Consider the following 55,422-nt stretch of genomic DNA (forward strand, 5'->3'; position numbering starts at 1 on the left):
GCCGGATTCTTGCCCCAATAATAATACAGCGCGGTGTTGCCCATCTCGACGGTGCCGTTGGAGACGGCGTCGAGCACCTGCAGGCCAGGCACGAGCTCGCCGGCAGCAAAGGGCTGGATCTGGAAACGATTGTCGGTGATCTCGGCCACGCGCTTGCAGAAATATTCGCAGCCGCCATAGAGCGTATCGAGCGATTTCGGCCAGCTCGCGGCGAGCCGCCATTTCACCTCCGGCATCGATTGCGCGATAGCTGGCGCTGCGACTGCGCTTGCGGCAAGGCCCAGTCCGCCTGCCGTCAGGAATTTACGACGTTCCATGCGTTTCCCTCCTGTGATGCCGAGTCCTCGACGAGGGATCGCGGTCTTGACGCCGCTTTCATCTTCGTCGCTGGCCGACGTTTCCTTATGTATGTCCGAAGTTCAGTATTCCCGGATCACAGGCAGCATGACCAAAGGGGAACCGCAAATCAAGCGCGCTTTGGTTGTGCCCTGGCAAGCCGGTCAATGCTGCGCTGCGAACGCGGTTTCCATGGCCTTGCGCGTCTTCACCGTTTCGTTGCCCGCATCGAACTCGACATCGCTCCAACGCACCACGACGCCATGGGCGACGTCATGTTTCAGCTTCACGCGATGGGCGAGTCCGATCGGCAAGGCGCCGGCCCGAAGGCTCGCAGCCGCCGGTACCAGCTTGCCCCACACCGTATAGCCCCCCTCGCCGTCGAGCATCTCGCCCGCGCGCAAATTCCGCTTGGCGACCGCCGCCACGTCGCCGCGGAAGCCGCTGGCTTGGCCGGTCGGCTCACCCCGCAGCGCGGCCGACAGCACCGAGATGTTCAGCTCGAGCCCGATCAGATGATAGGGCTTGTACATCGCGGCAAAGCGTCCGCTGGCGTCGGTCTTCAGGCCGTATTGCCGGAAGCAGTCGGCGGCATAATCGCTCGGAGCCTCCAGCACGACATAGACACCCCAGCGCAGGTCGCGGAACACCGGCCGGCCGTCGCGCTCGAGCGAGGAGACGACCTCGACCACGCCAGGCCGCTCCAGCACGCCGCCGCGCGACCGCGGCCGCATGATATGCGGCAGGTCGTCGACGCCGCAGGGTGGAAACAGCAGGCCGTCCGCGGGCACGTCGAGCGCGCAGGCATTGGCGATCGCAGCCATCTCGATCGCCGATTTGGTGCCGTCGAGAAACGAGTTGAACATCTGCGGATTCATGCCGGCCGACTGCGCTTCGCCCGCGGTCAGGCCGTAATGCTGCCAGACGCCGTCAGGCGTCACGTCGTGATAGGCCGGCAGGTACTTCGTGCCTTTGCCGGCGGCGACGACGCGGAAGCCGGTGGCGCGGGCCCAGTCGACCATCTCGGCGGTGAGCGCCGGCTGGTCGCCGTAAGCGAGCGAATAGACCACGCCCGCCTTGCGCGCTTCCTTGGCGAGCAGGGGACCCGCCAGCACGTCCGCTTCGACATTCACCATCACGATATGCTTGCCCGCGGCGATCGCGGCGCGCGCGTGCCTGATGCCGGCCGCCGGATTGCCGGTCGCCTCCACCACCACGTCCATCGCACCGCCGGCAATGGCGCGCGCGCCGTCATCGGTGAACATTGTCGCGGCGATCCGCTCCGCGTCCCAGCCGACGGTGCGGCAGGCCTCGCGCGCGCGATCGCGGTCGATGTCGACGATGATGGGCACCTCCAGCCCGGGCGTGTGCGGCACCTGCGCCAGAAACATCGAGCCGAACTTGCCCGCACCGATCAATGCGACCCGGACGGGCTTGCCGGCGGAGGCGCGGGCCTGGAGGAGGCGGAAGAGGTTCATGGGGATATCCTGCTAAACTATCGTGTCCCGGACGCGGTGCAGCGTGAAACGCTGCTCCGCAGAGCCGGGACCCAGGAAGACGACAGGGAAACTAACCGTGTGGCATGGGCCCCGGCTCTGCAGCGCAGCGCTGAAGAAGCGCTGCACTGCGTCCGGGGCACGAGACCTGTCCTACTCCGCTGCCTGCCGCGGCGCACGTGCCAGCCGCAGCAGCGCGTCGTCATCCACCGTCTTGATCGGGGTAAAGTCGCGATGGGCGATATAGTCCGGCCGCGTGGGGTTGCGGATGTAGTTCGAGACCGCGTTCAGCGTCAGATACACGATCTTGCGCGGATAGGGCGTGATGTTGCCGGCGGAGCCGTGCACGAGATTGCCGTGGAACATCAGCATGCCGCCGGGCTTGCCGGTCGGCGCGACGATGCCGCCCTGGTCGACGAGGCGCGTCACCGTCGCCTCGTCCAGCGTCCACAGCGGATAGGAGGTGGTGGCGAGGTCGTGCGAGGCCTCGAGATCGCCGGCGTTCTGGCTGCGCGGCACCAGCATCAGGGGGCCGTTGATCGGCATCACCTCGTCGAGGAAGATCGCGATGTTCATCGCCCGCGGCTCCGGCATGCCGTCGTCGCGCTTCCAGGTGCCGTAATCCTGGTGCCACTGCCAGACGTCGCCGGTAAAGGCCGATTTCGCGTTGATCTTGAACTGGTGCATGTAGACGGGTTCGCCGAACAATTGCTCGACCGGCTCGATCATGCGCGGATGCGCGCCGAGGATGCCGAACGCTTCGTTGTAGAGATGCGCCGCAAAGGCCGTGCGCGGCGCGCCGCTCTTTTCGCGCCAGACTTCAGGCCGGTTGGCGTCGTAGATGCCGACCGCCTCGCGCGCCAGCAGATCGACCTCCTCTTGGGCAAACAGCTCGGGCAGGAACAGCCAGCCCTCGCGGTGGAAGAACTCCAATTGCTCCTGAGACAGTCTCATGGGTCGTCCTCCTGTTTGCTATTTGTTGTCTCTCTCTCGTCATGGCCGGGCTTGACCCGGCCATCCACGTCTTGGCGTCACGTTCAAAAGAACGTGGATGCCCGGCACAAGGCCGGGCATGACGGAGCGCGGTGTCCTACGCCGCCGCCTCCGTCGCCCTCAACCTCTCCTCGGTCATCCGCCCAGCCGTTTGCGCATGCGCCAGCGCGGCGCGTTCGGCCGCGCTGGCATCGCCAGCGAGAATATGCCCGGCGATGCCGGCGTGCTCGGCCCAGGCGCTGCCGCGATAGTCGAGCTCCGACAGCACCGTCGCCATCGAGCGGCGCATATGCGGCCATTGCGGCGCGATCGTCGCCTCGATCACGGGATTGCCGGCGAGCTGATAGATCGCGCGGTGAAAATCGACGTCGAGCACGATGAGCTCGGCCAGCGTCGTCGCGCTGTCGATACGGCCTCCGGCGGCCAGCGCCGCTTCCAAGCGCGCGCGGCCGGCCGCGTCGGATCCCGCGCGTCGTGCCGCGAGCCGGGCCGCCAGCGCATCGATCGCGCCGCGCACCTCGTAGAGCTGGCGGATGCGCGCAGGGTCGAGCTGGGTGACCTCGAAGCCGCGCCTGCCGCTCTCGGCGACGAGGCCCTGGCGGTGCAGCAGATGCAGCGCGTGCGACACCGGCTGGCGCGAGACACCCAGCTTGTCGGCGAGCTCATTCTGGCGGATGCGCCGGCCGGGCTCGAGCGTGCGGTCGGAGATCGCCTCCAGGATGCGGGCATAGACCTGGTCGGTCAGGTTCGGGAGCGGGTCGAGAGGGATCACGCCGGCAGCTCCGAAAAAGCAAATGGAATACGGAATTCCGTATTCGAGGGTAAGCTCCCCCGGGTGAGGCCGTCAAGCGGTATCGGAGGGTGACGCAAATGCCCTTTCGTCGCTTCTGCTAAGCCATTGATATCGCTAGGCCCATCTACTGTGCATGGGGTTGTTTTCGCAATATTGCGTTCAGCTCTCCAGCACCTCGACCTCCAGCGTCGCGAGTCGCTCCGCATCAGCCAGGGCCTCGATGCCGGCAATACGGTCGTTCCTGAATGTCACGCGCAGCGCGATGCGCAGTTGCCCGCCGAGGACGACGGCCACCCCGATCTCGCCGTCGACCAGCGCCGTCCGCGCCGCCCGGGCACGGCCCTTGTAGAGCTGCGCGACCGCATCCGCGCCGCGGATCTCAGGCAGCGTGCCGAGCCGCACCGCGGCCTCGTCGGCGCGGAAGACGACGTCGGGATCGAGCAGGGCCAGCAGCCCTTCGAAATTGCCCTCGCGCGACGCCTTGAGGAAGGCATCGACGATTCCGCGCTGACGCGGCAGGTCCGTCTCGGGCACCGGCGCGCCCTGCACGCGCCGCCGTGCCCGGCTGGCGAGCTGCCGCGACGCTTCGACCGAGCGGCCGACGATCGGCGCGATCTCCTCGAACGGCACCGCGAACATATCGTGCAGCACGAAGGCGAGCCGCTCCGCAGGCTGCAGCGTTTCCAGCACCACGAGCAGCGCCGCGCCGACGGCGTCGGCCATCTCAGCCTCGCGCAGCGGCGTCTCGTCGGCCGGCTCCGGCACATCCGGGCCCATCGGCTCCTCCTTGCGCGACTTCCGTGCGCGCAGCATGTCGAGGCAGATGCGCGCGACCACGGTGGTCAGCCAGCCGCGCAGATTGGCGATATCGGACATGTCGTAGCGGCTGACCCGCAGCCAGGCCTCCTGCACGGCATCGTCGACCTCGGCGCGGGAACCCAGCATCCGGTAGGCGACCGCGCGCAAATGGTCCCTGCTGGCCTCGAACTGTTCAGTGAGAAGATTTTGCTCGGTCATCGGTCACATTCCCTCGTCGCGATCCGTCATGCCCATGACGAAGCCAATCCGGCCGATGTGACCGGAACCTTCGAAATTCGAGCGATGGAGACGAACATGATGCACGCCCGCATGAATCACCCCGTCATGGTCCTTCCCGAGGCCATGAATCTCCTGCAGTCCCTCGGCAGCCTGACCAAGCAGGGCCTGCCGGAAAAGCTCCTGGAACTGGTGCACCTGCGCGCCAGCCAGATCAACGGTTGCAGTGTCTGTGTCGACATGCATCCCAAGATCGCCCGCAAGCTGGGTGAAACCGACGAGCGCCTGTTCGCCGTGTCCGCCTGGCGTGAGGCGCCCTATTTCACCGAGGCCGAGCGCGCCGCGCTGGCGCTGACCGAGGCCGTCACCCGTCTCGCCGATCGCGAGGATCCGGTGCCGGATGCGGTCTGGAGCGAGGCCGACAAGCATTTCGACGAACGCGAGCTCGCCACGCTGATCCTGTCGATCGCGACCATCAATGTCTGGAACCGGTTGAACGCAACGGTCAAGATGCCGGTCGGTGGGTGGAAAGTGTGAGGTCTTCTTCTACGCCTCTCCCCGCTTGCGGGGAGGGGCAAAGAGCCCTGCTACTTCGCCAAGAACCGGTTCACCACGTCGCCGAACTCCAGCGGCGCCTGCTCGAACATCCAATGGCCGGCGTTCGGAATCACCGCCGTCTCGGCTCCCACGATGTGCGCAGCCAGCACGCGCCACAACACCGACAGGCTTCCTGTCGTGGCGCCGCCGCCGATCAGCAGCGTCGGCGTCCGGATCGCCTGCGCGTCGGCGAGCGTGTAGGGCCCGCGCTGCTCGTTGATCTGGCCGAGGAAGGTGAGCGCGTTGTCGCGCAGCTGCTGCTTCGCCGCCGCCGGCACGCGCCGCCAGGCGCCGTCGCCTTCGATGCCCTCGTAGAAATTCTGCAGCACCCCCTCGATATCGCCGGCGCGGATCATCTCGACCGAGCGCGCCATGCGCGCCGCCAGCGGCGGATGCGCGGGCGTGCCTTCGGGCAGCGGCAGGCTGGCGTCGAGATCGCCGCCCGGCTCGGCCAGCACCAGCTTTCGCAGCAGATCCGGCCGCGCCTGCGCCACGCGAAACGCGATGTGGCCGCCCCGCGAATGGCCCATCAGGTCCACCGGCGCGGGCTTCACCTGCTCGATGAACGCGATCACGTCGGCGACGTGCTGCGCCATCTTGTAGTCGTCGCCGACGGCGTCCCAATGCTCGGGGAAGAAATGCCGCAGGCTGACCGCGATCACGCGATGGGTCTTCGACAGCGGGCCGAGCACCGCATACCAGGTGCGGAAATCGCCGAGCGTGCCGTGCACGCAGACCAGCGGCGGGCCGCTTCCGACCTCGATATAGGCCATGTCGTAACCGTTGACGCGGAATGTCTGCATGATCAGCTCGCCAGAAAGTCGAGAACCGCTTCGGAGTATTTTTGCGGCGCCTGCTCGAACATCGGATGCGTCGCGTTCGGGATGATCGCCGTCTTGGAATAGGGCACATGCGCGGCCAGCGCATGCAGCACTTTCGGCAGCAGGCCCTTGGTCCGCGCCCCCAGGATGAACAATGTCGGCATCCTGATCGATTCGGCATCCGCCTTCGAGAATGGCGGGCGATTGTCGCGGACCTGCCCGATCAATGTATAGGCATTGTCGCGAAGGTTCTGCTTCACCATCGCCGGCAGCCGCGGCCAAGTGCCGGCGCCTTCCAGCGTGTCGACGAAGACGGCGAGCCCGCCATCGACATCGCCCGCTGCGATCTTCTCGGCCGAGGCTGTGAAGCGCGCAAGGAGCGGCGAGGGGCCGCCGACGTAATCGGGATCGAGGCTGGCATCGAGCTCGCCGCCCGGCTCCGCCAGGACGAGCCGTCGCAGCAGATCCGGGCGTTGCTGCGCGACACGAAAGCAGATGTGCCCGCCGCGGGAATGGCCCATCAGGTCGACGGGTCCAAGGTCGAGCTTCTCGATGAAGGCGATGACGTCCTGGACATGCTGGGCGATCGAATAGGTGTCGCCGATGCCGTCCCAGCGGTCGGGAAAGAAATGCCGCAAGCTGACCGCGATTGCCCGGCGCTGCTGCGTCAGCGGTCCGAGCACGCAGCCCCAGACCCGGAAGTCGTTGAGCGAGCCGTGCACGCAGAGCAGCGGCGGCCGGCCCCTGTCATCGCCCACGTCGAGATAGGGCATGTCGTAACCGTTGACGTGGAGGCGTTGCATGCTGGACTCGCGAGGCGGGCGGAACTCCTGTGCAAGATTCCCGGAAACCGGGTGGATCGCAACTATTTCCAAGCCTAGATTTGGACGGAGATCACGATGGGGGCATGCGATGAGGACGCAAGCCAGGAATCAAGCCATGACCGACCAGCATTTTGCCTTGTTCGACACCCCGATCGGCCTTTGCGCCATCGCCTGGGGCCCGCGCGGCATCAACGGCACGCAATTGCCGATGGGTGGCGAGCCGAAGATCCGCACCCGCATCAGCCAGCGCCACGCCGAGGCCACCGAGACCGAGCCGACCGCGGAGGTGCAGCAGGCGATCGACCGCATCACAAGACTGCTCGCGGGCGAGCCGGATGACCTCACCGACATTGCCCTCGATCTCGACGGGGTGCCCGAGTTCAACCGCGGCGTCTATGAGATCGCCCGCGCGATTCCGCCGGGCAAGACCATCACCTATGGCGATATCGCCAAGCAGCTCGGCGGCGTCCAGCTGTCGCGCGACGTCGGCCAGGCGCTCGGCCGCAATCCGTGCCCGATCGTGGTGCCCTGCCATCGCGTGCTCGCCGCCGGCAACAAGCCCGGAGGCTTCTCGGCCAATGGCGGCGTGGTGACCAAGCTGAAGATGCTCGAGATCGAAGGCGCGCTGGTGAACCACACGCCGAGTTTGTTTGATTGAGATGCGAGGTTCCGTACCCCGGACGCAGTGCGGCACGAAGTGCTGCACTGCTGAGCCGGGGCCCAGTGTCTCAGCGAGATGGGTCCCGGCTCTGCGGTGCATCGCTGCGCGCTGCACCGCGTTCGGGACACGAGACCACCCCTAAATCTTCGCTGCCGCCTTCGGCCAATACCGATCGCGCAGATGCCGCTTCACCAGCTTGCCGGTCGGCGTGCGCGGCAGCTCGGGCTCGAAATCGATCGAGCGCGGGCATTTGATGGCGGAGAGGCGGCCCCTGCAATAGGCGATCAAATCGGCCTCGAGCGCCTTGCCGGCGCGGCCCATGTCGTGCGGCTGCACCACCGCCTTGACCTCTTCGCCCATTTCCTCGTTGGGGACGCCGAACACCGCGACGTCCGCGACGTCAGGGTGAGTGATCAGAACGTCCTCGGTCTCCTGCGGGTAGATGTTCACGCCGCCCGAGATGATCATGTAAGACTTGCGGTCGGTGAGATAGAGGAAGCCGTCCTTGTCGAGGTAGCCGACATCGCCGAGCGTCGACCATCCCTTGGCGTTATAGGCTTTCTTCGTCTTCTCGGGATCGTTGTGGTAGGTGAAGGCGGGTGCGTCGGCGAAATAGACCGTGCCGATTTCGCCCAGCGGCAGCTCCTCGTCGTTCTCGTCGAGGATCTTGACCTTGCCGACCACGGCGCGGCCGACGCTGCCGCGATGCTCCAGCCATTGCTCCGAGCTGCAGACGGTGACGCCGTTGCCTTCCGAGCCCGCGTAATACTCGATCAGGATCGGCCCCCACCATTCGATCATTCTCGCCTTGACGTCGACCGGACACGGGGCAGCGGCGTGAATGGCGCCTTTGAGGGTGGAGACGTCATATTTGGTGCGGACCTCGTCCGGCAGCTTCAGCATGCGCACGAACATGGTCGGCACCAGCTGCGATTGGGTGACCTTGTACTTCTCGACCAGCTTCAGGAACTCTTCGGCGTCAAAGTGCTCCATGATGATGGAGGTGCCGCCGAGCACGATCGCCATCATGTTGAAGCGCAAAGGAGCGGCGTGATAGAGCGGCGCAGGCGACAGATAGATGCTGTCGGTGTTCATGCCGCACATGTCGGCGCAGAGCACGCGTAGAAGCGGATTCGGCTCGTCGATCGCTTTACCTTCGAAGGCCTTCTTGACGCCCTTGGGCCGGCCGGTGGTGCCGGACGAATACAGCATGTCGTAGCCGGCGACCTCATCGGCAATCGGCGTGGTCGGCTGCGCGGCGGCCTCCTTGTCGTAGGAGCGGAAGCCGGGCAGCGGCTCGTCCATCATGTAGAAGATCGGCTCGCCGGCGGTGCCCTTGTTCAGGCCGTTGATCTGGTCGGCGCATTTCGGCGTGGTGATTACGACCCTGGCGCCGCAATCGGCGATGATGTAGTCGATCTCGTCCTGCTTCAGATAGCGGCTGATCGCGGTGTAGTAGAGCCCGCTGCGCTGCGCGGCCCAGCACAGCTCCATGAAGGCGAGACGGTTCTCCATCAGCAGCGCGATGTGGTCGCCGGCCTTCAGGCCGAGCGAGCGGAACAGATGCGCGCCCTGGTTCGAAAGCTCGTCGAGCTCGCGATAGGTGATCGCCTTGCCGGTGCCGGCCATCTGGTAGGCGATCTTGTCGGGCGTGGTGCGGGCGTGGACGGAGGGGTGGGTCATGGGGCTGCTTCAACACCGGCAAATGGATATGACGTTCCCCGGACGCAGCGCAGCACGAAGTGGTGCGCTGCTGATCCGGGGTCCACTGTGAGGCATGGGTCCCGGTTCTGCGCAGCAGCGTTGCACGCTGCAGCGCGTCCGGGACACGAGAGCGGCTTACAGCCGCTCCACGATCGTCACGTTGGCCATGCCGCCGCCTTCGCACATGGTCTGCAGGCCGTAACGTTTGCCGCGCTGATGCAGGGCGTGGACCAGCGTCGTCATCAGCTTGGTGCCGGAGCCGCCGAGGGGATGGCCGAGCGCGATGGCGCCGCCGTTGACGTTGAGACGCTCGGGATCGGCGCCGGTGGTCTTCAGCCAAGCGGTCGGCACCGAAGCGAAGGCTTCGTTGACCTCGAACAGGTCGATGTCGCCGATCTTCATGCCGGCCTTCTCCAGCGCCCGCTTGGTCGCGTGCAACGGCGCGTCCAGCATGATGACGGGATCGCCGCCCATCATGGTCATGTGATGGACGCGCGCCAGCGGCTTGACGCCGAGCTGCTTCAGGCCGCGCTCGTTCACCACCATCACGCCGGAGGCGCCGTCGCAGATCTGGCTGGCGCTGGCGGCACTGAGCTTGCCGTTCTCGGCGATCAGCTTGACGCCCTTGATGCCGTCGAGCGTGACGTCGAAGCGGATGCCTTCGTCGATATGGTGGGTGTCCTTGGAGCCGTCGGCGCGGGTGATCTCGAGCGGCACGATCTCCTTCTTGAAGTGACCTGCTTGCGTCGCCGCGATCGCGCGCTGATGGCTGTCGTAGGAGTATTGGTCGAGCTCATCCTTGGAGAGGCCGTACTTCTCCGCCATCATCTCCGCGCCGGTGAACTGGCTGAACACGATGTTCGGATACTTCTTCTCGATGCCGGGGCTCTTGTAATTGCCGAAGCCGTTCTTGGCCGGAAGCTGCGAGGACAGGCCCATCGGCACGCGCGTCATCGATTCCACGCCGGCGGCGATCACTACATCCATGGCGCCCGACATCACGGCCTGCGCGGCGAAGTGCAGCGCCTGCTGCGAGGAGCCGCACTGGCGGTCGATCGAGGTGCCCGGCACGCTCTCCGGCAGCTTCGAGGCCATCACCGCGTTGCGCGCGACGTTGTTGGACTGCTCGCCGACCTGCATGACGCAGCCCATGATCACGTCCTCGACCAGGGCAGGATCGACCTTGGTGCGATCGACCAGCTCGTCCAGCACCTTCGCGGCGAGATCGGCCGGATGCCAGCCGGCGAGACGGCCCCCCTTGCGCCCGCCGGCGGTACGCGCGGCGGCGACGATGTAAGCCTCGGCCATGTCGGTTTCTCCCTGAATTCTTGATTGGAGTTGGGTGTCGGGGGCGGATTTAAGGGACGGGAGATCGTTTAGTCAATCGATCAATTAACTCTTGTGATGAGGCGCTGCTTGGGCTTATCTGCGCCCCGCTTCGAGCGGCGAATAGGGATCTTCCGTGGCTACCAGCGTACCGAACCGGCTCCCGAGCGGGAAGAATTCCACGGCGGAGAAATTGCTCGTGGCCGCGAGCGAGCTGATGATCGAACGCTCCTCGATCGAGATCTCGCTGTCCGACATCGCGCAGAAGTCGGGCGCCAATGCCGCGCTGGTCAAATATCATTTCGGCAACAAGGACGGCCTGCTGCTGGCGCTGCTGGCGCGCGACGCCGCGACCGAGATGTCAAACCTCGAATACCTTCTGGCGCAGCCGATCACGGCGACGGCGAAGCTGAAGCTGCACATCGCCGGCATCATCCGCGCCTATCACCGGTTCCCCTATATGAACCGGCTGATCCATTATCTTCTGCATGAAACCAGTGCCGATTCCGCCGATGAGGTTTCGAAGTTCTTCGTCGCGCCGCTGCTGGATTTCCACCGCCGCCTGCTCGCGGAGGGCGTCAGCCGCGGCGAATTCCGCGCCACCGATCCGGTGCTGTTCTACACCAGCCTGATCGGCGCCTGCGATCACCTATTCTTCGGCCGGCACGCGATGTCCCGCGCGACCGGCGTCGGTCCGGTCACCGACGACGTCTGCCGGCAATACATCAAGCACATGGAAACGCTGATCTGTGGCGGCATCCTCACGCAAGCCGGGGAAGCCGTTGCAGCCGGATGATCCGGCTGAAGCTCTCAAAGTCTAGAGAAGAAACGTCCAAGGAAAGGTACAAGCGATGCAGTTGAAAGACGTAGCCGTTCTCATCACCGGCGGCGGTTCGGGCCTGGGCGAAGCCACCGCCCGCGCCATGGCAGCCAAGGGCGCCAAGATCGGCGTGATCGACCAGAACAAGGAGAACGCCGAAAAAGTTGCCGCCGAAGTGAAGGGCGTCGCGCTGCATGCCGACGTCACCAGCGAAGAGCAGATCAAGGCGGCAATCGCGAAAGCAGAAGCCGCCCATGGTGTCGCGCGCGTGCTGATGAATTGCGCCGGCATCGGCGGCTCGCAGCGCATCGTCGGCCGCGACGGCGTCTATCCGCTGGAGAAGTTCGCGCGCATCATCAACGTCAATCTGATCGGCACCTTCAACTGCCTGCGCCTGTTCGCCGAGCGCCTCGTCACGATCGAGCCGGTCGGCGAAGAGCGCGGCGTCATCATCAATACGGCGTCGGTCGCGGCTTATGAAGGCCAGATCGGCCAGATCGCCTATTCGGCCTCGAAGGGCGGCGTCGTCGGCCTGACCCTGCCGGCCGCGCGCGACCTCGCCAGCCAGAAGATTCGCGTCAACACCATCGCGCCCGGCCTGTTCTTCACGCCGCTGCTGATGGGCCTGAACGAAGAGGCGCGCAAGAGCCTCGGCGCCCAGGTGCCGCATCCCTCGCGTCTCGGCGATGCCGCCGAATACGGCTCGCTCGCCGTGCACATCGTCGAGAACCCGATGCTGAACGGCGAGACCATCCGTCTCGACGGCGCCATCCGCATGGCTCCGCGGTAGGCGGCGCTCTTTTTACCCTCCCCTGGAGGGGGAGGGTCGGCGCGAAGCGCCGGGGTGGCGTGATCTCTCCACTCGGGCAGTGTTGGTCGGGGAGAGACCGTCACCCCACCCCGCTCGCGCTGCGCGCGATCGACCCTCCCCCTCCAGGGGAGGGTGGCAGCTCGGCCCATGACTGATGTGCGAGGCTCCCATGTCCCAACCGCTGCTGATCGAGCATGACGACGGCGTCGACCGGGTGACGCTGAACCGGCCTGAGCATCTCAACGCGCTCGATCCTGCGCTGATCGATGCGCTGAACGATTATTTCCAGAACCTTCAGCGCAATCGCGATACCCGCGTGGTGGTATTGAAGGGTGCAGGAAAGAATTTCTGCGCGGGCCTCGATCTCAAGGCGGCGCTGGCGCGCCGTGCCGGGCAGCAGGAGCCGCCCGGGGTCACGGAGTCGCTGGATTCGCAACGCCGCATCGCCGACATCGTGATGCTGATGCGGCGTTGTCCGCAGCCGATCCTGTCGCTGGTGCAGGGCGCGGCCGCCGGCGGCGGCTTTGCGTTGGCACTGGCGTCCGACATCCGCATCGCGACGAGATCGGCGCGGATGAACTGTGCCTTCATCAAGCTCGGGCTCGGGGGCTGCGACATCGGCACCAGTTATTTTCTGCCGCGCCTCGTCGGCGTCTCCGTCGCATCGGAATTGATCCTCACCGGGCGCTTCATCGGCGCCGAGCGGGCGCTTGCGGTCGGCCTGGTCTCGGAGGTCGTCGGCGAGGACAAGCTCGACGAAGCGGCCGAGCCCTATGTCGAGGCGATGATGACGGCTTCGCCGGTGGGCCTGCGCCTGTCCAAGGAATGCCTCAACATGAGCGTCGATGCCGGCTCGCTGGAGGCTGCGATCGCGATGGAGGATCGCAACCAGGTTCTGTGCAGCCGCTCCGAAGAATTTTCGGAAGGCATCAGGGCCTTCCTTGAGAAGCGAAAGCCTGTCTATATCAAGCGCTGAACCACGAAGATCCGTAAAGGACAGTAATTCCGGGAGACGCAAAATGAGTGGAAGTGCGGCGGCGGTGATGACGAAGCCCGCCTTTCGCAAGGTCGAGTGGCTCACGCGCGACATCGACATCAAGCGCCGCGCCGACGGCACGGTGGTGCTGAAGTCGCGCATTCCGCTGCAACCTTACGAGACGCACATTCCGGCGTCGCTGGCGAAGTGGGCCAAGGAAGCGCCAGAGCGCATCTGGCTGGCGCAGCGCGGCGGCCCGAACCGCGAATGGCGCAAGGTGTCCTACGCTGAAGCCAAGCGCACCGTGGATGCGCTGACGCAAGGCTTGCTCAGTCTCAAGCTCGACGAACGGCCAGTCGCGATCCTCTCCGGCAATTCGATCGAGCATGCGCTGATGACGCAGGCCGCGATGCAGGCACGCTCACCCGCGGCGCCGGTGTCGCCGGCCTACTCGCTGATGAGCCATGATCACGTCAAGCTGAAGTACCTGTTCGACCTGATCAAGCCGGCGGTGCTGATGGTGCAGGACGGTCCGACCTTCGAGAAGGCGCTGAAAGCGCTCGATCTCACCGGCGTCACCGTGGTTCACGTCGCGCGGCCCTGCGACGGCATCGCAAGCGTCAGCTTTGCCGAATTGGCGGCCACGCCGGTGACGAAGGCCGTCGCGGATTCGATCGCAAGAATTACGCCGCAGACCATCGGCAAGCTGCTGTTCACGTCGGGCTCGACCGGCATGCCGAAAGCCGTCATCAACACCCAGGAGATGATGTGCGCCAATGCCGCGATGATGATGCAGGTTCGGCCACGTTCGCCTGACGGTCCGATCGCGACCATGCTGGACTGGATGCCGTGGAATCACACCATGGGCGGCAACGCGGCGTTCCATCCGATCCTGATCGATGGCGGCACTCTCTATATCGACGACGGCCGGCCGATGCCGGGCCAGTTCGAGGAGACGCTGCGGAATTTGCGCGAGATCTCGCCGACCTATTACGCCAACGTCCCCGCCGGCTACGCCGCGCTGGCAGCCGCCATGGAAAAGGACGACGCGCTCTGCCGCTCGTTCTTCAAGAACCTGTCGATCATGGCCTATGGCGGCGCGCGACTGCCGGACGATCTCTACGACCGCATGCAGGCGCTTGCGGTGAAGACCACCGGCGAACGCATCGTGTTCTACACCGGCTGGGGCTCGACCGAGACTGCGCCGACCTCGACCGGCACCTATTGGGACACCGAGCGCGTCGGCCTGATCGGCCTGCCGTTCCCGGGGGTCGAGTTGAAGATGGTGCCGTGCGGCTCGAAATACGAGCTGCGCCTGCGCGGTGTCAACGTCACGCCCGGCTATTTCGGCCAGCCGGAGCTGACCAAGAAGATGTTCGACGAAGAAGGGTTTTACTGCATCGGCGATGCCGGAATCTTCGTCGACGAGAAGGATCCGGTGCAGGGCATCATCTTCGCGGGCCGCGTGGTCGAAGACTTCAAGCTCACCACCGGCACCTTCGTGCATGTCGGCTCGCTCCGCACCGATGCGATCGCAGCCGCAACGCCAGTGGTGCATGACGCACTGGTCGCCGGGCAGGACCGCCCATTCATCGGCCTGCTTGCCTGGCCGAACCTGCACGCCTGCCGGCAGCTCGTTGGCAATCCTGATCTCAGCTTTGCCGACGCGGTGAGACACCCCGAGGTGATTGCCTGCTTCCGCCGCGGCCTCGAAGCGCACAACCGGGAGTGCGAGGGGGCCAGCAGCCGCATCATCGCGCGTGCGATGCTGATGGCCGAGCCGCCCTCCATCGACGGCAACGAGCTCACCGACAAGGGCTACATCAACCAGCGCGCCGGCCTCGAGCGCCGCGCCGCGCTGGTGGAGCGGCTCTATGCGGACAGGCCGGATGAAGATGTGATCGTGCTGCGATGAATTCGTCATTCCGGGGCGACGCGTAGCGGCGAACCCGGAATCTCGAGATGAGTAAGTGACCTCTAGATTCCGGGCTCGCGACTGCGTCGCGCCCCGGAATGACAGCAAGAAAAAGGATAGCCCGCCATGAACTTCGATTTCTCCGACGACCAGAAGCAGCTCCGCGACCAGGCGCGCAAGTTCCTCAGCGAGAAGTGCCCGCCCAAGGCGGTGCGCGTGGTGCTCGACGGCAAGGCGCCTTACGACAAGGAGCTGTGGAAGGGCCTCGCCGAGATGGGCTTTCTTGGCGTCGCGATTCCAGAGGAGTTCGGCGGCGCCGGCGCCGGCCATCTCGAGCTCTGCGTGATCGCGGAGGAGATGGGCCGGGCCAATGCGCCGGTGCCGTTCTCCTCGACCGTCTACCTCGCCGCCGAAGCGCTGCTGATCGCCGGCAGCGACGCGCAGAAGAAGAAGTGGCTGCCGGCGATCGCCTCGGGCGAGGCGATCGGCACGCTGGCGCTGTTCGAGGGCAAGGGCAACCCCGCGCCGAAGAACGTCAAGCTCACCGCTGCGAACGGCGCGCTGAACGGCACCAAGAAGCCGGTGGCCGACGGCGCCATCGCCGACTTCGCGGTGGTCGCCGCGCGCACCGGTTCGAGCGGGCGCGACAGCGACATCTCGCTGTTCCTGGTCGACCTCAAATCCGGCGGCGTCGAGGTGAAGAGCCTCACCAATCTCGATCCGACGCGCGGCCAGGCCGAGATCACGTTCAAGGATGCCAAGGCGGAGCCGCTCGGCGCCGCCGGTGACGGCTGGAGCATCCTCACCCAGGTGCTCGATCGTGCCGCGGTGCTCTGTGCGTTCGAGCAGGTCGGCGGCTCCGACCGTGCCTTGGAGATGGGCCGCGACTACGCGCTCGACCGCATCGCCTTCGGTCGCCAGATCGGCTCGTTCCAGGCGGTCAAGCACATGCTCGCCGACATGTACGTCTCGGCGACGCTGGCGCGCTCCAATAGCTATTACGGTGCCTGGGCGCTCTCGACCAACGCCGCCGAGCTGCCGGAAGCAGCGGCCGCCGCGCGCATCAGCGCAACGCAGGCGTTCCAGCATTGCGCCAAGAACAACATCCAGGTTCACGGCGGCATGGGCTTCACCTGGGAGTTCGACTGCCACATGTACTACCGCCGTGCCAACGCCATGGCGCTCGGGCTCGGCAGCCTCACTTATTGGGAAGACCAGTTGATCGACCGCATGCGCAAGAAGAACGCGGCGTAACGATTGGTGATTTGTAGGATGGGTAGAGCGAAGCGAAACCCATCATGACGCAGGTGGTCTTGGAGATGGGTTTCGCTTCGCTCTACCCATCCTACGACGCCGCGAGGGATGAGAGACATGAACTTCGACGACACCCCGCAGGAAGCCGAATTCCGCGCCACAGCGCGCGCCTGGATCAGCGCGAATGCGCCCAAGCAGTACGAGGAAGAGCTGCGCAAATCCTCGCTCGGCCGCACCGTGCTCAAGAACGCCAACATCCTGGACGTCGCAAAGGCCTGGCAGAAAAAGAAGGCCGATGCCGGCTGGGCCTGCCTGCACTGGCCGAAGGAATATGGCGGGCGCGGTTCGTCGCCGATCGAGCGCGTGATCTGGTCGCAGGAAGAGGGGCCATTCGGCCAGCTGTCCCGCATGTTCATCATCGGCCACGGCATGTGCGGGCCGACCATGATGGCGTTCGCGCGCGAGGAGCATAAGCGCACCTATCTGCCGCCGCTCGCCTCCGGCGAGAAGGTCTGGTGCCAGCTGTTCTCCGAGCCCGCCGGCGGCTCCGACGTCGCAGGGCTGCGGACGCGTGCGGAGAAGGACGGTGACGACTGGATCGTCAACGGCCAGAAGATCTGGACCTCGGGCGCACATTATTCCGACTACGGCATCTTGCTCACCCGCACCGATCCGACCGTGCCCAAGCACAAGGGCCTCACCATGTTCTTCCTGGACATGAAGAGCCCCGGCGTCGAGGTGCGGCCGATCAAGCAGGCGAGCGGGGCCTCCGACTTCAACGAGGTCTATTTCACCAATGTCCGCATTCCCGATCATCAGCGCCTCGGCGAGGTCGGCGACGGCTGGAACGTCTCGCTGACCACGCTGATGAACGAGCGCAGCGCGATCGGCGCGGCCGTCTCGACCGGATTCCCTGAATTGTTCGAATATTGTTCCAGCCTGATGCTCGACGACGGCCCAGCGATCGAGGACCGCGCGGTGCGTTCCAAGCTGGCCAACTGGGCGGTGAAGGCGAGCGGGCTGAAATACACCAGCATGCGCGCGATCTCGGCGCTGTCGAAGGGCGAGCGGCCGGGGCCGGAAAACTCCATCGGCAAGCTGGTGGCGGGCTCGATGATCCAGGACGTTGCGACCTACGCATTGGATCTGCAGGGGGCGAGCGGCGTGATCAGCGGCGAGGATGCCGAGCTCGCCGGCCGTTTCCAGGCCATGCTGCTGCGCGCGCCCGGCACGCGTGTCGAAGGCGGCACCGACGAGATCATGCGCAACATCATCGCCGAGCGGGTGCTGGGCCTGCCCGGCGACATCCGCGTCGACAAGGACGTGCCGTTCAACAAGATCCCGACGAAGGGAAGAAATTAGCCGACATTCCGGGGCGATGCGAAGCATCGAACCCGGATTCTCGAAATGAGTATGCACGCTCTAGATTCCGGGTTCGCGCTGCGCGCGCCCCGGAATGACAAGAAAGGAAGCGCCATGAATTTCGACGACACGCCGCAGGAAGCCGCATTCCGCGAGACCGCGCGCAAATGGATCGACGCCAATGCGCCGAAGGAGCTGCATGCCGAGCTGTCGAAATCTTCGCTCGGCCGTATCCGCCTCGCCAATCGCGACATCGTCGAGGTCGGCAAGGCCTGGCAGAAGCAGAAGTTCGAGGGCAATTGGGCCTGCCTGCACTGGCCCAGGGAATATGGCGGCCGCGGCGCCACGCCGATCGAGAAGGTGATCTGGCAGCAGGAGGAGGGCGTCTACGGCAAGCTGACGCAGCCGTTCCAGATCGGCGAGGGCATGTGCGGCCCGACCGTGATGGCGTTCGGCAGCGAGGAGGCCAAGCGCCGCTATTTGCCCGAGCTCGCCTCGGGCGAGGAGATCTGGTGCCAGCTGTTCTCCGAACCGTCCGCCGGTTCGGACGTTGCGGGGCTTCGCACCCGCGCGGAGAAGAAGGGCGACAATTGGATCGTCAACGGCCAGAAGATCTGGACCTCGGGCGCGCATTATTCCGATTACGGCCTCTTGATCGCGCGCACCGATCCGAACGTGCCCAAGCACAAGGGCCTCACCATGTTCTTCCTGGACATGAAGAGCGCCGGCGTCGAGGTGCGTCCGATCAAGCAGGCCAACGGCATGCAGGAGTTCAACGAGGTCTATTTCACCGACGTGGTGATCCCCGACAGCCAGCGTCTCGGCGCCGTCGGCGATGGCTGGAGCGTGTCGCTGACCACGCTGATGAACGAGCGCATGTCGATCGGCGCGCGGCTTGCGACCGGCGTGCCTGAGATGTTCGAGTTCTGCTCCAACCTCATGCTCGAGGATGGCCCGGCCATCGAGGATCCCGCCGTGCGCTCGAAGCTGGCGAGCTGGGCGGCGAAGTCGAACGGACTGAAATTCACCAGCTACCGCACCATCTCGGCGCTGTCGAAGGGCGAGCGACCGGGTCCGGAGAACTCGATCGGCAAGCTGGTCTCCGGCATGATGCTGCAGGACATCGCGACCTACGCCATGGACCTGCAGGGCGCGGCCGGCGTTCTCACCGGCAGCGACGAGGAGATTGTGCAAGGCCAGTTCCAGCAGATGCTGCTGTCCTCGCCCTCGATGCGCATCGCCGGCGGCACCGACGAGATCCTGCGCAACATCATCGCCGAGCGCGTGCTGGGCCTGCCCGGCGACATCCGCGTCGACAAGGACGTGCCGTACAACAAGATCCCGACCAAGGGACGGTGAGAGCTACCGTGTCCCGGACGCGCGAAGCGCGGGCCGGGACCCAGAGGCCACAATGGGCCCCGGCTCTGCAGCGCACCGCTGAAGAAGCGCTGCGCTGCGTCCGGGGCACGAGAACGAGGCAAGTCATGGACGCCAAAGTGCCCAACGCCAAACACTCTACTCAGGACCGCATCGACGTGCTCGAAGAGCTGCTCAACGAGCGCTACTCGGTCCGCGCCTTCCTGCCCAAGCAGGTCGACCGCGCCACCATCGAGCATGTGCTGACCACCGCGCAGCGCACCGCGTCCTGGTGCAACAGCCAGCCCTGGCAGGTCGTCATCGCCAGCGGCGCGGCCAAGGAGCGCTTTCGCGAGGCGATCTACGCGGAAGCCTCAAAGGGTCTCGGCGACGATTACGACTTCATCCCGCCGCGCGAATATGTCGGCGTCTATCTCGAACGCCGCCGCGAAAGCGGCTTTCAGCTCTACAACACGCTCGGCATCGCCCGCGGCGACAAGATGGCCTACGCCAAGCAGGCGCTGGAGAACTACAATTTCTTCGGCGCGCCGCATGTCGCGATCATCCACACCAACGAGCCGCTCGGCATTTACGGTGCGATCGATTGCGGCGCCTATGTCTCGAACTTCATGCTGGCCGCCCAGGCGCTCGGGCTCGGCACCATTCCGCAGGCCGCGCTGGCGCGGCACTCCGGCCTGATCCGCCGCCACTTCAACCTACCCGACGATCGCCGCATCGTCTGCGGCATCTCGTTCGGCTATGCCGACCATGCGCACAAGGTCAACAGCTACCGCACCTCGCGGGCGAGCGTGGCCGAGACCGTCACTTTCGTGGAGGAGTGATCGGCGCGGGCGGCGTCATTCGCGCACGCATACTAAGGCGGCCGCAGAAGCGGCCGCCTTGCTGTTGTCTCGAACTCGAGAACGCCGGCCGTCAGCCGCCGCTGCCGCCGATCACGGCCCGCACGGTCTCGTCCGGTCCGAAGTCCTCGGCGCCGTCGACGTAGAGCAGCGCGGCGAGCTTCGAGCGGGCCCGGTTGACGCGGCTCTTGATCGTGCCGACGGCGCAGCCGCAGATCGAAGCCGCGTCCTCGTAGGAGAAGCCGGAGGCGCCGACCAGGATCAACGCTTCACGCTGGTCCTGCGGAAGCTTATCCAGCGCCGTGCGGAATTCCTCGAACTCGAGATGCGCGTTCTGCGAGGGCTGCGTCTTCAGCGTCTTGGCGTAATTGCCCTCGGCATCCTCGACCTCGCGCCGCCGCTTGCGATAGTCCGAGCGGAACAGGTTGCGCAGGATCGTGAACAGCCACGCCGGCAGGTTGGAGCCGGGCTGGAACGAGTCGATGTTGGCGAGCGCGCGGAGCAGCGTCTCCTGCACCAGATCGTCGGCGCGGTCGGCATTGCCGCTGAGCGAGATGGCAAAGGCGCGCAGGCTGGGTACGGCCGCCAGGATGTCGTTACGCAGGGAGTCCGTGAGAGGCATTAATCCCTCCCATTGGTGTTGTCGTTAGATCCCCCGTCATTTTCCACTTGGGGTGTGGCTCCCTGGGCATCAAGCTTCTTGATCAGTTCTGCGAACCGATCCGGAACCCCCTGCCGTACCACGTCGTCGTACATGGCGCGCAGCTGATGCCCGATCCGGGATTGAATCTCCGGAGTGAGCCCTCCCTTGCCGGGGGTCGTGCTTCTGGTTGCTTGAGACTTGAGATCTTTCATGACCTGTTCCACGTTTCCCCGAGTTAAGTTACTGTAAAATCGAGAAGTTTTCTCAACCGGGAGCCGTTCCCTGGATAGGCACAATTCCAGGTTCGAGAAAAAGTTCCGCCCTTGGCGGAACTTTTCTTGGGCTGAGGCGTAAACAGCCAGCAGGGGAACCCGGGCCCCCCGCGTTGCCAGGTTGGCCCGAAGATGAATGGAGTGGGGATGTCCCGTTCACAGCTCGTTGCCGAACACTTGCCGTTGTTGCGCCGGTACGCGCGCGCCCTGACGGGCAGCCAGGCATCCGGCGACGCCTATGTCGCAGCCATGTTGGAAGCCATGCTCGGAGATCCCAGCGTGCTCGACGAGAGCCATGGCCCCCGCGTCGGGCTGTTCCGGCTATTCACTCAGATCTGGAATTCGGTCTCCGTCAACGACGATTCCGAGGTGACGACCCTGCCGATGCCGCCGGAGCGACGGCTGTCGAACATCACGCCGCTGCCGCGGCAGGCCTTCCTGCTGCTCTCGCTGGAGGGATTCTCGGAGGAGGAAGTCGCCTTCATCCTCGGCACCGACGTCGCCGAGACGCGGCGGCTGGCGGACACCGCCGGACGCGAGATGGCGGCCGAGATCGCGACCGACGTGCTCATCATCGAGGACGAGACCTTCATCGCCATGGACCTCGAGAGCCTGGTGAAGAATCTCGGCCACAACGTCGTCGGCGTCGCGCGCACCCATGCCGATGCGGTGGCGCTGGCCAAGAACAAGCGGCCCGGCCTCATCCTCGCCGACATCCAGCTTGCCGACGGCTCCTCGGGCCTCGATGCCGTCAACGAATTGCTGCGCACGTTCGAGGTGCCGGTGGTGTTCATCACCGCCTACCCCGAGCGCTTCCTCACCGGTGAGCGTCCCGAGCCGGCGTTCCTGATCTCGAAACCGTTCCAGCCGGCGATGGTGTCGGCGGTGGCGAGCCAGGCCCTGTTCTTCCAGCGCAACTCGCGCAACCGCACGCCGAAGGCGCCCGCGGCGTAAGGCAGCCGACTTTCGCGAACGATCCGAACCGGCGTGCCGTAAGGCACGCCGGTTTTTCGTGCCTGTCGCCCGCCCTTGACGCGCATTAGTGACGCCGCTCATAGCTCATGCATGATCCTCGTCGGAGATGTGCTCATGGACCAGCAACTGCTCGACCGCCTCGCCATCCGCGACCTCGTCGAGAACTGGGCGGTGTGGCGCGATGCCGGCGATTGGGAGCGCTTTGCCACGGTCTGGCACGAGGAGGGCTGGATGTCCGCCACCTGGTTTCAGGGACCGGCGCGGGAGTTCATGCGCGTCAGCCAGGAGGGGTTTGCCAGAGGCGTTCGCATCCTGCATTTCCTCGGCGGCACCAGCATCGATCTTTCCGATGCACGGGCGATCGCCCAGACCAAGATGACGATCTCGCAGCGCGCCCTGGTGCACGACGTGCTCTGCGACGTCGTCTGCACCGGACGCTTCTACGATTTCCTCGAGAAGCGGCAGGGAAGATGGGGCATCGTCCGGCGCCAGCCGATCTACGAGAAGGACCGCATCGACCCGGTCGATCCTGCTGCGACACTCCGGCTCGACCAGGAAGCGCTGGCCGCGCTGCCCGAAGGCTATCGCCATCTCGCCTACATGCAGGAGCTGATCGGCTACAGGGTCAAGCGCGACATGCCGGGCCTGACCGGGCCCGAGGTCGAGAGGCTCTACGGCGAGGGGCGGGAGTGGCTGGCGGGCAAGGCCGCACAGGTCCAGCCCAAGTGAGAAAGAGCAAGTGAGCCGGGAGAGTCTGAAGTCGTTCGTCGGCTAGTCGACGCCGGACTGAAGGCGACCCAGCGATGAGGATGCGAGCTTGCGCGCATTGCGGCGAGCCGTTCGCGTCAGAACACGGCCACCGGAAGTACTGCTCTGAGAAGTGCGTCGGGGTCGTACGGCAACAACAGAGATGGGCTGCGCGCCACGGGCCGCGGGCGTTCACGCCACCCGTTCGATTTTCGAACTGCGTGGTGTGTGACACGCCGTTGCGTGAGGGGCTACGGAAGTTTTGTGGCAATCGGTGCCGGCGCCTCGATTTTAGGCGGCGGCACGCCGATGGAACGCCGCTCGACGCAGAAGGCGAGATTCTCGTGCGGGACCCTAGAAGACTGCCCGCGTCGTCTGAGACTCGCACGAAGCGTGGACAGGTTTGAAGGCGGTCGGGTCTTCTATCAAGCCCGGTGCGTCCGACGTGGCTAAGTCCGCCGCGCGCGGGCCGATAAAATTGTTGTACGTGCACGCGCTTACGCTTAAAGAAACATTAACATGAACTCACTAATATATCCTCTGCGGGGATATACTTGTAGGCAGCTATGGCACACGTCCATCTAGCCGGTTTTCAATGTGAGCGATGCGGCCATCAGTGGTTGCCTCGTGAGAAGGGGCAGCAGCCGCGCGTTTGCCCCAAATGCAAGAGCCCGTATTGGGATCGCCCTCGGCAAAAAGCGACGAGCGACCGTTCCGCACGCAGCGTCGGGGGCAAGGTGAGGAAGGCGAAAGGCAAATGAGTAAATCGCCGAAAGCTGCTGGCTGGGAATCGGAAGACGTAGACACCGATAGCTTGCTTCTCGACCCAGAGAATCCTCGCTTGGCTGATTACGGGTTGACGCCCAAAGCCACTCAGGAAGAAATCATCAAGGTGCTCTGGCAGAATATGGCCGTCGATGAGCTTGCTTTGTCTATTGCCGAAAATGGCTTCTATCGCCATGAGCCGGTCTATGCTGCGAAGGAGCGCGGCAAGAGTTATGTCATCGAAGGGAATCGACGGCTTGCTGCGGTAAAATTGCTCCGGGATTCGAATCTTCGATCCAAGTTGCAGATTTCAAGCCTTCCCAGCATCAGCCCGGCCGCGCGCAGGCAACTCGACACGTTGCCTGTGATCTTTTGTAAGCGTGACGAGGTGTGGGCGTATCTTGGCTTCAAGCACATTAACGGCCCGCAAGCATGGGAATCCTACCCCAAAGCTCATTATGTCGCTTGGGTGCACAATGAAGTAGGTGTCCCGCTAGAGGAAATCGCTAGACGCATCGGCGACAAACATAGCACCGTTGAGCGTCTGTACGACGGATTGATGGTTCTCGATCAAGGCGAGGCGGCCGGCGTTTTTGATCGAGAAGATCGTTACCGAGAGCATTTTTCGTTTTCACATCTCACAACGGGACTTGGGTACACTGGCATTCAAGGATTCCTGGGGTTGCCAAAGGGCGAGAAGACGATCGGCAAGCGACGCCCGGTACCGAAGGATCACGAGAAGCAACTCGGCGAATTTCTGACTTGGCTCTATGGCAGCCGGTCGAAAAGTCTGCCGCCGGTCGTTCAGAGTCAAAATCCTGATCTTCGACGTCTGGATGAGGTTCTAAAGAACAAACAAGCGATCGCGGCGCTCCGAAAGGGGCTAACGCTGAGCGTCTCTCTCGAAATCAGTAAGGGAGACGAACGAGTCTTCAGAGAGTCGATGGTGGAAGCAAAGCAGAACCTTCAAAAAGCAAGGGGCACCGTGCTGACTGGATACGACGGTAATGAGGACTTGTTGCAAACGGCGGAAGATTTGGTGGACCTCTCGCGCGCAATCATCGCTGACATGCAGCAGATGCGTTCTAAGAAGTCAAAGTGATCCTCATAGCTCGACTCTGTCATGCCCATCACCCTGCCTGCCGCCACTGATCCGACAGAAAGTCTCGCTGACTGGATGGAATTGGAGGCTTTGCGGTCGAAAGACAAATCGACCTCGGTTGCAAGTTTGGTCAAGCTGCTCCGTCGGACAGGGAGCACCGACGCGATTGTGAGCGCCGGTGGCGACAGTGGTTCTCAACTCAGCCAATCGATCGCGCAGGATGCGTTTGGCGAGATTGAAAATCGCGCGAAGGCATGCGGTAAGGACCGATATCCGTTCGAAGTAACGATGGGCTCATTGTCCGTTCGTCCGAAGCCGGAGGCGTTCACTTATACGGCCTTGTTGTTAATGTCGATAAACAAGCCAACGACAGGACACGACGGCACTTCAGCCCTTTTTGAAAACATTTGCGCGAGAGCCACGCTCGGATATCTAGGGGGATCAGAAAATGGCGTCGTATCCGTGCGATTTGGCTCCCCGCGGAAATCACCTTTAGGACGTTTGAGCAAGGCAATCGACGACTTGTGCTTGTCTGTCGGTGAAGGGGATGGGTGCCGAAGGCCGGAGCTGGCGCGCCATACTGGTGACGACGGACTAGACATCGTCGCATGGCGAAGCTTCCCAGATGAGAAGCAAGGTAAGTTAATCGCCTTCGGACAGTGTGCCGCTGGCGCGTCTGATTGGCAGAACAAACTCGCCGAGATGGACTCGCGATCGTTCGTCAAAAAATGGATGCGCGCTCCTCTGCTGGTAGACCCGGTGCGCCTTTTCTTCGTTCCGCGCCGCGTATCACCGAGGGATTGGGAATCTGCGGGCATTGATGGCGGAATATTGTTCGATCGATGCAGAATTGCAGCGTGCTATCACCCCGATCCCAAGATTGAAAAACAATGCCGCGACGTGTCGAAGGCAATGTTAAAGGGCTTAAAGTAGATGCGGCACCGGATGCACGCTCTTTGTTCCTACTTCGCGATGTTCCCGGAATCTTTCGCGGAGCATTGGCTATCCAAGCTAACCGAGCCGGGAGACACGGTCCTTGACCCGTTCTGTGGCAGAGGCACGCTTCCGTTCCAAGCATTGCTGATGGATCGCGAAGCCATCGGCTGCGACACTAATCCAGTCGCCTATTGTATTTCCCGCGCGAAGACTAACGCCCCATCAAAGGGGGCTGTGCTATCGCGCATCAATCAACTTGAAGAAAGTTTCAAGACGGACGGCTACGGAGCTGAGCAGCTTTCGGCTCTGCCCATCTTCTTCAAGCATGCGTATCACAGGCAGACGCTGTTACAACTTGTCTATTTGCGCGACAACCTCCGCCACCGTGCCACCATCGTTGACGGCATGATCGCCGCGCTAGTTCTTGGTTCTCTTCACGGCGAGACAGATCGGTCTGAAAATTATTTTAGCAACCAGATGCCGCACACCATCAGCACGAAGCCGGACTATTCAGTCAGATTTTGGAAGGAGCGCCATCAAACGGCCCCGAAGAGGGATGTGTTTGGCATTCTCAGAAGGCAGCTCGACTATCGGTATACGGAAAAGCCCCCGGCCCGCCGCGCGTCAATCTTCAACACTGATATGCGCAACCTTCCTCGTTTGAAGGGTAGATTTCAAAATCCCATTCGATGCGTGGTGACATCGCCACCATATTTCGACGTTACGAACTACGCAGAAGATCAATGGCTCCGGCTCTGGTTTTTGGGCGGCCCGCCGGGGCCGCAAAAGCAACGCTTTTCTCAGGACGATCGGCACGGCGACGTTAATCAGTACTGGACGATGCTTGCCGACATGTGGCGAATGCTCTCGCTTGTCCTCGACAAGAAAGCCGACGTCGTGATTCGGATCGGTGCTACACGGCTCGCACCGGAGCAACTGGTTTCCGGATTGCAGGCGGTGTCTAAGGTGGCGACCCGTCGCGTTCGCTTAGTGGATTCCCACGTCAGCGAGATTGTGAAGCGTCAGACTGAAGCATTTCGGCCCGGCTCTCGCGGGTGCCGAGTGGAAGTTGATTGTCATTTCCGAGTGACGTGAAGAAGCCGGAGGTTGCGCCGAATGGTGATGGGAGCTTCGCAGAGAAACGCTTTGAATAAGACGGCATTGGGTACGGCCAACGCGCTTAAGAACTGGTCGGACATGGTGACTGCCGAGATGAAGAAGCAGGGCGTCTCGCGGTACCCACAGAGCGCGCCGGCCGCAGAGGGCAAGCCAAGATGGCTTTCCGGCAGAAGGACTGATGGCGACGAGCTGGTGTCCTTCCCGCGTCGAAAGATCAGGGAAATGCTCGACGAGATGGCGAGTGCCCGAGAAGAGTTGCTGCGGTTTGAAAAGATCAAGCCTTGAGGGGGTGCAGGGCTCGGAGCGGGCCCGGCCTGCGCGTTCGCGAGTGCGCCCGTTGCCGAGGGCCGGCCCTATCAGCGACCTCTCAGCAGGCTCTGAAACGGCTTCCAAATGAAAGCATGACAAAAAGCATGGCAGGCAACGTTTTCTACGTAACTAATTGATACCATTATAGAAAAAAGTAAGGCGCGACTGGCATCACCACAGTCGCGCCCTACGTCGCCGGCTTATGGGGCAGGGGGGAATAGCCGGCTGCTGAGACGACTCCTGTCCAGGCGAGACGTTCCAAGCCTTGCGAAATAATTTCCGCACGCTGCTGCATTGCCGGACACGGTTAAGTGATCGTGGGGGTCAAGAACCCCCGGTCCACGCCCCGCGTTGTTCCCGCGATCGCCATGGGGCGAGGGACCGGCAGCCATGTCACAGATTCATAAGGTATTTTTAGGCGCAATCGCGATGGCCGCGACGCTCGGCGCGGTGCAATTGGCCTCCGGCCACGATCTGGCCGACCGCTGGCAGGCGGTCGCCGATCTGCCCAGCCACAGCCTGAGCCAGGCCCCAGGTCACAACGTCAATCGCGCCGGCAAGGCCGACCGTCTTGCCGAGCTCAAGCCGGCCGCGGTTCCCACCCGCACCGTCTCGATGCGGCTGAACGACCTCGTCGCCACGTCGGTGCTGCTGCGGGTGCCGGCGGCGATCGAGACCGGTAACGCCAAGCCGCCGGCACTGCTCCAGAACCAGAAGAAGGTGCGCGCCAAGCCGACGATTGCCTGCGAGCCGATGGTCAGCTCGCTGACCGAGGTCGCAAAGCTGCTCCAGCCCGGTCGTTGCGTCACCTGATCCGCCGAGCGATCGGACAGATCGCCCTCCCGCCGGGAGGGCGATTTTTCACGTCCACTTGATCCCCCCTCGCCTCGCGTTATATCCCGGGTTTCTTCCCTTTCGTTTTGACCGGGTAAACGCATGACGACGTCAGACACGGCTGTGCATACGCAGCCCTTCCAGGCCGAGGTTTCCGAGCTTCTGCACCTTATGGTGCACTCCGTCTATTCCGAGACCGACATCTTCCTGCGCGAGCTCGTCTCCAACGCCTCCGACGCCTGCGACAAGCTCCGCTACGAGGCGATTGCCAGCCCGGCATTGCTGGGCGAGGGCGACGCGCTCAAGATCCGCATCACCCCGAACAAGACGGCCAATACGCTCGTGATCGCCGACAACGGTATCGGCATGGAGCGGCAGGAGCTGATCGATCATCTCGGCACCATCGCCCGCTCCGGCACCAAGGCGTTCGTGTCCAAGCTGAAGGAGGCCAAGGACGGTCTCGGCCTGATCGGCCAGTTCGGCGTCGGCTTCTATTCCGCCTTCATGGTCGCCGAGAAGATCGTCGTGATCAGCCGCCGCGCCGGCGAGAGCGATGTCTGGACCTGGACGTCCTCCGGCGGCTCCGGCTTCGAGATCGCCCGCGCCAGCGACGAGGAGGCGGCGCGCGTGACGCGGGGCACCGAGATCGTCCTGCACCTGAGGGACGATGCCAGGAAATATCTCGAGGCCTTCGAGATCGAGCGCATCGTTCATGCCTATTCCGACAACATCCTGTTCCCGATCGAGCTCGTGCCGGAAGAAGGCGAGCCGCGCCAGATCAACTCGGCGAGCGCGCTGTGGCAGCGCTCGAAATCCGAGCTGACGGGCGAGGACTACAAGAAGGCCTATCAGCAGATCGCATCCGCCTTCGACGATCCCGCGATGACGCTGCATTATCGTGCCGAGGGGCGCTATTCCTACGCCGTGCTGCTGTTCGCGCCGTCGGCCAAGCCGTTCGACCTGTTCGAGCCGAACCGCAAGGGCCGCGTGAAGCTTTACGTTCGCCGGGTCTTCATCACCGATGATGCCGATCTGTTGCCGGGCTACCTGCGTTTCATCCGCGGCGTCGTCGACAGCGAGGATCTCCCGCTCAACATCTCCCGCGAGATGCTGCAGAACAATCCGCAGCTGGCGCAGATCCGCAAGGCGGTGGCGACCCGGGTCGTGTCGGAGCTCGAAAGCCTTGCCGACAAGGATCCGGACAATTTTGCCAAGATCTGGGACGGCTTCGGTGCGGTGCTCAAGGAAGGCATCTACGAGGATTTTGAGCGGCGCGAAAAGCTGCTGGCCCTGTCGCGCTTCACCACGACGTCGGGCGAGAAGCGTTCGCTGAAGCAGGTCATCGCCGATTTCAAGCCGAACCAGACCGAGATCTATTATCTCGTCGGCGACAGCATCGAGCGGCTGAAGTCCAATCCGCGGCTCGAGGCGGCAACCGCGCGCGGCATCGAGGTGCTGCTGCTGTCCGATCCCGTCGACGCCTTCTGGACCTCGATGCCCCAGGAGTTCGAGGGCAAGCCGCTGAAGTCGTTGAGCCAGGGCGATCTCAATCTCGACCTGATCCCGCGCGTCGACGAGGCGGACGATGCGAAGAAGGACGAGCCGGCCGCGGATGAGGCCGCCACCGTCGCCGTGATCAAGGCCGCGCTCGGCGAGCGCGTCAGCGACGTCAAGGCCTCGACGCGCCTTACCAGTTCGGCCTCCTGCCTCGTCGCCGACAGCCAGGGCCCGAGCCGCGAGCTCGAGCGCATCCTGTCGCAGCAGAACCGGGGCCTGCGCACCAAGCCGATCCTCGAGATCAATCTGCGTCATCCGCTGGTGACGGCGATCACCAAGGCGCAAGCCGGCTCGAAGACCGTCGACGATCTGAGCCTGCTCCTGCTCGAGCAGGCGCAGATCCTGGACGGCGAGTTGCCGGAAGATCCGGCGGCGTTCGCGACAAGGCTGAACCGGCTGGTGTTGCAGGGGCTGGGCGGCTAGCGCTGCCTGGCAACATCGTTCCGGCTGGGCTTGATCGTCACTCCCTCTCCGCCGCGCATCGCTTCTGGCGTTGTGCGGTCCACTCACCTCGACGTCATCAGGCCTGCGGAACAGTCGCGGACGACGAGATGTTGTGTCATATGAAGCGACGCTACTAATTCGAGGATTTCCCCCATGCGCCTGCCATTCCTCATCCTCACCGCGATCTTCACGTTGCTTGGCGCAGCGGATGCCAGCGCGCAGAGATACGATCCGGCCTATCCCTTCTGCATGCACCGCTATGTCGGCGGCCCCGGTGGCGGAGGCGGTGACTATTTCGACTGCTCGTTTACCTCGATGGAGCAGTGCCGCGCGACGGCGTCGGGCCTTGCCGCGACCTGCGACCCCAATCCCTATTACGCCTACAACGAGCCGCCGCCGCGCCGGCGCCACAAGAGGCCGCAATAGATCGTCAATGTGCCGTGCAGGAGGACCCTGTCGTGCGTCTCTGGTCGTACCCGATTATGGCCATTGCGGCGTTGCTCGTGGCCACCCCCTCGCAGGCGCAGACCTACGATCCGCGCTATCCTGTCTGCATGCACGTCTATGCCGGTCGCGGCGGCCTGAACTGGTATGATTGCTCTTTCACATCGATGCCGCAGTGCCGCGCCACGGCCTCGGGCCGCGCTGCGACCTGCGATCTCAATCCGTATTATCAGCCCAAAACACCTTCGCAGCGCTCGCGTCACAAGCGCAGCGGCTAGCGGCCCCTACGCCCGCCATCTTGCGCCGGCCATCGGCCTGCGCTGACGGCATGCCGCCGAAAGCGTCGGCCTGGTAAAGGATGGCTAGCGTTAATCGCCTCCTAACCGGGTTTACCTTGTCTTTTAACGCCTGGGTCAGGGCGCACGGGCTAGACTGCCGGAAACCGCAGACCGCCCGAAAGAGTGAACAATATGACCACCGGCGTCATCGAGCAGCCGAAAGTCGCGCGCGCACCGTCGGCTTCCAGGATCTGGCTGAAGGCGATCGAGCTCACCGCGCGGATCGAGACGCTGCCGGGACGCCTGTTCGCCGACGTCATCGACGATTGGGCACAGCGCCAGCCCGACCGCGTTGCGCTGCTGACGGACGACGCAAGTCTCCACTATGCCGGCCTGTCGAAACGCATCAATCGTTATGCGCGCTGGACGCGCTCGGTCGGCGTGGCCAAGGGCGATGTCGTCGCCTTGATCATGCCGAACGGCATCGACTATGTCGCAGCGTGGCTCGGTATCAGCAGGGTCGGCGGCGTGGTCGCACTTCTCAACACCAAGTTGGTCGGCCCCTCGCTCGCGCATTGCATCGACGTCGCCAGGCCCTCCCACATCATCGTGGCGCATGAGCTGACGGAGATGCTGGAGGGAGCCGCGCCGCATCTGAAAGGTCAGGCCAAGGTGTGGACGCATGGCGACGCCCGTGGCGACCGCGCCATCGACGTCGCGCTTGCGGCGCTGGACGACGCGCCGCTGTCGCCGGAGGAGCACGGCGAGGTCACCATCGACGACCGCGCGCTGCTGATCTACACCTCGGGCACGACAGGCCTGCCGAAGGCCGCGAGCATCAGCCATCGCCGTATTCTCAATTGGGGTTTCTGGTTCGCCGGCCTCACCGGCGCGAGCCCGCAAGACCGGCTCTATGATTGCCTGCCGCTGTTCCACTCGGTCGGCGGCATCGTCGCGCCGTGCAGCATGCTCGCCGCCGGCGGCTCGGTGGTGATCGCCGAGAAATTCTCGGCTTCGCATTTCTGGTCGGACATCGTCCGCCATGACTGCACGTTGTTTCAATATATCGGCGAGCTCTGCCGTTACCTGCTCAAGGCTCCGCCCTCGGAATATGAGAACCGCCATCGTCTCCGCATGGTTTGCGGCAACGGCCTGCGCGGGGATATCTGGGAGGACTTTCAGGCGCGTTTCGCCATTCCCCGTATCCTCGAATTCTATGCGGCGACGGAGGGAAATTTCTCGCTTTTCAACGTCGAGGGGCAGCCGGGCGCGATCGGCCGCATCCCGCCGCTGCTGGCGCATCGCTTCCCTGCCAATCTCGTCAGGCTCGATCCGGACAACGGCGCGCCGCTGCGCGATGAAAAGGGCTTCTGCATCGCCTGCGCCCGCGGCGAGGCCGGCGAAGCCATCGGCCGCATCGGCACCGCCGACGAGGGCGGGGGGCGCTTCGAGGGCTACACCGACGCCGGCGAAACCGAGAGGAAGATCCTGCGCGATGTGTTTGCCAAAGGCGATGCCTGGTTTCGCACCGGCGATCTGATGCGGATCGACGACAAGGGGTTCTTCCATTTCGTCGATCGGATCGGCGATACGTTTCGCTGGAAGGGCGAGAATGTCGCGACCTCCGAAGTGAACGAGGTGATGCGCGATTTCACCGGCGTGGTCGATGCCACCACCTACGGCGTCAGCATCCCCGGCGCCGATGGCCGCGCCGGCATGAGCGCGATCGTGGTCAACGAGGGCTTTGACATTGCGGCGCTGCCCGCACATCTGTCGCGGCGCCTGCCGGCCTATGCGCGTCCGGTCTTCATCCGCATCTCCCGCGAGATCGATGCGACCGAGACGTTCAAGCAGAAGAAGGGCGATCTGTTGCGGGAAGGCTTCGATCCCGCCGCGATTCCCGACCCGCTGTTCATGGCGGACTCGAAATTCGGAGCCTATGTCTCGCTGGATGCCGAGGCTTATGCGGCAATCCTGGGCGGCTCGATCAGGCTGTGACTCCGCCAAAATCGGCAGATAGGTCCAATTTTATCTGAATTGTCCAAGAAGACATTTACTTCTCTCGGGTAAACAGGCGGCCATGGGGAGGCGGCCAGCACGAGCCGCCGCAACACCAACGATAACAAAGCGAGCCAGCCATGTCGGTAAGGTCAAAGGTCATCGAGGCGATCCGGCAGATCGCCAAGGAGCAGAACGTCACGCTTCCCGAGCTGTCGGACGATCTGTCGCTGCACGAGACGGGCTTCGACTCGCTCGCCTTCGCCATCCTGGTGGCGCGTCTCGAGGACGACACCGGGGTCGACCCCTTCACCATTTCCGAGGACGCAGCATTCCCCGCCACCGTGGGCGATTTCGTGCGGGCCTACGAAAATGTCCCCGCGTGAGATCTTTGCGCTCCGCGACTATCTCAGCGCGGAGTTGAAAGGCCGCACGATCTCCGACGCGCACGATGTCGTGTCGCTGACCGATATCCTGTCGCAGACGGTCCTGGGCGGCCGCCTGCGCGAGTTGTCGGGCCGCTCCGTGCTGCTCAAGCTGGCCGACCAGCTCCGGTCGGGCCTAGCCATGATCGAGCTCGACGGCATCGCGAGCCGCATGTTGCTGTGCCCGCCCGATCTCAACCCGGCGCATCTCGACGCACTGATCGCGGATGCTGGGATCGATGCCGTCGTCACCGACGAACCCGGTCGCTGGGCCGATTCCGGCGTGTCGCTGGTCGTGACCGCGCAATTGCCGCTTCAAGCGGCCGCGCCGGCCAAAACCGAGCGCGCCACGGAATGGCTGATGCTGACCTCGGGCACCTCAGGCGTGCCGAAAATCGTCGGTCACACGCTGGAAGCGCTGACCGGCGCCATCGTCGCCGAAGGTCCCGCGCGCGGACCTGCGCCGGTATGGGCGACGTTCTACGACATCCGCCGCTATGGCGGCCTGCAGATCTTCCTCCGCGCCATCCTGTCCGGCGGCTCGATGGTGCTGTCGGACCCGCATGAAGCGCTGGGTAATCACGTCGCGCGGCTGAAGGCGCGTGGCGTCTCGCACATCTCCGGCACACCGTCGCACTGGCGCAAGCTCCTGATGAGCGGTTCGGCCACGAAATTCGCCCCGGCTTACGTCCGCCTCTCCGGCGAAATCGCCGACCAGGCGGTGCTCGACGGGTTGAAGGCGGCATTCCCCAATTCCTCGGTCGGTCACGCCTATGCCTCGACCGAGGCCGGCGTCGGCTTCGCCGTGAATGACGGGCTGGAAGGCTTTCCGGCCGACTATCTCGGCAATCGCAACGGGGTCGAGATGAAGGTGGTCGACGGTTCGCTGCGGATCCGTTCGACGCGCACCGCGCACGCCTATGTCGGTCGCAGCGCCGCGGCGCTCACCGATGACGACGGCTTCGTCGACAGCGGCGACATCGTCGAACTGCGCGGCGACCGCTATTACTTCGTCGGCCGCCGTGGCGGCATCATCAATATCGGCGGGTTGAAGGTCCACCCCGAGGAGATCGAGGCGGTGATCAACCGTCATCCCGACGTGCGGATGTCGCGGGCGAAATCGCGCAAGAGCCCGATCACCGGCGGCATCGTCGTCGCCGACGTGGTCCTGGCCGACGGCACCGATCAGGCGCGCGCGAAGGAGATCCGCGACCAGATCCTGGCTCAGTGCCGTGCGCAGCTCGCCTCGCACAAGGTGCCGGCGGTGATCCGCTTCGTCGAGGCGCTCGACGTCACCCCGGCCGGCAAATTGGCGCGCACCGATGCATAACGTTCTCGTCACCGGCGGCAGCCGCGGTATTGGTCTGGCGATCGGCAGCCGCCTGGCCGGTGCCGGCTATAACGTGATCGCAGTGGCACGGCGCCAGAGCGAGGAGCTCGAGGGCGCAATCGCAAAATCCGAGGGGCGCCTGCATTTCCGCGCCTGCGACCTTGCCGTGATCGACGCGATCCCGGCCTTCGCAAAGCTCGTGCGCGACGAGTTCGGCCCGGTCTACGGCCTCGTCAACAATGCCGGCCTCGGTACCGAAGGCCTGCTTGCCACCATGCACAATTCCGAGATCGAAGCGCTGGTGCAGCTCAACGTGCTGTCGCCGATCATCCTCACCAAGTATGTGGCGCGGCAGATGATGGCGGACGGCGCCGGCCGCATCATCAACATCTCCTCGATCATCGCGACGACCGGCTATAACGGCCTGTCCGTCTACGGTGCGACCAAGGCGGCTGCTACCGGCTTCACCCGCTCGCTGGCGCGCGAGGTCGGCAAGGTCGGCATCACCGTGAATGCGATCGCGCCGGGCTTCATCGATACCGAGCTCACCCACAATCTCTCCGACGAGGGGCGCAAGCGCATCGCCGGACGCAGCGCGCTGCGCCGGCTGCCGGAGACAGACGATGTCGCGCGCATGGTGGAATATCTGCTGGGGGACGGTGGCCGCAACGTCACCGGCACCGTGTTCACCATCGATGCGGGCAATACGGCATGAGCGGAACTCGGCCGGCATGATTGCGTTGATCGGGCGCAATGACATTCAGCCCGAATTGGTCGTAATATGCCCCGTAATCGATTGGGTTACGTCAATCGATCTGCCCTAATCGACGAGGAGCAGTCCATGGCCATGCCAAACACGGCCGCTTCAATCCGGGGCCGGACGGAGCAAGTCCAGCCGGACGTGGTCCATTGCCCGCCGATGGCGCATCAGAATTCCGGCGATCACGGCTATGAGATGTACCCGCAGCAATTCGTCCGCCTGGTCGGCTGCCATGACGCATCGCTCGACACCTCGCGCAAGCGTCAGGACGAGAAGCTGCACTAGAAAACCACTGCGCACGTCCGGATCATGCTTTGGCCGTCACGTCCCGTGCTTCGGCGAGGCCTTCGGCAGGTCAATTCGTTCATGTGAGAATTCGGGCGGCCCTTCGGTGAGGCGCCGGATGCGGCGCTCGCGCTCGTCCTCCGGCAACGCCGGATCGAGCAGCGTTTCGATCTCGTGGACTGCGATTTCCTCGATCCTGATGGCCTCTGACGTGATCGGGTGCTCCGGTGGGAGCACCGGCGGGGCGATCTTCAGGCCCAGCTCGATAAGCTTGCAGATTGCATCCGAGCGGGTCAGGCGGTGGGCTTCAGCCCAGGCATCGACGGCTTCCGTCAATCTCTCCGGCATCTTGACCGCGCTGATCGGGTCGACGCCGGTGCGCCGGCGGACCGGAGAGGTGGAGTCCCTATTGCCGAAGTCGGACACCTCAATCATCCCATTAAGGCCGTGGAGCTGAACGAGGATAGCCGCACTCCCCGGCGGGTCGTTTGACGCCGATCAATGACCCCCGCGGCATTGCCCAGCGGGCCGGCGTCTTGTTGTTCCGGCCCATTTCAGCCAAATGATCGAAACGGGCCGCCGGCCGGCGAACCCGGATCGATCCTGTCACGTATTTGTTGCGCATTCCAACCATCCGGCATCCCCGATGACCCCAGGCGAAACCTTCTATGGCGGCATTCCGGTCTTCCGCGGTTTCACCAGCCTGATGGACCCTGCGCTCTATGCGCCGCTTCCGGACGATTGGAGCATCGGCGTTGCCGATATCGTCGATTCCACCAAGGCGATCGCGGCGCAGCGCTACAAGGCGGTCAACATGGCCGGCGCGGCCGTGATCGCGGCGGTGACAAACGCCTTGGAAGGACGCGAATTCCCCTTCGTGTTCGGCGGCGACGGCGCGAGCTTTGCAGTTGCGCCCGGCGATCTCGATGCGGCGCGCGAGGCGCTCGCCGCGACCGCCACCTGGGTGCGGGAGGATCTCGACCTGAGGATGCGGGTCGCGCTGGTGCCGGTGAGCGCCATCCGCGCGCAGGGCCTCGACGTGCGTGTCGCGCGCTTCGGTCCGTCGGCGAACCTGTCCTATGCGATGTTCTCCGGCGGCGGCCTCGCCTTTGCCGACGCGGCAATGAAGCGCGGCGAGTTCGCGGTCGCCGAGGCGCCGCCGGGCACGCAGCCTGACCTGTCCGGACTGTCCTGCCGCTTCGAGATGATGCCGGCCTCGCGCGGGCTGATCCTGTCGGTGCTGGTGATGCCGGCGCGCGGCGCCGATCCGCATGCCTTCCGCAAGGTGATCGAGGACGTCATCCACCTCGTCGAGCGCAGCCCGGACGGCGCCCGTCCGGTGCCGCCGCAGGGACCGCCGCTGAAATGGCCGCCGCAGGGGCTGGACTACGAAGCCCGCACCAGGCGCGGCGGCCCGCTGCTTGCGCGCCGAGCCAGCGTGCTGGCCTATACGCTGTTCGCCTATCTGATCATGCGCTTCGACATCAAGGTCGGCGGCTTCGTGCCCGGCCTCTACAAGCGGCAGGTCGTCGAGAACTCGGACTTCAGGAAGTATGACGACGGCCTGCGCATGATTCTCGACTGCACCCCGCAGCTCGAGCGCGCGTTGAGCGATCGCCTCGCGGCCGCCGCGCGCGAGGGAATCGTGCGCTACGGCCTGCATCAGCAGGACGCTGCGATGATGACCTGTTTCGCACCCTCGGCGCTGCGGAGCGACCACGTGCACTTCATCGACGGCGCCCGGGGCGGCTATGCCTCGGCAGCGACGGCGCTGAAGGCGATGGCGGCGTAGCCGATTCCCGTGTCCCGGACGCGTTGCGGCCTGCAGTGACGGTGCGCCGAGCGGCTGCAATCACATTCCTGCGCTTTTGCTGCGCTCATTTGCCCCAGCGCACAAGCGCGACCGAGGCCGCCGTCGACAGGCCGAACACCACCATGGCGCCGCCGACCAACGCGAACAAGGTCCAGGCTGGCGCCTGCGCCGTCATGAGGCCGATGCCGCCGATCGCGACGATCAGAAGTCGTGCGGTGGAAGCGAGCACCGGTCCGCCGACGCGGGCCGCGCCTTGCGACGAGAAGTAGAGCGACACGCCCATGCCGAAGAACACGAAGGCCGGACCCGCCCAGCGGAAATAGCTGTGCGCCGCGGCCGTGACGCCGGGGTCTTGGGTAAAGAGCGCGACCCACAGCGCGGGATCGAGCGCGACGACGAGCCCGATCAGGCCGACCGTGAGGCCGGAGGCCGCCGCCGCGGTCCAGGCGACACGTCGCGCCCGCCTCGGGTGTCCGGCGCCTATCGCCAGGCCGACCATCGGCACCGAGGCGATGCCGAAGGCGAAGGTGATCGGGATCAGCAGGAATTCCAGCCGCGAGCCGATGCCGTAACCGGCCAGCACCTCGGTGCCGAAGGTCGCCAGGATCTTGGTGAAGATCAGGATCGTGAGCACGGTCTGGAGCGGCGACAGGCAGGCCACCGCGCCGACCTTGAGAATGTCCAGGAACATCGCGCGCTCGAAACGGAAGGCGCGGAAGTCGAGCTGCAGCCGGCTGCGCCCGGACCACAGATACCAGAGCAGGAAGACCGCCGCGCAACTGAACGCGATCAGCTGGCCGCTGGCGACACCCGGTATGCCGAATTGCGGCACGCCGAACAGGCCGAGCCCGAGCGTGCCGCCGAGCACTATCTGCAGCACGCTCGCCCCGATCAGAATCATCGAGGGCAGGCGCATGTCGCCGGTGCCGCGGATCACCGAGGCCAGCGTATTGACGAGCCAGATCGCGACCGCGCCGGAGAACAGCACCTGCGAATAGCCACAGGCTTCCTCCAGGACGCGGTCCCGGCCGCCGAGCAGGGTGAAGAACCAGCGGCCGAAGCCGAGCATCATCACCGTGAAGAACAGCCCGCCGCAGAGGCCGATGATGGCCGCATGCAGCGCCAGCGTGGCGGCGCGGTCACGATCCCCGGCGCCGAGGGCGCGGCTGATCGCGGACGAGACCCCGCCGCCCATCGCGCCCGCGCTCATCATCTGCGTCAGCATCGCGAACGGAAACACCAGCGCGATCGCGGCGAGCGGGATGGTGCCGAGCCGGCCGATATAGGAGGTCTCGGCGATCGCGACCAGCGTGCTGCCGACCATCGCGATCATGTTGGGGATCGCGAGGCGGAGCAGCGTCGGCAGGATCGGCGCCGTCAGCAGGCTCGTAATGGAGGAGGCGACCGGTCCCCGCGGCGGGACGGCGTCTACGGGGGCGTCGATCGTCATGTTCACCGGGCGGACATTTTAAATGATGATCGACATATTATAGGGCCCGGGGCAGGCGGCCCAGCCCTCGCTCACGCAGGGCTCACCAGGGCAGGCCGCATAGGTCGATGGTGCCCAGCGTCGGGGCGCGGACGATGTTGAAGACGTAGGGCGCCATGTGTGTGAAGCGGATCCGCCCCTCCGGCTGTTCGCAATAGACCTCACCCTTGAACGGCAGCCAGCTCCGGGTCTCGTAGAACGAGACATTGTGGGGCTCGCAGAACAGCAGCGCGAAGCGAACGGCCTCGTTGGCGCGCATGGTGTGGACCGCCGCGTCGATCGCCACGGTCGCATAGCCGCGGCCGCGCCGGTCCTCGCGGGTGCAGACCCCGCCGATGCCGCCGATATGGACCTTCTGCCCATTCCAGGTGACGGTGCGGAAGTAGATGCCGACATGGCAGACCAGGCCGTCCTCGGGGGTCTCGATCAGGACGCGCAGATCGGCATTGGCCCATTTGACCTGAGCCCAGGGCTTGTCCGCGATCGTATGTGGTCCCCAGACTGCCTGATGCAATGGCTCCGCAATCGGCCACGAGGCGTCGCCGTTCAGAATGTCGATCTCAATGCTCATGGAGCCCGTTTTGCGTCGAAAGTTCGGTGATCGGCCTCACAGACGGAGGCACGCCAATTTGCTCAGATAGCACTTAATGGTAAGGTATCGCGACAAAACTGGAAACCGAGATGCGCCGGCTGGGGCTGATCGCTATGGCACTCGCGTTTTGCTTGGCGGGCGAAAGCGCGCGCGCCGATAAACGCGTGGCGTTGGTGTTCGGCAATTCAGGCTATCAGAACGTCACCGCGCTGACCAATCCCGCAAACGACGCGGCCGCCATGGCGGAGATGTTCCGCAAGGCCTCCTTTGACGTCATCGATTCGCGTCGTGACCTCAAATACATGGAGATGCGCCGGGCGCTGCGCGACTTCACCGAGAAGGCACGCGGGGCCGACATTGCCGTCATCTATTTCGCCGGCCATGGCCTCGAGGTCGACGGCACCAATTATGCGGTCCCGGTGGACGCGGTGCTGGAGCGCGATTCCGACGTCGATGACGAGGCGGTGTCGCTCAATCGCATCCTGCTTGCGGTCGAGCCGGCCACGAAGCTGCGCCTTGTCATTCTGGATGCCTGCCGCGACAATCCCTTTGCGAAGAAGATGAAGCGCACGATTGCATCGCGCTCGCTCGGGCGAGGGCTGATAGGCGTCGAAGCCAGCAGGCCCAATACGTTCATTGCCTTTGCCGCCAAGGAGGGAGCAACGGCGTCGGACGGCGACGGCCGCAACAGCCCGTTCACCACGGCGCTGGTCAAGCATCTGACCATCCCCGGCCTCGACATCCGCAAGGCCTTCGGTTTCGTCCGCGATGACGTGATGAGCGCCACGGCAAGCCAGCAGGAGCCCTATACGACCAATTCGCTCGGCGGCAATGACGTCTCGCTGGTTCCGGCGCCTGCGGTCCCGGCACTGCCCGCCCGCCCGGCGGATGCGGATGTTCGCGCCGATTATGAGCTGGCCGAGCGCGTCGGGACGGTCGAGGGGTGGGATTCCTTTATCGCCGCACATCCGTCCGGCTTTTACGCCAATCTCGCGAAGGCGCAGCGCAACAAGCTCACGGCGGAGACCGAGCGCGCGGCTGCCGCCGAGAAGGCGCGCCAAGCCGCGGATGAGCGTGCACGGCTCGCGGTCGAGGGTGCCAAGGCGGCGGATCAGGCGAAGGCCGAGGCCGAGGTGAAGGCAACCGAGCAGGCCCGGATCGCGGCCGAGAAGAAGAAGCAGGTAGAGGAGGCCAAGCTGGCCGCCGAGCAGAACCGGCTCGCCGAACAGGCCAAGGCTGCGGAGATTAGAAAAGCCGCCGAGCTGCAACGCCAGACGGAAGAGGAGGCGAAGAAGGCGAGCGCCGCCAAGCTCGCCGCCACGAACGAGGCGTCGCCGCAGCCGGATACGTCCACGCCTGGATCGGCCCAGCCCACCGGCCGGATCGCGATGGTCACGCCTGCACCGGAACCGCAGGCGAGTCGCGCGATTCCCTCCGATCTTCCTCGCCTGCTCCAGGCCGAGCTCAAGCGGGTCGGCTGCAAGACCGGTGAGGTCGGCAATGAGTGGAACGATCAGGCCCGCCGGGCCCTCTCGTTGTTCAACCAGAAGGCCGGCACGAAGCTCGACACCAGACTTGCTAGCCTGGATGCGCTGGATGCGGTGCAGGCCAAGGCCGGCCGGGTCTGCCCGCTCGAATGCGACCGGGGCTTCCGTGCCAGCGGAGAGGCCTGCGTCAAAATCACCTGCGAGGCGGGCTACGTCCTGAGCGCGGGCGGCAGTTGCGTCAAACGTCCCGAAGCGACGCGCGAGCGGCGCTCCCCTTCCTCCGCATCCCGCGGCAAGTGCTTCGTCTATCAGGGGACATCGTTCTGCGAATAGTCCCGCTGCCCGACGCCGCGCTCAATAACCTTCGCACGCGGTTCGCGTGATGGTCGGCTTGGCGCAGTAGGACAGGCCGGAGCCATTGTAGAAAGTGTACTGCCGCTTGCCCGGTTTCAGCCTCTGATCGATCGTCATGGTGCAGCGGCTGCCGACGACCTTCAGGTTGATGATGATGTAATTGTTGGGATACTCACGGATGGCGCGCAAGGTGTGCCGGCCGGCAACGCGCAGTGCGGCCGTCCCCTCGGGCGCTTCCGTCGGCTTTGCGCCCAGCTTCGCGTTGTAGACGACCCGCCCTTCGATATTGCTGGTCATGTCGAGCTGGGCGCTGCGGTCGGTCGAAAGGGTGCCGCTCCCTTCGCCGCGGATCGGGAAGTTTTGGATCGGTGGATTTTGGCAAGTCGCCAGACCCTCAAAGCTGAATTTGGCCCGGAGGACGGTGCCGGCGGCCCTGCCGTCGGTCGGCGTCAAGGCGAGCAACATCGCGACGGCGGCGAGTGCAGAAGAAACTGTCTTCATCATTTCCGGCCCCATAAATGTTTCATTGGAAAAGATATTTTCGGAACGAACCGCCTGATTTAATTCGATGCGTCGATTTTATGCAATCCGGCCAAGCTGCGGCATCACGCGCTTTCGCAAATTGGCGGTATTTAACGGCCACGGAACCTTCTATAAGGGGTGACCGTTAGAACCCGTTCTCCACCCAGTTGCGGACAAGAAGCCATGACCTTTACGCTGCCCCCACTCCCTTACGCCTATGACGCCCTCGGCCAGTACATGTCGAAGGAGACGCTGGAATTCCACCACGACAAGCATCATCAGGCCTACGTCACCAACGGCAACAACGCGCTCAAGGGGACCGAATGGGAAGGCAAATCCCTTGAGGAGATCGTCAAGGGCTCGTTCGGCAAGAACCCCGCGGTGTTCAACAACGCCGGCCAGCACTACAACCACATCCACTTCTGGAGCTGGATGAAGCCCAATGGCGGCGGCACCAAGCTGCCGGGCAAGCTCGAGAAGAAGATCAACGAGGACCTCGGCGGCTTCGAGAAGTTCAAGACCGACTTCCAGGCGGCCGGCGTCGGCCAGTTCGGCTCCGGCTGGTGCTGGCTCCAGGTCAAGAACGGCAAGCTCGAGATCTCCAAGACCCCGAACGGCGAGAATCCGCTGGTGCACGGCGCCACCCCGATCCTCGGCTGCGACGTCTGGGAGCACTCCTACTACATCGACTATCGCAACCGCCGCCCCGATTATCTCAAGGCGTTCGTCGAGAACCTCGTGAACTGGGAATACGTGGAGTCCCTGTTCGAGAAGGCCTGAGCTCTCACCTCGTCATTCCGGGGCGATGCGCGAGCATCGAACCCGGAATCTCGAGATTCCGGGTTCGGCTTCGCCGCCCCGGAATGACAAAGAGGCGGTCGCATCAGCGGCCGCCTTTTTGCTGTGCGGAATTGCCCTGCGCAGTGCGCGCATGGGTCTGTCATCGTACCGTTTGCATCGCCCGGGCACCGCCCTTAATCAGGACGGGCATCGCCCTCGAGCCAACAAGCCCGTTGTCAGAACCTTCCCCGAAAACCCCAGCGCCGGTCGAGGATGCGGAGTCCGAGCCGCGGCCCGGGCGGGTGCGCAAGCCGATCGGCTGGTCGACCATCATCATCGCCGTTCTGGTCGCGGTCAGCGCAGCGCTGGTCTGGCGGCGTGACGGCACCGACGGCGTTCTCGACATCCTGACCCACGATCTCTCGCTGTTCTCGGGCATCCTGCCGCGCGTGCTCGCCGGCTGCCTGCTCGGGGCCTTCATCTCCGAGATCCTGCCGCACGAAAAAGTCTCGCGCTCGCTAGGGCCGAAATCCGGCCTGATGGGGCTTCTGATCGGCACCGCCTTCGGCGCGATCCTCCCGGGCGGGCCCTTCACCGCCTATCCCGTGGCGAGCGCGTTGCTCGCGGTCGGCGCCGATTTCGGCGCCACCATCGCCATGGTCGTGAGCTGGACCTTGATCGGCTACGGCCGGGCGGTGGCCTGGGAAATCCCGATCATGGGCACCGACTTCACATTGTGGCGGATCGTGATCTCGCTGCCGTTGCCGGTGCTCGCCGGCGCGCTCGGGCGCTTCGTCTACGTCCGGCTCTATCCGAAGCGCGCCAGCGACGAGGACGCGGCATGAGCGCCGCGCTCCTGATCGACATCCTGCTGTGGGGCTCGGTGCTCGGCGTCGGGCTGATCGCCTTTCGCCGCGGCTCCCCGGTGTTCAAAGCCTCGCTGCGCGAAGGCTCGATGGACTTCATCAACATCGTGCCGCGGATCGCGCTCGGGGTGATCGGCTCCGGCTACATCGCTGCCATCATTCCGCAGCAGGTCATCACCGGCTGGCTCGGGCCGGACAGCGGCTGGCTCGGCGTTGCGACCGCCGTCCTCGCCGGCGCGGCGACGCCGGGCGGCCCCGTGGTCGGCTTCTCCATCGGCACCGTGGCGCTGAAGTCGGGCGGCGGGATGCCACAGGTGGTCGCCTATGTCGTGGCCTGGGCGCTGTTTGCGTTCCAGCGGGTGATCTTGTGGGAAATCCCGTTCATGCCGGCCCGCTTCGTCTGGTTCCGCTGCGCGGTGTCGGTGCCGTTCCCCTTCGTGGCCGCCGCCATCGCGATGGTGATCGGCAAGCCTTGAGCTAGTACCGTCATTCCGGGTTCGAGGTTTGTATCGCCCCGGTATGACGGCGGGGTCATGGACAGGAGTAATGTTATAATATAACATACTTAGATGGTTCCCGCCGCGTCCCGCGCCCATCATCCCGACCATGCCCACGGGCACTCCCATGCGCATGGGCATGGGCACGATCACACCCACACCCACACCCACGATGCCGCCTCGCCGCATCCTGCCCAGGCGGCGCCCTGGTCGATCCTGCGCATGACCATGGCCGCGCGCCTCGCGGCCGCGCTTGCCGTCTGTGCCGTGCTCTGGGGCGTGGTTTTCCTGGCGATGAGGTGACGATGGCCGCGCTGCACTTTCACAACGTCACGCTCGGCTATGACCGGCATCCCGCCGTCCACCATCTGAGCGGGGAGGTCGCGCGGGGTGCGCTGGTCGCCGTGATCGGCCCGAATGGCGCGGGCAAGTCGACCCTGCTGCGCGGCATCGTCGGCATCCTCAGGCCGCTCGACGGCAGCATCCACCTCGGCGGGCTCGATGCCCGCGACATTGCCTATCTGCCGCAGAGCGCGGAGATCGACCGCAGCTTCCCGATCTCGGTGTTCGACTTTGTCGGCACCGGCTTGTGGCGCGATGCCGGCCTGTTCGGCGGCATCGGCAAGGCCGCGCGCGGAAAGATTTTGCGCGCGATTGCGTCCGTCGGCCTCAACGGCTTCGAGAATCGCCCGATCGGCACGCTCTCCGGCGGCCAGATGCAGCGCGTGCTGTTCGCGCGCGTGCTGCTCCAGGACGCCAGCCTCATCGTGCTGGACGAGCCCTTCAACGCCATCGATGCCAAGACCACCGCCGACCTGCTCGCGCTGGTCAAGCAATGGCACCATGAGGGCCGCACCGTGCTTGCCGCGCTGCACGACATGGAGATGGTGCGCAACCATTTCAGCGAGACGCTGGTGCTGGCGCGTGGCCCGGTGGCGTGGGGACCGACGGCCGAGGTGCTGACGCCGGAAAACCTGCTGGTCGCGATGCGGATGTGCGAGGCCTTCGACGACAGTGCCGCGGCCTGCGCCGCCGATGATATCGGCTCGCGGGCGGCCTGATATCCGATGCTCTATGACGCGCTGATCGGCCCGTTCACCGAATTCGAGTTCATGCGGCGCGCGCTCGCCGCCGTGATCGCGCTGGCGCTGGCCGGCGCCCCGATCGGCGTGTTCCTAATGCTGCGGCGGATGAGCCTCGTCGGTGACGCCATGGCCCATGCGATCCTGCCGGGCGCCGCAATCGGCTTCCTGCTCTCCGGTCTCAATCTGTTCGCGATGACGGCCGGCGGCCTGATTGCAGGCTTTGCGGTCGCGATCCTCGCCGGCTTGGTCGCGCGCTCGACCGGGCTGAAGGAGGACGCCTCGCTCGCCACCTTCTATCTGGCCTCGCTGGCGCTCGGCGTCACCATTGTCTCGATCAAGGGCACCAATATCGACCTCTTGCACGTGCTGTTCGGCAACATCCTCGCGATGGACGACCAGACATTGCTGGTGGTGGCCTTCAACGCAACGGTGACGTTGCTGGTGCTCGCCGTGATCTACCGCCCGCTGGTGATCGAGAGCGTCGATCCCTTGTTCCTGCGCACGGTGAGTCGCGCCGGGGGCCCTGCGCATCTCGCCTTCCTCGCCCTGGTCGTGATCAATCTCGTCAACGGTTTCCAGGCGCTCGGCACGCTGCTTGCGGTCGGCCTGATGATCCTGCCGGCGGGTATCGCCCGGTTCTGGTCTCGCGATCTCACCGCCATGATCTGCATCGCCGTCGTCGCTGCCGCGCTCTCCGGCTATGCCGGCCTCGTGCTGTCGTTCCAGACTCGGGTGCCCTCGGGCCCCGCGATCATTCTCGTTGCGACGGTGATCTACGTGATCTCGGTTCTGTTCGGCCGCGTCGGCGGCGTGGTCCGGCAATTGTTTCCCGGCCGGCATCTGGAAGCATGACGATGCGGTTCATCCTGTTCTGTGCGCTGTTGTTGATCGCCTCGCCAGTTCAGGCCGCGGAGCGGCTGAACGTCGTCGCGAGCTTCTCGATCCTCGCCGATTTCGTCCGCAATGTCGGCGGTGACAGGATCAATTTGACCACGCTGGTCGGCGCTGACGGCGACGTCCACGTCTACACGCCGCCGCCAGCCGATGCGAAGCGCGTCGCGGAGGCGAAGCTCGTCATCGTCAACGGGCTTGGACTAGAGGGCTGGCTGCCGCGTCTCGTGCAGTCGTCCGGCAGCAAGGCGCAGGTCGTCACCGCCAGTGCCGGGATCGCCCCGCTCAAGCTGGGCTCGGCGGCCGATCCGCACGCCTGGCAATCGGTCCCCAACGCCAAGGTCTACGTGGCTGATATCGCCAACGCGCTGGCCGCCGCCGCTCCTGAGGAGGCCGACTTCTTTCGCGCCCAGGCAAAGGCCTATCTGGAAAAGCTCGAAACGCTGGACCGTGAGGTCCGCGAGGCCGTTGCCAAAATCCCGACCGCGCGGCGTAAGGTGATCTCCACCCACGATGCCTTCGGCTATTTCGCCGCCGAGTACGGTATCCGGTTCGTCGCCCCCTTGGGCGTCTCCACCGAAACCGAGCCCAGCGCCCGGGACATCGCGACCATCATCGGTCAGATCAAGGCGCAGAAAATCCCGGCCGTTTTTCTGGAGAATATCAGCGATGACCGGCTGATCCGGCGGATCGCGGCAGAGACCGGGGCAAAGGTCGGCGGGACCCTGATTTCAGACGGTTTGACCGGCGAAAAGGGGCCTGCACCCACTTACATTGACATGGTCAGGCACAATATAAAGGCCCTGACCAGCGCGCTTGACCATTAGGGCAGGGGCCACCCCGCCTCGCGTCGCGCGAAAAGCCCGAAGCCGGAGTTGTTATGTCTGAAGCGACCTCCCAAAAAATTCCCGTGACCGTCCTGACCGGCTATCTCGGTGCCGGCAAGACCACGCTGCTGAACCGCATCCTGTCGGAAAACCACGGCAAGAAATACGCCGTCATCGTCAACGAATTCGGCGAGATCGGCATCGACAACGACCTCATCATCGGTGCCGATGAGGAAGTGTTCGAGATGAACAACGGCTGCATCTGCTGCACCGTGCGCGGCGACCTTGTTCGCATCATGGACGGCCTGATGAAGCGCAAGGGCAAGTTCGACGCCATCATCGTCGAGACCACCGGCCTTGCCGATCCCGCGCCCGTCGCCCAGACCTTCTTCGTCGACGAGGACGTGCAGAAGAACGCGCGTCTCGATGCGGTGGTGACCGTCGCCGACGCCAAATGGCTGTCCGACCGGCTCAAGGACGCGCCCGAGGCCAAGAACCAGATCGCCTTTGCCGACGTCATCGTCCTCAACAAGACCGACCTCGTCAGCAAGGGCGAGCTTGCCGAGGTCGAGGCCCGCATCCGCGCCATCAACCCCTATGCGAAGCTGCATCGCACCGAGCGCTGCTCGGTGGCGCTGGCCGACGTGCTCGACCGCGGCGCGTTCGATCTCGACCGCATCCTCGACATCGAGCCTGATTTCCTGGAGGCCGACGATCATGACCACGACCATGATCATCACCACCATCATGGCCACGATCATCATCATGATCACGGCCAAGGCCAAGGTCATAGTCACGGCCTGAAGCACTACCACGACGAGGACATGCAGTCGCTGTCGCTCAAGACCGACAAGCCGCTCGATCCCAATATGTTCATGCCCTGGCTGCAGAACCTGGTGCAGGTCGAGGGCGGCAAGATCCTGCGCTCCAAGGGCATCCTCGCCTTCCACGACGACGACGACCGCTACGTCTTCCAGGGCGTCCACATGATGCTGGAGGGCAACCACCAGCGGAAGTGGAAGGAAGGCGAGCCGCGCGAGAGCCGCCTCGTCTTCATCGGCCGCGAATTGCCGGAAGAGGCTATTCGCAAGGGTTTCGAGAGCTGCATCGTCTCGTGATGAAAGAGTTCACGCCGCCTCCCGATTCCGCCTCGATCGTCTCCGTCACCGACCGCGTCAAGCCCGTTGCGCTCGGCATGGCCGTGACCTCGGCGTATTTCCTCGGGGATCGTGCCGCCTTCGTCGGCGGCGAGGAGAATGTCGCCTTGGTCGACGCCAAGGGTGAGATCGCCAAGGTCGCCGTGCACAGCGGCGGCATTCTCTCAACCGCCTTCGACGGCAAGCGCCTCGTCATGGGTGGCGACGACGGCAAGGTCGTCTCGCTCGACGCCAAGGGCGAGGTGACGCTGCTCGCCACCGACCCGAAGCGGCGCTGGATCGACGCGGTGGCGTTGCACGCCGACGGCGCCTTCGCCTGGTCGGCCGGCAAGACCGCGACCGTCAAGAGCGGCAAGGCTGAGGAGAAGTCGCTCGACGTGCCCTCGACCGTCGGCGGCCTCGCCTTCGCGCCGAAGGGGCTGCGGCTCGCGATCGCGCATTACAACGGCGTGACGCTGTGGTTTCCCAACATGGAAGGATCGGCCGAATTCCTGCCCTGGGCCGGCTCGCATCACGCCGTCACCTTCAGCCCCGACAACAAGTTTCTGGTGACTGCGATGCACGAGCCGGCGCTGCACGGCTGGCGGCTCGCCGACAACAGGCACATGCGCATGTCCGGTTATCCCGGCCGCGTCCGTTCGATGTCCTGGAGCGCGGGCGGCAAGGGGCTCGCGACCTCGGGCGCGGACACCGTCATCATCTGGCCGTTCGGCAGCAAGGACGGTCCGATGGGCAAGGAGCCCGCGATGCTGGCACCGCTGCAGGCGCGCGTTTCGGTCGTCGCCTGCCATCCCAGGAACGACATCCTCGCCGCCGGCTATAGCGACGGCACCGTGCTGATGGTGCGCCTCGAGGACGGCGCCGAGATCCTGGTCCGCCGCAACGGCACGCCGCCGGTCGCCGCGATCGCCTGGAACGCCAAGGGTACGCTGCTGGCGTTTGCCGACGAAAATGGGGACGGCGGCCTGCTCGAGCTTTAATCTGTCACCCTCCAAGTCGTAGGGTAGGAAAAGGCGCACTTGCGCCGTGCCCACGATCTGCCTCGATAGGGACGGTGGGCACGCTTCCACCTTCGCTCTTCGAGCTGCGGCGGATGCTTTGCCCACGCTACAGTAGCTCAGATCCATGCGCTTTCTCACCACCTTCCAGATTGCCGATTTCGCCGACACGCTGGTCAGCCTGATCACCGCCTTCGTGCTGGGCACGCTGATCGGCGCCGAGCGGCAATACCGCCAGCGCACCGCGGGCCTGCGCACCAATGTGCTGGTCGCGGTGGGGGCTGCCGCCTTCGTCGATCTCGCCATGCAGCTCGACAATGCAGAGGGCGCGGTGCGGGTGATCGCCTATGTCGTCTCGGGCATCGGCTTCCTGGGCGCCGGCGTTATCATGAAGCAGGGCATGGACGTGCGCGGGCTCAACACCGCGGCGACGCTGTGGGCCTCGGCCGCGGTCGGGTCCTGCGCCGGTGCCGACATGATCGCGCAGGCGGCCGCGCTGACGGTCTTCGTCATCGCCGGCAACACCATGCTGCGTCCGCTGGTCAACGCCATCAACCGCACCCCGCTGAACGAGAAGGCACTGGAGGCGAGCTATTATTTCAAGCTTGCGGTCGCGGCCGATGCCTTGCCTGATATGCGCGACCGCCTCGTCGAAAAGCTCGAGGGTGCGAAATATCCCGTGGCGAGTCTCGAGGTCGTCGAGATCGGCGAGGACATGCTGGAGATTGTCGCCAAGCTGGTCGCGAGCGCGATCGACCCGAACGAGCTGAACGCCGTGGCGACCGATCTGCAGCATCTGCCCGGCGTGCGCCATGCCACCTGGGAAGCCAGCACGACCGAGTAAGCGCGTCGTTTTGGCGCGCAGACGGGCCGTTCCGGTCTTGCCGGGGATGGAACCCTGGTCGGGCGATTTCGTTGATCCCGTGGATAAAGGCGGTGATCGATATGCCCGGCCAACATGACAAGCGCAGCCTGAAGCTCGACCTGACAATCGCTGTCTCGCTGTTCGCGGCGGGACTCGTGGTGGCGGTGATGTCGCTCGCCCAAATCCACGCCGAGAACCGGATGCAGATGGCGCAGGCGACGCAGCCGCTTCAGGGAACTCCGTCCGACGAGCAGAGCAAGGTGCCCGCGGAGGCCAAGCCCGGCGGCGACCGGCCGACCACGCCGGCGCCCGAGCCCGCGCGGCCGGATGCCCAGACGCAAGGCGCGGCGGGCGCGGCTAAGCCAGCATTGCCGCCGGCACCGCCCGAGAAAATCGCGCCGCCGATGGAGAAGAAGTAGGGCGATCACCGCACGCCCCCAGCCACACACTCAGTGTCATCGTCCGCGAAGGCGGACGATCCAGTAATCACCAGCATCTCGGTTTAATCACGACTGCCCGGACGTACTGGATGCCCCGGTCAAGCCGGGGCATGACAGTCGTGGGCGAGGCGGGACGCGTCGGCCCCTCACCGCACCAGGACGTTCTTGAACTGCCAGGGATCGCTGGTGTCGATCTCCTCCGGGAACAGTCCCGGCCGGTCCGTCAGCGGCGTCCAATCGGTGTAGAAACCCTTCACCGGGCCGAGATAGGGCAGCTGGATCTCCAGGAGACGGTCGAAATCCATCTCGTCGGCCTCGACGATGCCCTCGTTCGGATTTTCGAGCGCCCACACCATGCCGCCGAGCACGGCGGAGGTCACTTGCAGGGCGGTGGCGTTCTGGTAGGGCGCGAGCTCGCGGGTCTCCTCGATGGAGAGCTGCGAGCCGTACCAATAGGCATTCTTGTCGTGGCCGAACAGCAGCACGCCGAGCTCGTCGATGCCGTCGACGATCTCGTCCTCTTCGAGGATGTGGTGCTTCTCCTGCATCTTGCCGGCGCGGCCGAACAGCTCATGCAGCGACAGCACGGCGTCGTCGGCCGGATGATAGGCGTAGTGGCAGGTCGGCCGGTAGATCGCCGTGCCCGATGCGTCACGCACCGTGAAGTAATCGGCGATCGAGATCGACTCGTTGTGGGTGACGAGGAAGCCGTATTGCGCGCCGCGGGTCGGGCACCAGGTGCGCACGCGCGTATTCGCGCCCGGCTGCATCAGGTAGATGGCGGCGCCGCAGCCGGCTTCGTGGCCATGGGCATTCTCGGGCATCCATTTCTCATGGGTGCCCCAGCCGAGCTCCGACGGCTGCATGCCCTCCGAGAGGAAGCCTTCCACCGACCAGGTGTTGACGAAGACGTCGGGCTCCTTCGGCTTCTTGGAGCGCTGGGTGTCGCGCTCGGCGATGTGGATGCCCTTGATGCCGGCCTGCCGCATCAGATCCGCCCATTCGGCCTTGGTCTTCGGCTTGGGGGCATTGAGCTTCAGATCCGCGGCGACATTGAGCAGCGCCTGCTTGACGAAGAAGGAGACCATGCCGGGATTGGCGCCGCAGCAGGAGACGGCCGTGGTCGAGCCCGGAGGGCGGGCGCGCTTGGCCGCCAGCGTCACTTCGCGCAGCGCGTAGTTGGAGCGCGCCTCCGGGCCCTTCGACGAATCGAAATAGAAGCCGAGCCAGGGCTCGTTGACGGTATCGATGTAGAGCGCGCCGAGCTCGTTGCAGAGCTCCATGATGTCGGTCGAGCCGGTGTCGACCGAGAGATTGACGCAAAAGCCCTGGCCGCCGCCTTCGGTGAGCAGCGGAGACAGCAATTCGCGATAATTCTCTTTTGTCACGGCCTTCTGGATGAAGCGGACATTGTGCTTCTCGCAATGCGCCTTGCGACCCTCGTCCTTGGGATCGATCACGGTGACGCGCGACTTGTCGTAATCGAGATGCCGCTCGATCAGCGGCAGCGTGCCTTTGCCGATGGAGCCGAAGCCGACCATGACGATGGGACCGGTGATCTTCGCGTAGATCTGCGAGGGAGGGCTCATGGGACGGTTTCTCCGGAACGTGCTGGCAGGCAAGGGTGGGGTGGATCAGGCGCTGCGGCGCTTGTCAGATGCTGCGGCGTTTGGCGGTGACTTCGATCTCGACCTTCATCTCGGGCTTGGCGAGGGCGCTGACGACCAGCAAGGTCGCGGCCGGCCTGATCTCGCCGAGAACCGCGCCGCAGACGGCGAAGTGATCGTCGATGTAGCTGGGGTCGGTGACGTAGTAGGTCGCACGGACGATATCGGCCATCTCAAAACCACCCTCCTTCAGGGCGGCTTCGATGGTCTTGAAGCAGTTGCGTGACTGGCTCGTGACGTCGGCCGGCATCGTCATCGTGCTGTAGTCATAGCCGGTGGTTCCCGCGACGAAGGCGAAATCGCCGTCGATCACGGCGCGGCTGTAGCCGACGGTCTTCTCGAGCGGAGAGCCGGTGGAGATCAGGCGACGGGGCATGGTTTGGGGCCTCGACTGAAGGATGTTGCGCGGGGTTAAAGGGCGTTTCCGGCGCCTGCGCAACCCCAAAGCAACGGGCGTGGCGCAGGCGCGGCCGGGCGTTGCCGCTCAGCGCGGCTTGGGTCGTCGCGATGGAAGCGATCCCTCAGGCCGCGCGCGCCACAGGTGCGCGAACCGACCTCCGTTTGGGCAGGGCCGCGCCGGTCGGGACGATCATCCCCCAGGCGCCATCCAGCGCGCCGTCGGCGAACTCGATCGCCAGCAGGCGGTCGCGCTCGAACGGGCCGGGTAGCGCAAGCTCAGCCGTCTTGTCCGCCGAGAAGCCGAAGCGGGCGTAATAGGCGGCATCGCCGAGCAGGATCACGGCTGCATGCCCGCGCGCCCGGGCGGCGGCCAGCGCTTGATGCATCAGCGCGGCGCCGATCCCGAGCTCGCGGCAGGCAGGATCGACCGCCAGCGGTCCGAGGACCAGAGCGGGCCTGCCTCCGGCGCTGACGTGCCACAGCCGCACGGTTCCCACGAGCTTGCCCTCGCGCATGGCCGACAAGGCGAGGCCTGCGGCAGGCGCGCGTCCGTCGCGCAGGCGCTGGCAGGTGCGGCCATGGCGGTCCTCGCCAAAGCAGGCATCGAGCAGCGCTTCGCGCATCGCGACGTCTCCAGCACGCTCCGCGCGGATCACGAACGGAGCGGCTTTCGAGGTGAGGGCGATCTGTGGCTTCCGAAAAGCAGTCATGGCGCGTCAGTCCCCGCTTGAACGGACGTGCGAGCAGCACGCCGGTCCAAGACGTCGTCAGATCGAAATGTCAGGGAGGGAGCCGGCAAGCCGGCTCCCGGGTTCGTCAGGCCTCTCGAACAGAGAGGCGGATCAGATGTGGTACGTCTTCAGCGGCGGGATGCCGTTGAAGGCCACCGACGAGTAGGTCGACGTATAGGCCCCGGTGCCCTCGATCAGAACCTTGTCGCCGATCTCGAGCGTGACCGGGAGCGGATACGGGTTCTTCTCGTACAGCACGTCGGCGCTGTCGCAGGTCGGCCCCGCCAGCACGCACGGCGTCATGTCCGCGCCGTCGTGACGGGTACGGATGGCGTAACGGATCGACTCGTCCATGGTCTCGGCGAGACCGCCGAACTTGCCGATGTCTAGGTACACCCAGCGCACCTCGTCCTCGTCGCTCTTCTTCGAGATGAGCACGACCTCGGACTCGATGATGCCGGCGTTGCCCACCATGCCGCGGCCCGGCTCGATGATGGTCTCCGGGATCTGGTTGCCGAAGTGCTTGCGCAGCGCGCGGAAGATCGAGCGGCCGTAGGTCACCACCGGCGGCACGTCCTTCAGGTACTTGGTCGGGAACCCGCCGCCCATGTTGACCATGGTCAGGTTGATGCCGCGCTCGGCGCAGTCGCGGAACACCTGCGAGGCCATCGCCAGCGCACGGTCCCACGCCTTCACCTTGCGCTGCTGCGAGCCGACGTGGAAGGAGATGCCGCACGGCTCCAGCCCCAGGCGCTTGGCGAGGTCGAGCACCTCGACCGCCATCTCCGGGTCGCAGCCGAACTTGCGCGACAGCGGCCACTCGGCGCCGGCGCAGTCATAGAGGATGCGGCAGAACACCTTCGCGCCGGGGGCGGCACGGGCGACCTTCTCGACCTCGGCGGCGCAATCGACCGCGAACAGCCGGATGCCGAGCGCGAAGGCGCGCGCGATGTCGCGCTCCTTCTTGATCGTGTTGCCGAACGAGATGCGGTCGGGCGTCGCGCCCGCAGCCAGCGCCATCTCGATCTCGGCGACCGTCGCGGTGTCGAAGCAGGAGCCCATCGAGGCGAGCAGGGCCAGCACTTCCGGCGCCGGGTTCGCCTTGACGGCATAGAACACGCGGCTGTCGGGCAGCGCCTTGGCGAAGCTCTGGTAATTGTCGCGCACGACCTCGAGGTCGACGACGAGGCACGGCTCGGTGTCGAGGCCATCCTTGCGGCGGTTGCGCAGGAATTCCTGGATACGTTCGGTCATGGCACTCTCCCAAACGGCCCAGCGACGGGCCCGTTCAAAACATGACGCCGGATAAGAGTGCTCTGGCCGGATCGCGCGATGGAGGCGCGACGAAGCCACAAGACTCAAACCAGACTGTGCTGCCGTGGATTGGTTGGGAGTGTTCCCGCCCGCACACCTGGCAATGAAGGACAAGCCTTTTCAGTAGCCCGCGCCGGCGTTGGACTGCCGGTAGAGACCAAAAAAGCCCGATCCGTCGTTGCTTTAAGTCGCGTCCCCCGTTGAGAGCGGGGTGCGCCGGTTCGCCTCCGGCTGCCAGTCACGGTTGCAAAGAGCGAAGTCACCTTCGACATGGCATCCCTTTGAGAGAGATGCTGGGCACTCCGGGTTTGCTTTGTCGTCCGACCTGCGAGTCTTGCGACCTCGGCCTTCCGACTTCCACACTTCCGAAGAGCCCCTCGGCTTCTTCACCCCTTGGCGGCTGTCCGGCCTCTTGTCCGGATACCTACCGACTGACACACGACCACAGGCACGTGCGAAATTGGGCAAGTCCGCACATAAGTGTTTTGACTCGGCTTCGCAAGAATTTTTTTAGGCTGCGAACAGAATTGCCTAACATCTGCTTGCGCAGTGTTGCGCGAGCGACGCGGAAGATGAACGCGCGTTAAGTTTTCCGTGGCAGCGCGCGCGTCTTTCTCGCGCGAGACGGGTCAGCCGCGCTTCGTGAAGGGCTCGATGCGCTGAGCCGCGCGGATGAAGGCCGTCATCACGAGGACGCCGAGTGCGAACAGCACGGCCTGCAGGATGTGTGCGCCCTGGTCGCCGAGCCCGAACAGGATCGCGAGCGCCCAGCCGCCGGCGAACGCCGCGCCGAACACTTCGGCGCCGATCAGGATGGCGGCGCTGATGACGGTGATGACGCTGGGCCAGACGATCTGACGGGAAGACGAGGAAGGCGCGTTCATGAGCTTAAGGGGTCCGTGGTCCATCGAGGGCCGCAATCTCCTCGAAAAGGCGGCCGGGAGCAAGGCCAAATGGCCCAAAAAAGCCCCATCGCGTGCTATAGCTGGCCGCAACAATCGAGCCATGAAAACCGGGACTTGCGATGTCAGAACCCCGCCAAATTACGGACTCCGAGACCAATCCGCTGCTGAAGGCCTGGGTGACGCCGTTTGCAACCCCGCCCTTCGACGAGATCAGGACGGAGCACTTCCTGCCGGCGTTCGAGCAGGCCTTCGCCGACCATTCCGCCGAGATCGCGGCGATCACCAACGATCCGGCCGCGCCCGACTTCGCCAACACCATCACGGCGCTGGAGCGCTCGGGCAAGCTGCTGAGCAAGGTCGCGGCGGTGTTTTACGACCTCGTCTCGGCGCATTCCAATCCGACCATCCTGGAGATCGACAAGGAGGTCTCCTTGCGGATGGCGCGGCACTGGAATCCGATCATGATGAATGCCGTGCTGTTTGGTCGCATCGCCCAGCTGCATGAGAACCGCGCCAATCTCGGCCTTTCGCCGGAGCAGCTCCGCCTCCTGGAGCGCACCTATACCCGCTTCCACCGCGC

General features: G+C 64.7%; 59 protein-coding genes (2 of these 59 running past the window's edge). 39 read left to right on the forward strand and 20 right to left on the reverse strand.

Annotated features, from left to right (window positions below):
• The 5 genes from K410_RS0106895 to K410_RS0106915 form a co-directional block, all read right to left on the reverse strand.
• Positions 1–317 carry the beginning of a TRAP transporter substrate-binding protein gene (locus K410_RS0106895; protein WP_028134161.1) on the reverse strand. The gene continues 772 nt to the left of window position 1, outside the view, so the window shows 317 of its 1,089 coding nt (coding positions 1–317); it begins with the start codon at positions 315–317; the stop codon falls past the left edge of the window.
• 183 nt (positions 318–500) lie between these two features.
• On the reverse strand, positions 501–1,814 hold the full coding sequence (locus K410_RS0106900; RefSeq protein ID WP_028134162.1) for an NAD(P)H-dependent oxidoreductase: 1,314 nt from the start codon (positions 1,812–1,814) through the stop codon (positions 501–503).
• Positions 1,815–1,985: 171 nt separating this feature from the next.
• Entirely contained in the window at positions 1,986–2,786 is an 801-nt protein-coding gene (locus K410_RS0106905; protein ID WP_028134163.1) for a phytanoyl-CoA dioxygenase family protein, read from the reverse strand.
• Positions 2,787–2,922: 136 nt separating this feature from the next.
• Positions 2,923–3,597 (reverse strand): GntR family transcriptional regulator, encoded by a 675-nt coding sequence (locus tag K410_RS0106910; RefSeq protein ID WP_028134164.1) that lies wholly within the window; start codon positions 3,595–3,597, stop codon positions 2,923–2,925.
• Between the two features lie 180 nt (positions 3,598–3,777).
• On the reverse strand, positions 3,778–4,635 hold the full coding sequence (locus tag K410_RS0106915; protein WP_028134165.1) for a sigma-70 family RNA polymerase sigma factor: 858 nt from the start codon (positions 4,633–4,635) through the stop codon (positions 3,778–3,780).
• A gap of 99 nt (positions 4,636–4,734) precedes the next feature.
• Between K410_RS0106915 and K410_RS0106920 the strand changes: the two genes are divergently transcribed.
• Positions 4,735–5,190: a carboxymuconolactone decarboxylase family protein gene (locus K410_RS0106920; protein ID WP_049820223.1), complete on the forward strand. Its 456-nt coding sequence runs from the start codon at positions 4,735–4,737 to the stop codon at positions 5,188–5,190.
• A 50-nt stretch (positions 5,191–5,240) separates the two neighbouring features.
• Here K410_RS0106920 and K410_RS0106925 read toward each other — a convergent pair whose 3' ends face one another.
• Entirely contained in the window at positions 5,241–6,053 is an 813-nt protein-coding gene (locus tag K410_RS0106925) for an alpha/beta fold hydrolase (RefSeq protein ID WP_028134167.1), read from the reverse strand.
• 2 nt (positions 6,054–6,055) lie between these two features.
• The gene (locus K410_RS0106930; RefSeq protein ID WP_028134168.1) at positions 6,056–6,874 is read right to left on the reverse strand and encodes an alpha/beta fold hydrolase; all 819 of its coding nucleotides are present in this window, start codon (positions 6,872–6,874) and stop codon (positions 6,056–6,058) included.
• Between the two features lie 136 nt (positions 6,875–7,010).
• Between K410_RS0106930 and K410_RS0106935 the strand changes: the two genes are divergently transcribed.
• Positions 7,011–7,553, forward strand: coding sequence for a methylated-DNA--[protein]-cysteine S-methyltransferase (locus K410_RS0106935; RefSeq protein WP_028134169.1), 543 nt, complete (start codon positions 7,011–7,013; stop codon positions 7,551–7,553).
• 141 nt (positions 7,554–7,694) lie between these two features.
• Here the strand turns inward: K410_RS0106935 and K410_RS0106940 are convergent, their stop codons facing one another.
• Both K410_RS0106940 and K410_RS0106945 read right to left on the reverse strand, forming a co-directional pair.
• Entirely contained in the window at positions 7,695–9,239 is a 1,545-nt protein-coding gene (locus K410_RS0106940) for an acyl-CoA synthetase (protein ID WP_028134170.1), read from the reverse strand.
• A 156-nt stretch (positions 9,240–9,395) separates the two neighbouring features.
• On the reverse strand, positions 9,396–10,568 hold the full coding sequence (locus tag K410_RS0106945; protein ID WP_028134171.1) for an acetyl-CoA C-acetyltransferase: 1,173 nt from the start codon (positions 10,566–10,568) through the stop codon (positions 9,396–9,398).
• A gap of 211 nt (positions 10,569–10,779) precedes the next feature.
• Between K410_RS0106945 and K410_RS0106950 the strand changes: the two genes are divergently transcribed.
• The 8 genes from K410_RS0106950 (at position 10,780) to K410_RS0106985 (ending at position 19,922) form a co-directional block, all read left to right on the forward strand.
• Positions 10,780–11,382 carry a TetR family transcriptional regulator gene (locus tag K410_RS0106950; RefSeq protein WP_049819955.1) on the forward strand — a complete coding sequence of 201 codons (603 nt, stop codon included), beginning with the start codon at positions 10,780–10,782 and terminating at the stop codon, positions 11,380–11,382.
• A 55-nt stretch (positions 11,383–11,437) separates the two neighbouring features.
• Positions 11,438–12,196 (forward strand): SDR family NAD(P)-dependent oxidoreductase, encoded by a 759-nt coding sequence (locus K410_RS0106955; RefSeq protein ID WP_028134173.1) that lies wholly within the window; start codon positions 11,438–11,440, stop codon positions 12,194–12,196.
• A 190-nt stretch (positions 12,197–12,386) separates the two neighbouring features.
• Positions 12,387–13,193 carry an enoyl-CoA hydratase/isomerase family protein gene (locus K410_RS0106960; protein WP_028134174.1) on the forward strand — a complete coding sequence of 269 codons (807 nt, stop codon included), beginning with the start codon at positions 12,387–12,389 and terminating at the stop codon, positions 13,191–13,193.
• A 43-nt stretch (positions 13,194–13,236) separates the two neighbouring features.
• Positions 13,237–15,108: an AMP-binding protein gene (locus K410_RS0106965; protein ID WP_028134175.1), complete on the forward strand. Its 1,872-nt coding sequence runs from the start codon at positions 13,237–13,239 to the stop codon at positions 15,106–15,108.
• Between the two features lie 126 nt (positions 15,109–15,234).
• Entirely contained in the window at positions 15,235–16,362 is a 1,128-nt protein-coding gene (locus K410_RS0106970) for an acyl-CoA dehydrogenase family protein (RefSeq protein ID WP_028134176.1), read from the forward strand.
• A gap of 117 nt (positions 16,363–16,479) precedes the next feature.
• Positions 16,480–17,724: an acyl-CoA dehydrogenase gene (locus K410_RS0106975; protein ID WP_028134177.1), complete on the forward strand. Its 1,245-nt coding sequence runs from the start codon at positions 16,480–16,482 to the stop codon at positions 17,722–17,724.
• A 114-nt stretch (positions 17,725–17,838) separates the two neighbouring features.
• Positions 17,839–19,083 (forward strand): acyl-CoA dehydrogenase, encoded by a 1,245-nt coding sequence (locus K410_RS0106980; protein WP_028134178.1) that lies wholly within the window; start codon positions 17,839–17,841, stop codon positions 19,081–19,083.
• A gap of 125 nt (positions 19,084–19,208) precedes the next feature.
• Positions 19,209–19,922 (forward strand): nitroreductase, encoded by a 714-nt coding sequence (locus K410_RS0106985; RefSeq protein ID WP_028134179.1) that lies wholly within the window; start codon positions 19,209–19,211, stop codon positions 19,920–19,922.
• Between the two features lie 91 nt (positions 19,923–20,013).
• Here the strand turns inward: K410_RS0106985 and K410_RS0106990 are convergent, their stop codons facing one another.
• Together K410_RS0106990 and K410_RS0106995 are read right to left on the reverse strand one after the other, a co-directional pair.
• Entirely contained in the window at positions 20,014–20,562 is a 549-nt protein-coding gene (locus K410_RS0106990) for a sigma-70 family RNA polymerase sigma factor (protein ID WP_018316216.1), read from the reverse strand.
• On the reverse strand, positions 20,562–20,795 hold the full coding sequence (locus K410_RS0106995) for a NepR family anti-sigma factor (RefSeq protein WP_028134180.1): 234 nt from the start codon (positions 20,793–20,795) through the stop codon (positions 20,562–20,564). Before K410_RS0106995 ends, K410_RS0106990 begins: the two co-directional genes overlap by 1 nt.
• Positions 20,796–21,002: 207 nt before the next feature.
• On the opposite strand from K410_RS0106995, the gene K410_RS0107000 reads away from it, so the two are divergent.
• The 15 genes from K410_RS0107000 (at position 21,003) to K410_RS0107070 (ending at position 35,163) form a co-directional block, all read left to right on the forward strand.
• The gene (locus tag K410_RS0107000; RefSeq protein ID WP_028134181.1) at positions 21,003–21,809 is read left to right on the forward strand and encodes a response regulator; all 807 of its coding nucleotides are present in this window, start codon (positions 21,003–21,005) and stop codon (positions 21,807–21,809) included.
• Positions 21,810–21,944: 135 nt separating this feature from the next.
• The gene (locus tag K410_RS0107005; protein ID WP_028134182.1) at positions 21,945–22,559 is read left to right on the forward strand and encodes a nuclear transport factor 2 family protein; all 615 of its coding nucleotides are present in this window, start codon (positions 21,945–21,947) and stop codon (positions 22,557–22,559) included.
• Positions 22,560–23,334: 775 nt separating this feature from the next.
• A complete protein-coding gene (locus K410_RS0107010) occupies positions 23,335–24,444 on the forward strand; it encodes a ParB N-terminal domain-containing protein (protein ID WP_196235995.1) in 1,110 nt (369 codons plus the stop codon).
• A gap of 21 nt (positions 24,445–24,465) precedes the next feature.
• Positions 24,466–25,377 carry a hypothetical protein gene (locus tag K410_RS39295; RefSeq protein ID WP_155253267.1) on the forward strand — a complete coding sequence of 304 codons (912 nt, stop codon included), beginning with the start codon at positions 24,466–24,468 and terminating at the stop codon, positions 25,375–25,377.
• Positions 25,378–25,416: 39 nt separating this feature from the next.
• Complete coding sequence (locus tag K410_RS0107020; protein WP_283805931.1) at positions 25,417–26,475, forward strand: DNA methyltransferase; 1,059 nt, start codon at positions 25,417–25,419, stop codon at positions 26,473–26,475.
• A 21-nt stretch (positions 26,476–26,496) separates the two neighbouring features.
• The gene (locus K410_RS0107025) at positions 26,497–26,784 is read left to right on the forward strand and encodes a hypothetical protein (RefSeq protein ID WP_028134186.1); all 288 of its coding nucleotides are present in this window, start codon (positions 26,497–26,499) and stop codon (positions 26,782–26,784) included.
• Positions 26,785–27,198: 414 nt separating this feature from the next.
• A complete protein-coding gene (locus K410_RS0107030) occupies positions 27,199–27,621 on the forward strand; it encodes a hypothetical protein (RefSeq protein ID WP_028134187.1) in 423 nt (140 codons plus the stop codon).
• Between the two features lie 123 nt (positions 27,622–27,744).
• Positions 27,745–29,622: a molecular chaperone HtpG gene (gene htpG, locus K410_RS0107035; protein WP_028134188.1), complete on the forward strand. Its 1,878-nt coding sequence runs from the start codon at positions 27,745–27,747 to the stop codon at positions 29,620–29,622.
• Positions 29,623–29,796: 174 nt separating this feature from the next.
• Positions 29,797–30,069, forward strand: coding sequence for a DUF3551 domain-containing protein (locus tag K410_RS0107040; RefSeq protein WP_028134189.1), 273 nt, complete (start codon positions 29,797–29,799; stop codon positions 30,067–30,069).
• 32 nt (positions 30,070–30,101) lie between these two features.
• Complete coding sequence (locus K410_RS0107045) at positions 30,102–30,365, forward strand: DUF3551 domain-containing protein (RefSeq protein WP_375305900.1); 264 nt, start codon at positions 30,102–30,104, stop codon at positions 30,363–30,365.
• Positions 30,366–30,548: 183 nt separating this feature from the next.
• Positions 30,549–32,363 carry a long-chain-acyl-CoA synthetase gene (locus tag K410_RS0107050; RefSeq protein ID WP_028134191.1) on the forward strand — a complete coding sequence of 605 codons (1,815 nt, stop codon included), beginning with the start codon at positions 30,549–30,551 and terminating at the stop codon, positions 32,361–32,363.
• Between the two features lie 140 nt (positions 32,364–32,503).
• Positions 32,504–32,749, forward strand: coding sequence for an acyl carrier protein (locus K410_RS0107055; RefSeq protein ID WP_028134192.1), 246 nt, complete (start codon positions 32,504–32,506; stop codon positions 32,747–32,749).
• Positions 32,736–34,118, forward strand: coding sequence for a class I adenylate-forming enzyme family protein (locus tag K410_RS0107060; RefSeq protein ID WP_028134193.1), 1,383 nt, complete (start codon positions 32,736–32,738; stop codon positions 34,116–34,118). Before K410_RS0107055 ends, K410_RS0107060 begins: the two co-directional genes overlap by 14 nt.
• Complete coding sequence (locus K410_RS0107065; RefSeq protein WP_028134194.1) at positions 34,111–34,833, forward strand: SDR family NAD(P)-dependent oxidoreductase; 723 nt, start codon at positions 34,111–34,113, stop codon at positions 34,831–34,833. Before K410_RS0107060 ends, K410_RS0107065 begins: the two co-directional genes overlap by 8 nt.
• Before the next feature lie 126 nt (positions 34,834–34,959).
• Positions 34,960–35,163 carry a hypothetical protein gene (locus K410_RS0107070; RefSeq protein ID WP_028134195.1) on the forward strand — a complete coding sequence of 68 codons (204 nt, stop codon included), beginning with the start codon at positions 34,960–34,962 and terminating at the stop codon, positions 35,161–35,163.
• A gap of 36 nt (positions 35,164–35,199) precedes the next feature.
• On the opposite strand, the gene K410_RS0107075 is transcribed toward K410_RS0107070, so the two are convergent.
• On the reverse strand, positions 35,200–35,598 hold the full coding sequence (locus K410_RS0107075) for a hypothetical protein (RefSeq protein ID WP_028134196.1): 399 nt from the start codon (positions 35,596–35,598) through the stop codon (positions 35,200–35,202).
• 211 nt (positions 35,599–35,809) lie between these two features.
• On the opposite strand from K410_RS0107075, the gene K410_RS0107080 reads away from it, so the two are divergent.
• The gene (locus tag K410_RS0107080; protein WP_028134197.1) at positions 35,810–36,955 is read left to right on the forward strand and encodes a DUF3095 domain-containing protein; all 1,146 of its coding nucleotides are present in this window, start codon (positions 35,810–35,812) and stop codon (positions 36,953–36,955) included.
• A gap of 85 nt (positions 36,956–37,040) precedes the next feature.
• On the opposite strand, the gene K410_RS0107085 is transcribed toward K410_RS0107080, so the two are convergent.
• Together K410_RS0107085 and K410_RS0107090 are read right to left on the reverse strand one after the other, a co-directional pair.
• Positions 37,041–38,426 (reverse strand): MATE family efflux transporter, encoded by a 1,386-nt coding sequence (locus K410_RS0107085; RefSeq protein WP_028134198.1) that lies wholly within the window; start codon positions 38,424–38,426, stop codon positions 37,041–37,043.
• A gap of 82 nt (positions 38,427–38,508) precedes the next feature.
• Positions 38,509–39,036: a GNAT family N-acetyltransferase gene (locus tag K410_RS0107090; protein ID WP_028134199.1), complete on the reverse strand. Its 528-nt coding sequence runs from the start codon at positions 39,034–39,036 to the stop codon at positions 38,509–38,511.
• Between the two features lie 185 nt (positions 39,037–39,221).
• On the opposite strand from K410_RS0107090, the gene K410_RS36570 reads away from it, so the two are divergent.
• Positions 39,222–40,877: a caspase family protein gene (locus K410_RS36570; RefSeq protein ID WP_196235996.1), complete on the forward strand. Its 1,656-nt coding sequence runs from the start codon at positions 39,222–39,224 to the stop codon at positions 40,875–40,877.
• 21 nt (positions 40,878–40,898) lie between these two features.
• Here the strand turns inward: K410_RS36570 and K410_RS0107100 are convergent, their stop codons facing one another.
• Positions 40,899–41,402, reverse strand: a complete 504-nt coding sequence (locus tag K410_RS0107100; protein ID WP_028134200.1) for a hypothetical protein — start codon at positions 41,400–41,402, stop codon at positions 40,899–40,901.
• A 201-nt stretch (positions 41,403–41,603) separates the two neighbouring features.
• On the opposite strand from K410_RS0107100, the gene K410_RS0107105 reads away from it, so the two are divergent.
• The 11 genes from K410_RS0107105 (at position 41,604) to K410_RS40255 (ending at position 49,805) form a co-directional block, all read left to right on the forward strand.
• Entirely contained in the window at positions 41,604–42,200 is a 597-nt protein-coding gene (locus tag K410_RS0107105) for a superoxide dismutase (protein ID WP_028134201.1), read from the forward strand.
• 233 nt (positions 42,201–42,433) lie between these two features.
• Positions 42,434–43,045, forward strand: coding sequence for a permease (locus K410_RS0107110; protein WP_028134202.1), 612 nt, complete (start codon positions 42,434–42,436; stop codon positions 43,043–43,045).
• Positions 43,042–43,542 carry a hypothetical protein gene (locus K410_RS0107115; protein WP_028134203.1) on the forward strand — a complete coding sequence of 167 codons (501 nt, stop codon included), beginning with the start codon at positions 43,042–43,044 and terminating at the stop codon, positions 43,540–43,542. The genes K410_RS0107110 and K410_RS0107115 overlap by 4 nt, the downstream gene beginning before the upstream one ends.
• 93 nt (positions 43,543–43,635) lie before the next feature.
• Complete coding sequence (locus K410_RS0107120) at positions 43,636–43,866, forward strand: hypothetical protein (RefSeq protein WP_028134204.1); 231 nt, start codon at positions 43,636–43,638, stop codon at positions 43,864–43,866.
• A gap of 2 nt (positions 43,867–43,868) precedes the next feature.
• A complete protein-coding gene (locus tag K410_RS0107125; RefSeq protein WP_028134205.1) occupies positions 43,869–44,624 on the forward strand; it encodes a metal ABC transporter ATP-binding protein in 756 nt (251 codons plus the stop codon).
• Between the two features lie 6 nt (positions 44,625–44,630).
• Positions 44,631–45,500, forward strand: coding sequence for a metal ABC transporter permease (locus tag K410_RS0107130; protein ID WP_028134206.1), 870 nt, complete (start codon positions 44,631–44,633; stop codon positions 45,498–45,500).
• Between the two features lie 2 nt (positions 45,501–45,502).
• Positions 45,503–46,366: a metal ABC transporter solute-binding protein, Zn/Mn family gene (locus K410_RS0107135; RefSeq protein WP_028134207.1), complete on the forward strand. Its 864-nt coding sequence runs from the start codon at positions 45,503–45,505 to the stop codon at positions 46,364–46,366.
• Between the two features lie 53 nt (positions 46,367–46,419).
• Entirely contained in the window at positions 46,420–47,484 is a 1,065-nt protein-coding gene (locus K410_RS0107140; RefSeq protein WP_028134208.1) for a CobW family GTP-binding protein, read from the forward strand.
• Positions 47,484–48,503: a WD40 repeat domain-containing protein gene (locus K410_RS0107145; RefSeq protein ID WP_028134209.1), complete on the forward strand. Its 1,020-nt coding sequence runs from the start codon at positions 47,484–47,486 to the stop codon at positions 48,501–48,503. Before K410_RS0107140 ends, K410_RS0107145 begins: the two co-directional genes overlap by 1 nt.
• Positions 48,504–48,648: 145 nt before the next feature.
• A complete protein-coding gene (locus tag K410_RS0107150; protein ID WP_028134210.1) occupies positions 48,649–49,365 on the forward strand; it encodes an MgtC/SapB family protein in 717 nt (238 codons plus the stop codon).
• Positions 49,366–49,466: 101 nt separating this feature from the next.
• Positions 49,467–49,805: a hypothetical protein gene (locus K410_RS40255; RefSeq protein WP_028134211.1), complete on the forward strand. Its 339-nt coding sequence runs from the start codon at positions 49,467–49,469 to the stop codon at positions 49,803–49,805.
• 167 nt (positions 49,806–49,972) lie between these two features.
• Here K410_RS40255 and K410_RS0107160 read toward each other — a convergent pair whose 3' ends face one another.
• From K410_RS0107160 to K410_RS0107180, 5 genes are all read right to left on the reverse strand, one after another.
• Entirely contained in the window at positions 49,973–51,415 is a 1,443-nt protein-coding gene (locus K410_RS0107160; protein ID WP_028134212.1) for a homospermidine synthase, read from the reverse strand.
• A 64-nt stretch (positions 51,416–51,479) separates the two neighbouring features.
• Positions 51,480–51,869 carry a RidA family protein gene (locus tag K410_RS0107165; RefSeq protein WP_028134213.1) on the reverse strand — a complete coding sequence of 130 codons (390 nt, stop codon included), beginning with the start codon at positions 51,867–51,869 and terminating at the stop codon, positions 51,480–51,482.
• A 145-nt stretch (positions 51,870–52,014) separates the two neighbouring features.
• The gene (locus tag K410_RS0107170; RefSeq protein ID WP_028134214.1) at positions 52,015–52,602 is read right to left on the reverse strand and encodes a GNAT family N-acetyltransferase; all 588 of its coding nucleotides are present in this window, start codon (positions 52,600–52,602) and stop codon (positions 52,015–52,017) included.
• Between the two features lie 132 nt (positions 52,603–52,734).
• Entirely contained in the window at positions 52,735–53,877 is a 1,143-nt protein-coding gene (locus tag K410_RS0107175) for a type III PLP-dependent enzyme (RefSeq protein WP_028134215.1), read from the reverse strand.
• 689 nt (positions 53,878–54,566) lie between these two features.
• The gene (locus K410_RS0107180) at positions 54,567–54,821 is read right to left on the reverse strand and encodes a hypothetical protein (protein ID WP_028134216.1); all 255 of its coding nucleotides are present in this window, start codon (positions 54,819–54,821) and stop codon (positions 54,567–54,569) included.
• A 140-nt stretch (positions 54,822–54,961) separates the two neighbouring features.
• On the opposite strand from K410_RS0107180, the gene K410_RS0107185 reads away from it, so the two are divergent.
• On the forward strand, positions 54,962–55,422 hold the beginning of the coding sequence (locus tag K410_RS0107185; protein WP_028134217.1) for a M3 family metallopeptidase. It continues 1,621 nt past the right edge of the window; only the first 461 of its 2,082 coding nucleotides appear in the window; it begins with the start codon at positions 54,962–54,964; its stop codon lies off the right edge, out of view.

This window comes from Bradyrhizobium sp. 22 (assembly GCF_000482425.1).
GTDB lineage: Bacteria > Pseudomonadota > Alphaproteobacteria > Rhizobiales > Xanthobacteraceae > Bradyrhizobium > Bradyrhizobium japonicum_B.

What these genes read in the sequence shown, in the direction of transcription:
- K410_RS0107070 (WP_028134195.1), top strand. Translation starts at nt 34,960, where the DNA reads ATGGCCATGCCAAACACGGCCGCTTCAATCCGGGGCCGGACGGAGCAA.
- K410_RS0107100 (WP_028134200.1), bottom strand. Translation starts at nt 41,402, where the DNA reads ATGATGAAGACAGTTTCTTCTGCACTCGCCGCCGTCGCGATGTTGCTC.
- K410_RS0106920 (WP_049820223.1), top strand. Translation starts at nt 4,735, where the DNA reads ATGCACGCCCGCATGAATCACCCCGTCATGGTCCTTCCCGAGGCCATG.
- K410_RS0106940 (WP_028134170.1), bottom strand. Translation starts at nt 9,239, where the DNA reads ATGACCCACCCCTCCGTCCACGCCCGCACCACGCCCGACAAGATCGCC.
- K410_RS0106980 (WP_028134178.1), top strand. Translation starts at nt 17,839, where the DNA reads ATGAATTTCGACGACACGCCGCAGGAAGCCGCATTCCGCGAGACCGCG.
- K410_RS0107090 (WP_028134199.1), bottom strand. Translation starts at nt 39,036, where the DNA reads ATGAGCATTGAGATCGACATTCTGAACGGCGACGCCTCGTGGCCGATT.
- htpG (WP_028134188.1), top strand. Translation starts at nt 27,745, where the DNA reads ATGACGACGTCAGACACGGCTGTGCATACGCAGCCCTTCCAGGCCGAG.
- K410_RS0106990 (WP_018316216.1), bottom strand. Translation starts at nt 20,562, where the DNA reads ATGCCTCTCACGGACTCCCTGCGTAACGACATCCTGGCGGCCGTACCC.
- K410_RS0107005 (WP_028134182.1), top strand. Translation starts at nt 21,945, where the DNA reads ATGGACCAGCAACTGCTCGACCGCCTCGCCATCCGCGACCTCGTCGAG.
- K410_RS0107060 (WP_028134193.1), top strand. Translation starts at nt 32,736, where the DNA reads ATGTCCCCGCGTGAGATCTTTGCGCTCCGCGACTATCTCAGCGCGGAG.
- K410_RS0106970 (WP_028134176.1), top strand. Translation starts at nt 15,235, where the DNA reads ATGAACTTCGATTTCTCCGACGACCAGAAGCAGCTCCGCGACCAGGCG.
- K410_RS0106965 (WP_028134175.1), top strand. Translation starts at nt 13,237, where the DNA reads ATGAGTGGAAGTGCGGCGGCGGTGATGACGAAGCCCGCCTTTCGCAAG.
- K410_RS0107125 (WP_028134205.1), top strand. Translation starts at nt 43,869, where the DNA reads ATGGCCGCGCTGCACTTTCACAACGTCACGCTCGGCTATGACCGGCAT.
- K410_RS39295 (WP_155253267.1), top strand. Translation starts at nt 24,466, where the DNA reads ATGCCCATCACCCTGCCTGCCGCCACTGATCCGACAGAAAGTCTCGCT.
- K410_RS0107180 (WP_028134216.1), bottom strand. Translation starts at nt 54,821, where the DNA reads ATGAACGCGCCTTCCTCGTCTTCCCGTCAGATCGTCTGGCCCAGCGTC.
- K410_RS0107085 (WP_028134198.1), bottom strand. Translation starts at nt 38,426, where the DNA reads ATGACGATCGACGCCCCCGTAGACGCCGTCCCGCCGCGGGGACCGGTC.
- K410_RS0107010 (WP_196235995.1), top strand. Translation starts at nt 23,335, where the DNA reads ATGAGTAAATCGCCGAAAGCTGCTGGCTGGGAATCGGAAGACGTAGAC.
- K410_RS0107175 (WP_028134215.1), bottom strand. Translation starts at nt 53,877, where the DNA reads ATGACCGAACGTATCCAGGAATTCCTGCGCAACCGCCGCAAGGATGGC.
- K410_RS0106930 (WP_028134168.1), bottom strand. Translation starts at nt 6,874, where the DNA reads ATGCAACGCCTCCACGTCAACGGTTACGACATGCCCTATCTCGACGTG.
- K410_RS0106995 (WP_028134180.1), bottom strand. Translation starts at nt 20,795, where the DNA reads ATGAAAGATCTCAAGTCTCAAGCAACCAGAAGCACGACCCCCGGCAAG.
- K410_RS0107075 (WP_028134196.1), bottom strand. Translation starts at nt 35,598, where the DNA reads ATGATTGAGGTGTCCGACTTCGGCAATAGGGACTCCACCTCTCCGGTC.
- K410_RS0106960 (WP_028134174.1), top strand. Translation starts at nt 12,387, where the DNA reads ATGTCCCAACCGCTGCTGATCGAGCATGACGACGGCGTCGACCGGGTG.
- K410_RS0107040 (WP_028134189.1), top strand. Translation starts at nt 29,797, where the DNA reads ATGCGCCTGCCATTCCTCATCCTCACCGCGATCTTCACGTTGCTTGGC.
- K410_RS0107130 (WP_028134206.1), top strand. Translation starts at nt 44,631, where the DNA reads ATGCTCTATGACGCGCTGATCGGCCCGTTCACCGAATTCGAGTTCATG.
- K410_RS40255 (WP_028134211.1), top strand. Translation starts at nt 49,467, where the DNA reads ATGCCCGGCCAACATGACAAGCGCAGCCTGAAGCTCGACCTGACAATC.
- K410_RS0107140 (WP_028134208.1), top strand. Translation starts at nt 46,420, where the DNA reads ATGTCTGAAGCGACCTCCCAAAAAATTCCCGTGACCGTCCTGACCGGC.
- K410_RS0107170 (WP_028134214.1), bottom strand. Translation starts at nt 52,602, where the DNA reads ATGACTGCTTTTCGGAAGCCACAGATCGCCCTCACCTCGAAAGCCGCT.
- K410_RS0106975 (WP_028134177.1), top strand. Translation starts at nt 16,480, where the DNA reads ATGAACTTCGACGACACCCCGCAGGAAGCCGAATTCCGCGCCACAGCG.
- K410_RS0107020 (WP_283805931.1), top strand. Translation starts at nt 25,417, where the DNA reads ATGTTCCCGGAATCTTTCGCGGAGCATTGGCTATCCAAGCTAACCGAG.
- K410_RS0107000 (WP_028134181.1), top strand. Translation starts at nt 21,003, where the DNA reads ATGTCCCGTTCACAGCTCGTTGCCGAACACTTGCCGTTGTTGCGCCGG.
- K410_RS0106925 (WP_028134167.1), bottom strand. Translation starts at nt 6,053, where the DNA reads ATGCAGACATTCCGCGTCAACGGTTACGACATGGCCTATATCGAGGTC.
- K410_RS0107120 (WP_028134204.1), top strand. Translation starts at nt 43,636, where the DNA reads ATGGTTCCCGCCGCGTCCCGCGCCCATCATCCCGACCATGCCCACGGG.
- K410_RS0107115 (WP_028134203.1), top strand. Translation starts at nt 43,042, where the DNA reads ATGAGCGCCGCGCTCCTGATCGACATCCTGCTGTGGGGCTCGGTGCTC.
- K410_RS0107030 (WP_028134187.1), top strand. Translation starts at nt 27,199, where the DNA reads ATGTCACAGATTCATAAGGTATTTTTAGGCGCAATCGCGATGGCCGCG.
- K410_RS0106915 (WP_028134165.1), bottom strand. Translation starts at nt 4,635, where the DNA reads ATGACCGAGCAAAATCTTCTCACTGAACAGTTCGAGGCCAGCAGGGAC.
- K410_RS0107080 (WP_028134197.1), top strand. Translation starts at nt 35,810, where the DNA reads ATGACCCCAGGCGAAACCTTCTATGGCGGCATTCCGGTCTTCCGCGGT.
- K410_RS0107055 (WP_028134192.1), top strand. Translation starts at nt 32,504, where the DNA reads ATGTCGGTAAGGTCAAAGGTCATCGAGGCGATCCGGCAGATCGCCAAG.
- K410_RS0106955 (WP_028134173.1), top strand. Translation starts at nt 11,438, where the DNA reads ATGCAGTTGAAAGACGTAGCCGTTCTCATCACCGGCGGCGGTTCGGGC.
- K410_RS0107065 (WP_028134194.1), top strand. Translation starts at nt 34,111, where the DNA reads ATGCATAACGTTCTCGTCACCGGCGGCAGCCGCGGTATTGGTCTGGCG.
- K410_RS0106945 (WP_028134171.1), bottom strand. Translation starts at nt 10,568, where the DNA reads ATGGCCGAGGCTTACATCGTCGCCGCCGCGCGTACCGCCGGCGGGCGC.
- K410_RS0106935 (WP_028134169.1), top strand. Translation starts at nt 7,011, where the DNA reads ATGACCGACCAGCATTTTGCCTTGTTCGACACCCCGATCGGCCTTTGC.
- K410_RS0107145 (WP_028134209.1), top strand. Translation starts at nt 47,484, where the DNA reads ATGAAAGAGTTCACGCCGCCTCCCGATTCCGCCTCGATCGTCTCCGTC.
- K410_RS0106905 (WP_028134163.1), bottom strand. Translation starts at nt 2,786, where the DNA reads ATGAGACTGTCTCAGGAGCAATTGGAGTTCTTCCACCGCGAGGGCTGG.
- K410_RS0107105 (WP_028134201.1), top strand. Translation starts at nt 41,604, where the DNA reads ATGACCTTTACGCTGCCCCCACTCCCTTACGCCTATGACGCCCTCGGC.
- K410_RS0107150 (WP_028134210.1), top strand. Translation starts at nt 48,649, where the DNA reads ATGCGCTTTCTCACCACCTTCCAGATTGCCGATTTCGCCGACACGCTG.
- K410_RS0106985 (WP_028134179.1), top strand. Translation starts at nt 19,209, where the DNA reads ATGGACGCCAAAGTGCCCAACGCCAAACACTCTACTCAGGACCGCATC.
- K410_RS0106900 (WP_028134162.1), bottom strand. Translation starts at nt 1,814, where the DNA reads ATGAACCTCTTCCGCCTCCTCCAGGCCCGCGCCTCCGCCGGCAAGCCC.
- K410_RS0107165 (WP_028134213.1), bottom strand. Translation starts at nt 51,869, where the DNA reads ATGCCCCGTCGCCTGATCTCCACCGGCTCTCCGCTCGAGAAGACCGTC.
- K410_RS0107135 (WP_028134207.1), top strand. Translation starts at nt 45,503, where the DNA reads ATGCGGTTCATCCTGTTCTGTGCGCTGTTGTTGATCGCCTCGCCAGTT.
- K410_RS0107025 (WP_028134186.1), top strand. Translation starts at nt 26,497, where the DNA reads ATGGTGATGGGAGCTTCGCAGAGAAACGCTTTGAATAAGACGGCATTG.
- K410_RS0107160 (WP_028134212.1), bottom strand. Translation starts at nt 51,415, where the DNA reads ATGAGCCCTCCCTCGCAGATCTACGCGAAGATCACCGGTCCCATCGTC.